The following is a 56,154-nucleotide window of genomic DNA, read 5'->3' on the forward strand; positions in this document are numbered from 1 at the left end:
CCGAGCTTTCGACGCATCTGCAGGGGCAACTGGTCGCGGTTCACCCTGCCTATGACGCGCTGTTCGACGGGTTCGCGCCGCCTGAACTGCGCGGTAAGCCGGCGGAGCGGCAGCGATGGGCGGTCGATCAGGTGACGCTCGCCGCACGGGCCAGCGCCAATCTGGGCCTATCCGCGCATGCGACCTTTTCGGGCGCGCTGGCCTGGCCCTATGTCTATCCCTGGCCCCAGCGCCCCGCCGGCCTGATCGAGGAGGCGTTCGCCGAACTCGCACGCCGCTGGACGCCGATCCTCGACGCGTTCGACGAGGCGGGCGTCGATTGCGCGTTCGAGGTCCATCCGGGCGAGGACGTGCATGACGGGGCGTCGTGGGAACGTTTCCTGGCGGCGGTCGACCATCATCCCCGGGCGCGCCTGCTGTTCGATCCGTCGCATTTCGTGCTGCAACAGCTCGATTATCTCGATTTCATCGACCGCTATCACGACCGGATATCGTGTTTCCACGTCAAGGACGCGGAGTTCAATCCGACCGGGCGGTCGGGCGTCTATGGCGGGTACGAGAATTGGGTCGACCGCGCCGGGCGGTTCCGATCGCTGGGCGACGGACAGGTCGACTTCTCGGGCGTCTTCAGCCGCATGGCGCAATATGGCTATGCCGGTTGGGCGGTGCTGGAATGGGAATGCGCGTTGAAGCGGGCCGAGGATGGCGCGCGGGAGAGCGCGCCCTTCATCCGCGACCATATCATCCGGCTGACCGAACGGCCGTTCGACGATTTCGCGGCGAGCGGCATCGATCGCGCATCGATCCGTTCTATCCTCGGCCTGTCGGGGGATGGCGCATGACGCGGCTGCGGCTGGGCATGGTCGGCGGTGGGGAGGGGGCCTTTATCGGCGCGGTCCACCGCATGGCCGCCGCGCTCGATGGCGACTGGCAACTGGTCGCGGGCGCGTTCAGCACCGATGCCGGGCGCAATGCGCGTACCGGGACGCAGATCAATCTGGACCCGCAACGCATCTATCCGTCGTTCGACGCGATGATCGCGGGGGAACGGGCATTGCCGGCGGGCGAGCGGATCGACGCGGTCGCGGTGGTCACGCCCAACCACCTCCACGCACCGATGGCGATCGCCGCGCTGGAGGCGGGGTTCGCGGTGCTGTGCGAAAAGCCGATGGCGATGAACGTCGCCGAAGCGGAGGCGATCGCCGCGGCGGTCGAAGCCAGCGGCAGCCAGTTCGCGCTTGCCTTCACCTATAGCGGCTATCCGCTGATCGAGGAGGCGCGGCTACGCGTCGCGCGCGGCGATTTCGGCGCGATCCGGCTGGTACAGGTCGAATATCTGCAAGGCTGGTTGAGCCTGCCGATCGATACCGACGGCAACCGGCAGGCGGCATGGCGCACCGATCCCGCGCGGGCGGGCATGGGCGGATGCCTAGGCGATATCGGCACCCATGCCTTCCAGCTTGCCGAGCATGTGTCGGGTCTGTCGGTGGAATTGGTATCGGCGGACATTGCGACGCATGTGCCCGGACGGCGGCTGGACGACGATGTCAGCGCGCTGCTGCGGTTCGCGGGCGGCGCGCGCGGCGTACTCAAAGCCAGCCAGGTCGCGGCGGGGGAGGAGAACGGACTGCGCCTGCGCATCCATGGCGAGCGGGGCGGGCTGGAATGGGCGCAGATGGAGCCGAACACGCTGACGCTGCGCTGGCTGGATCGGCCGGCCGAGGTGGTGCGGACCGGCGGCCCCGGCCTGCACGACGGGATCGCCGCGCTGACGCGGACCCCGGCGGGCCATCCCGAAGGCTATATCGAGGCGTTCGCGAACCTGTACCGCGCCTTTGCCGCGGCGATCCGGGGCGACGGCGATCGCCGCTTCCCCGGCGTGGTCGACGGGTTGCGGACGATGCGGTTCATCGAGGCGGTGATCGCCAACGCCCATGCCGACCGGAAATGGACACCGATCGATTCAGGAGAGACGGAATGAAGCTGCTGATGGTCATGGGCGTGGGCGTCGTCGCGGCGGGAGCATCGGTGATCGCCTCCGCGCCGACCACCGCCCAGGCGCCGGCGAACGCGCCGCCCGCCTTCGCCGCCTGTCGCGCGTGCCACACCGTCCAGAAGGGCGGGCGCAACGGCATCGGGCCGAATCTGTACGGCGTCGTCGGGCGCGACGCGGCGGCGGTACCCGGCTTTCAATATTCGGCGGCGATGAAGGCATCGAAGCTGCGCTGGACCGACAAGACGCTCGACGAATATCTCGCCGCGCCGTCGAAGAAGGTGCCCGGCACGCGGATGCCGATCGCCACGCCCGATCCGGCCCGGCGGGCCGCGATCATCGCCTATCTGCGTGCGGAAGGCGCAAAGTGACGGACGTGTCCCGTCGCACCCTGATCGCCGCGGGGGCCGCCGCATCGCTGCTGCCCGCCGGGATCGCCGCGCAGCGTCGCGGGAGTAACGCGGCGCGCTTCTCGCTGGGCTATGCCCCGCACGAGGGCAGCTTCGCCAGCCGGGGCGGGCGGGTCGAACAGATCGCCTATGCCGCCGATCAGGGCTTCACCGCGTGGGAGGATAACGAGGCCGCCACCCGCTCCGTCGCCGATCAGACCGCGATGGCGAAGGCGCTGGCGGATCGGGGCATGACGATGGGCGTGTTCGTCGCCAGCATGCCGCAATGGGCGAAATCGCGGCCGTTGCTCGGCGCCGGGGACGGGGCGGACCGCGAGGGCTTCCTTGCCGACATCCGCGCCTCGATCGATGTCGCCAAACGCCTGAACGCGACGCGGATGACCGTCGTCACCGGCTTCATGGATCCCAAGGTGCCCGTCGACATCCAGACTGCACGGGTGATCGACGTGATGCGCCGCGCCGGCGAGATCGTCGCGCCGCACGGCATCGCGATGGTGATGGAGCCGCTCAACACCCGGACCAACCATCCCGGCGTGTACATGCAGACGGTCGCGCAGGGCTATGCCGTCGCGCGCGGTGCCAACAGCCCGGCGGTGAAGGTGCTGGCCGATCTGTATCACGAGCAGATCCAGTCCGGTAACCTGATCCCGACGCTGGCGACCTGCTGGAACGAGATCGGCTATATCCAGTTCGGCGACAATCCCGGCCGCAAGGAGCCGACGACGGGCGAGATCAATTATCGCTCGATCGTCAGATGGCTGCGCGCGAAACGCTATGCCGGCGTGATCGGGATGGAGCATGGCAATTCGGTGCCGGGCCGGCCGGGTGAGGACCGCCTGATCGCCGCCTATCGCGAGATCGACGCGGCATGAGGGGGACAGCGATGACGATCCGCTCGCTGGCCGGTCTGGTGCTGGCGACGGCCGTGCCGGCCGTGCCGGCCGTGGCGCAGGAGAAGCCGGGTTTCCGGGATACGCCAATGCTGCCCGGCGGGCAGTGGCGCGTCCATGACGCCAATCGGCCCGCCCCGGTGGTGGTGGCCCCGGCGGCGGTGCCGGGCGGTGCGCCAGCCGACGCGGTGGTGCTGTTCGATGGCCGTTCGACCGACGCGTGGCGTGCGGACCGCACGATGTGGCCGGTCGAGAACGGCGCGCTGACCATCCCGTCGCGGGCAAGGAGCGGCGGGGAGAACAATCTCGTCTCGCGGCAGGATTTCGGCGACGTCCAGCTTCACCTCGAATTCCGGTCGCCCAGTCCGCCGACCAAGGCATCGCAGGATCGCGGCAACAGCGGCATCTGGTTCATGCAGCGTTACGAGGTGCAGATCCTCGACGGCTATCGCAATCCCACCTATGCCGACGGGACAATCGGTGCCGTCTATGGCTGGAAGCCGCCGCTGGTGAACGCCGCGCGGCGGCCGGGCGAATGGCAGACCTACGACATCGTGTTCGAACGGCCCCGCTTCGCGCCGGACGGCACGTTGCTGCGCCCCGCCTATGTCACCGCGATGCTGAACGGCGTGCTGGTGCAGAACCATCAGGCGATGCTGGGCACCACCATCTGGCGACAGGTCGCCGGCTACAAGGCGCATGGCGATGCCGCGCCGATCCAGTTGCAGGACCACGATTCCCCCGTCGCGTTCCGCAACATCTGGGTCCGGCCGCTGACCGCGGCGGCGATCGCGCAGGATCTGACGGAGAACGGCCGATGATCGATCGCAGAACCGCTCTCGCGGGGGTCGTCGCCATGTTCGGCACCACCCTGTTCGCCCCGATCGCCCGCGCGGCCGGGGTCGTGCAGGCCGCCGGGGTACCCGCCGCCATCCCGGCCATCAGCGAGGGTCCCCCCAGCATCGCCGTGTTCACGCCCGCGCAGCGTTCGCTGATGACCGCCCTCAGCGAACGCGTGTTACCGACCACCGATACGCCCGGCGCGATCGCGGCGGGGGTGCCGGCCTATATCGAGAAACTGCTCGCCGACTGGGCGATGCCGGCGGACCGGGTGCCGATCATCGCCGGACTGGACGCGATCGAGGCGCGCAGCCAGCGCGATCATCGCATCCCCGCCGCGCAGGCGACCGCCGTGCAGCAGGATGCGCTGCTGACGCTGGCGATGAACGGTCAGATCCCGTCCGGCGGCGACTTTTTCGAGGCGTTCCGACAGCTCGTCATCACCGGCTATTACACGTCGGAGATCGGCATGACGCAGGAGCGCGAATATCTGCCGGTGCCGGGCGAATATAACGGTGCCTTTCCCTATGCCCAGGTCAACAAGGTGTATTCCGCATGATCCTCAGCCGTAGAAACCTGCTCGTCGGCACCGGCGCGATCGCAGCGTCGACCCTCGCCCCGGCGGTATCCGCGGCGCAGCTGAAGGCGATCGGGCTGCAACTCTACACGGTGCGCGACCTGTTCGCGAAGGACCCGGCAGGTACGCTGGCGCAGATGGCGCGCATCGGTTACCGCGAGGTCGAGTTCGGTGGTGGCGGCTATGACACCATGGACCATGCCATGCTGCGTCGGACGATGGACCGCCTGGGGTTGACCGCGCCGTCCGTCCATATCGGCTATGACGCACTGCTCGGGCAGTTCGACCGGTCGGTGACGATGGCGAAGACGCTGGGCGCGGCCACGGTGGTGCTGCCGTACATGACCGACGAGCATCGCACCGAACAGGGCTGGGCGGCGGCGCTGCCGAACATCAACCGGTTCGCGGCCGACCTGAAAAAGGCCGAACTGGGTTTCGCATACCATAACCACGATTTCGAGTTCACGATCCGGCCCGGCGGGGTCAGCCTCTACGACCGGCTGTTGCGGGAAACCGACCCCGCACTGGTGAAGCTGGAGCTGGACCTGTACTGGGCGGCTCATGCCGGCCAGGATCTGCCGGGGCTGATCGGCCGGCTGTCGCCGCGCCTGTACGCCTATCACGTCAAGGACATGCGCGCGGATCGCAGCATGACCGCGGTGGGGCAGGGGACGATCGATTTCGGCGCGCTGTTCGCCCTGAGGGGCAGTGCGGGCGTCCGGCATTTCTATGTCGAGAACGATCAGGCGCCTGCGCCCTATCTGCCCGACGTCACGACCAGCTTCCGCACGCTTCGCGCCCTGCGCTTCTGACCGGCCACCGGAGAACAGATCATGGTTTCGACCAACAGGTTCGACGCGATCGTCATCGGATCGGGCGTCAGCGGCGGTTTCGCCGCGAAGGAACTCACGGAAAAGGGCCTGCGCGTCCTGATGCTCGATCGCGGCCGGATGGTCGAGCATGGTGAGGGCTATACCTATGACGGCAAGCCCGCTTACGAGATACCGGCCCGCAACATCATGCCCGCGCCGCTGACCGACAGCGACTATTTCATCGCGAAGCATGGCTATGTCGCGCCGAGCAACCGCGAATTCTACAACAACGACCGGCTGAATCCCTATGCCTATGACGAGGGGGAGAAGTTCTACTGGATCAGGCCGGGGGCGGTCGGCGGCAAGTCGATCATCTGGGGTCGCTGGTGCTTTCGCTGGAGCCCGGAGGATTTCGAGGCGAACAAGCGCGACGGCATCGATGGCGACTGGCCGATCCGCTATGACGACGTCGCGCCGTGGTACAGCTATGTCGAGAAATATATCGGCGTGTCCGGCTCGCGTGAGAACCTGCCCTATCTGCCCGACAGCGAGTTCCAGCCGCCGATCCCGATGAACGTCGCCGAGAAATGGCTGAAGCAGGGGCTGGAGACGAAATTTCCCGGCCGCAAGCTCATCAACACGCGGTTGTCGAACATGACGGAGGACAAGCCGGACCAGAACCGGACGAAGTGCCAGTTCCGCAACCAGTGCGGCAACGGCTGTTCGTTCGGCGCCTATTTCTCGACACAGGCGGTCACGTTGCCCGCCGCGCGCGCGACGGGGCGGCTGACGCTCCGATCCGATGCGGTCGTCACCAGCCTGGATTACGATGCGGCGCGCAAACGCGTCACCGGGGTCCGCTTCATCGATGCGAAGACGGGCCAGGCGGAAACGGTGCAGGCCGATCTGGTCTTCCTGTGCGCTTCCGCGATCGCGTCCACGCAGATTCTCCTCAACTCGCGCGCGCCGGGCAGCGATCGCAGCTATTTCGACGCGAGCGGGACGTTGGGTCGATACGTGATGGATCACATCTTTCGCGTCGGGATCGAGGGCGAGATTCCCGGTATGGACGAATTCATCGAATATGGCCGCCGTCCGGGCGGCGTCTACATCCCGCGTTTCCGCAACATCGGCGGCGACGAGGGCGTGGGGTTCAGGCGCGGCTATGGCTATCAGGGCAGCGCGCGGCGCGACGTGGCGGCGCCGGTCGGCTTCGGCGCATCGATGAAGCAGGGGTTGCGTCGCTACGGCCCGTGGCGGTTCAGCATGGGCGCGTTCGGCGAATGCCTGCCCTACGCCGACAACCGCGTATCGCTGCACCCTGGCAAGGTCGACCGGTTCGGCGTGCCGCTGGTCCGCTTCGACGTGCGCTTCCGTGACAACGAACTGCGGATGATGGCGGATGCCCGCATTCAGGGCGAGGCGATGCTGAAGGCCGCGGGACTGACCAACGTGACCAGCAGTGAGAAGGAACACGTTCCCGGCGACGCGATCCACGAAATGGGTGGCGCACGGATGGGGCGCGATCCGAACCGTTCCGTCCTCAACGAATGGAGCCAGGCCCATGCCGCCTCGAACCTCTACGTCACCGACGGTGCGCAGATGGCGTCGATTTCTTGCGTGAACCCGTCGCTGACGTTCATGGCATTGACCGCGCGGGCAGCGGATCATGCGGTTCGCACGTCGTTCAGGGGTGGGGGGCGGGCCTAGGGCATATCCTTGCCCGGGGCCATTGCCCCGACCCCACCGGTAATGCATTGTTGAGCGGACCCAGCCAGTTACGGAGACCGCATGTTGAAGCGCCTGATCCTGTCGAGCCTCCTGATCTCCGCCTCCGCGATCGCCGCACCGGGCCCGACGCCGACCTTCGACGTGAAACGTATTTCCCGTGATATCCAGATCCTGTCGAGCGACGCCTATGAGGGGCGCGGACCGGCGACGGCGGGAGAGGACAAGAGCATCGCGTATATCGCGGCACAGATGCAGGCCGCCGGCCTGAAACCGGCTGGCGACAAGGGCGGCTGGTATCAGGACGTCCCGCTGTTGAAGTCGGATATCGTGGGTACGCCCGCCCTGTCGCTGAGTGCTGATGGCCGTACGCAGGCGCTGACCCAGGGCAGCGAGATCGCCGTTCGTGCCGCGCTGACCGGGCAGCAGGCCGTCGCCATTGCGAACGCGCCGCTGGTCTTCGTCGGCTATGGCGTGCGCGCGCCCGAGCGGCAGTGGGACGATTTCAAGGGCGTCGATCTGCGCGGCAAGATCATGGTCGTGCTGGTCAACGATCCCGATTTCGAAGGGGGAGAGGGGCGGTTCGGCGGCAAGCTGATGACCTATTACGGCCGCTGGACCTACAAGTACGAGGAAGCGGCCCGTCAGGGGGCGGCCGGCATCCTGATCGTCCACGAGACGGCGCCGGCCTCCTATGGCTGGGCGACGGTCAAGAACTCCAACACCAACACGATGTTCGACATCGTCCGGACCGATCCCAAGGCGTCGCACACCCCGATGGAAGGCTGGATCCAGCGCGATCTGGCACAGCAGTTGTTCAAGGCGTCGGGGCTCGATTTCGAGGCGGCGAAGGCGGCGGCGCGGCGTGCGGATTTCCGGCCGATGCCGCTGAATTCGACGCTCGACGCGCGCTATCAGGTGCGGTCGGAGGTCATCACTTCGCACAATGTGGCGGGCGTCCTCCCCGGCGCCGGCCATCCGGCGGAAACGGTGATCTATTCCGCGCATTGGGATCATCTGGGCGTGGGCCAGCCCGATGCTACTGGCGACCGCATCTATAATGGCGCGCTCGACAACGCGTCGGGCGTCGCGGCGCTGCTGGAGCTGGGGCGTGCCTATGCGACCGGGCCGAAGCCGGATCGCTCGATCCTGTTCCTGGCGGTGACCGCGGAGGAGAAGGGGCTGCTGGGGTCGGAATATTACGCCGCCAATCCGCTCCGTCCGCTCGCCACCACGGCGGGGGTCATTAACATGGACGGCCCCTTCGCCGCCGCGCGCACCACCGATTTCAGCATCTCCGGCGCGGCGCGGCTCGACCTGCTGACCATGCTGACCGACGCCGCCAAGCTGCAGGGACGGCGGTTCACCCCCGATGCCCGGCCGGAGGCGGGCAGCTTCTACCGGTCCGACCATTTCCCCTTCGCCAAGCGCGGTGTGCCTGCCGTCTCCTACGATGCCGGACAGGATCTGGCCGTCGGCGGCACGGCGCGCGGCAAGGAACTGGCCGATGCCTATGTCCGCGACAAGTATCACCAGCCTGCCGATCAATATGATCCGAACTGGGATACCGGCAGCGTGCAGAGCGACATGTCGATCCTGTACGCGGTCGGCCGCCGACTGGCGGACCAGCCGCTGTGGCCCAACTGGTCGTCCGACAGCGAATTCCGCGCACTTCGCGATACCACCGCGTCACAGCGACCGGCGCGGTAGGCGGAGCGGGTAACCCCCCTCCGCCCGGTCCGCGATCAGCCGGTCAGGTGAGGGGGTCGTTCGCCACCGGCGGATCGAAGACGGGAGTGCCGTCGGCGCGGTAGACGATCCGCTGCACGCGGGTGTGGCGGTTGGGATCGAGCAATGGATCGCCCTTGATCGTCGCATAATCGCGCGCGTGGAAGACCAGCATGTCGCGACCGCGTTCGTCGACGGTGAAGCTGTTGTGGCCGGGGCCGTACACCTTGTGTGCGGCCGAGGTGGTCATCACCGGGGTCTGGCTCTTGGTCCAGACGGCCGGGTCCATGATGTTCGCGTCGTCGCGCGCGGTCAGCATCCCCATGCAATAGCGGGCATCGGTCGCGCTGGCCGAATAGGTCATGAACAGGCGTCCGTTGCGTGCCAGCACCGCCGGCGCCTCGTTCACCTTGTAGCCGCGGATTTCCCAGTCGAGCGTCGGCACCGACAGGCGGGCAGGCTTCGCCGCCAGCGTCAGCGGCGTGGCGAGCGGCGCGAGATAGAGGTTGGAGTTGGTTTCGATCCCCGGTTCGCGCTGCGCCCAGGCCAGATAGCGGGTGCCACGATGGACGAAGCTGGTGGAATCGAGGTTGAAGCTGTCCCACGGCGTTTCCAGCTGGCCGAGGACGCTCCATTCGCCCGTCATCGGATCGGCGCCGTCGCAGACCACGGCATAGGTGCGGATGCGGAACACGTCGGCGCCACCGCCGCTGGGGCCGGCGGCGAAGTACATGATCCAGCGGCCATCGATCAGGTGCAGCTCGGGCGCCCAGATATAGCCAGACATCGGTCCGCTCGCCTGATGCCGCCACAGCACGGCTTCCCTGGCGGTGGACAGTCCGGCGATGGTGCGCGACCGGCGCAGCACCAGCCGGTCATATTCCGGCACCGATCCGGTCAGATAATACCAGCCGTCCGTATGGCGGAACACCTGCGCATCGGCGCGCTGGCGGACCAGCGGGTTGACGATCGGCGCGGAGGGGACGGCCCGTGCCAGGGTCGGCGCGGCGGCGGTCAGCGTGGCGCCGGCCAGGAACAGGCGGCGGGACGGGTGGATCATCGGGGGGCTCCTGCGCGTCGGTCGGTCAATACCGGGAATGGGAAAGGGATGGTCATCGGGCGGTGGGCCAGCCGTCCGCGTCCCAGCGCAGCCGGACCAGCCGCAACGTCGGCGTGCCTTTGTTTTCGCGATCATAGGCGTGGTAGACGAGATAGTCGGCGCCGTCGGCATCGCGGAAATGGCCGGCATGGCCGGGGCCGCGGAAGCGCTCCTTTTCGGGCAGGTCGGCGCGCAGCAGCACGGTGCCGCCGCCCGCCATCATCGTGCTGCCGTCCCTGCCCAGATACGGGCCGGTGACCGCGCGGGACCGGCCGACCACGGTGTAATAGGTGCTGGCATTGCCCTTGCAGCAATAATCGTAGGACGCGATCAGCCAGTACCAGCCGCCATGATCGACGATGAAGGGCGCCTCCACCGGTGCCGGCGCGCCGGCCGGTGCCGGACGGCGGGCGATCGATACCGGGCGCGCGTCGGCGTTCAGCAGCTTGCCGGTGGCGGGATCGAGCGCGAACAGCTTCAATCCGCTCCAGAAACTGCCGAGCGCCAGCCAGTGCCGGCCGTCGCGATCGGCGATGAAGTTCGGATCGATCGCGTTATAGTCGTCGGACCGGTTCGACATGACCACCGGCCCCTCGTCACGCCAGCCGTAACCGGGTTTGGCGGGGTCGAGCGTCGGGCTGGTCAGCAACCCGATCGCGGAGCGGTTGGAGCCGAAGGTGGAGATCGAATAATAGAGGCGATAGCGGTCGCCGACACGGGAAATGTCGGGGGCCCAGGCATTGCCGGCGCCAGGGATGGCACGGGTCGCCCAGTCGGGCAGCGCGGCGAGCGGGGTCGGCGCCTTTTCCCAATGGACCAGATCGCGCGATACGCGGTGCGCGATGATCCGGTCGGCACCATCGCCCAGACCGGTGGAATAGACGTGATAGGTATCGCCTTCGCGGATGATGACCGGATCGTGGGTCGGCGCGATGTCGCCCGCCAACCGGTCGTTCAGCGTCGCAGCTACCTTCGCGGGCGCCTTGTCGGGGGGCGGCATCTGTGCGGATGCGGTGGTGGCCGCCAGTGCCGCGGCGAGCGCGATCGATCGCATGTCCGGCATCACCGGTACACCGCTGTACCGACTCGGGCCGTGCCGTCGGCATCCTGTATCCATACCGGTCGCGCAGCCATCATTCCTCCCCATATGCCGGCTGTGCCGATGCTTATTTGTCGGACATTAGGGGAGTCGGCACGGTCAGGCAATATCGAGAATTATCCACGCCTTGGTGATGGACCGGCAGGCAGACATCCGCTCACGACGACGATGGTCGATCGGGCGCGGAACGATGACGCGGCCCTCGCCGTATAGACCGCCTTATCACTCAGGTCGCAAAGGCTCGACAGGATGCCCATCAAGATGTTCGCTGCGTCGCTCGCGCTTGGCCTCGCTGTCGCTTCGGTTGCAACGCCCGCGACGGCGGCCGAGGTCTCCACCCACATCCTTGACCTGTCCCGTGGAACGGGACGCGGCGGTGTGCCGGTGACATTGGCCAGACAAGCCTCGGATGGCGGCTGGACGATCGTCGGTCGGGGCACCACCGACGCGGAGGGACGGGTGCGTCAGTTGGGCGAGCCAAGGGCAATCGGTGCAGGGATATACCGGCTGCAATTCGACATGACCGGACGATCGGATACCGCCGCCGCGCCGTTTTTCCCCGAGATCATCCTGACGTTCCGCGTCACCGATGCCGCCGCGCATTATCACGTACCCGTCGTGGTCAGTCCCTATGGCTATTCCACCTATCGCGGCAGTTGAACCCCGGCGCGTCCGGTCACGAGCGTTTCAGGGCGAGGGGCAGGCCGGCGACGATCAGGTCGACCGCCTGCGCACGGGCGGCAACCGACTGGTTGATCCGCCCCGCCACGTCGCGAAAGCGCCGGGCCAGCGCGTTGTCGGGGACGATGCCCCACCCGACCTCGTTCGTGACCAGCACGATCCTGCCTTGCGCCCCCGCCAGCGCGTCATCCAGCCGTGCGACATGCCGGTCGATGTCCTCGTCACCCAGGAGCAGGTTCGATGCCCACAGGGTCAGGCAATCGACCAGCAGCATCGCACCCGGCGCATCGCAGCCGGTGATCGCCGCGGCCAGATCGACCGGTGTCTCCACGGTGCGCCAGCGTTCGTCACGATCGGCGCGGTGGCGGGCGATCCGGTCGGTCATCTCCGCGTCGAACGCCTGTGCGGTGGCGATGAAGGTCAGCGGGCCGGATGCCCGTTCGGCCAGTCGTTGGGCATGACGGCTCTTGCCCGACCGCGCGCCGCCGATGACCAGCACGATCCGGCCCGGCGCCCGGCCCTGCCCATCGTCGTCGGTCGTCGGTTCCGTCATGTCGCACCCCCGGATCGCCGCTTGTACCACGCGGTCGCTTTGCGGATAGACGCCGCGATGCCGAAAGACCAACCAGCCGCCGGGCCGAACGGCACATTCACCTTTCACGGCGGCCGGCAGGATGCGGCGCGGCGCCGGTTCGCGGATGCGCCGCAGCCGTGGCTGGACCTGTCGACCGGGATCAATCCGATCGCCTGGCCGATCGGGCGGCTCGGTGCTCCCGACCATGGGCCGCTGCCGTTGCGCGAGGCGCTGGACGGACTGTGTCAGGCCGCCGCCCGCCATGTCGGTGCTGGCCGACAGGCGATCACGGCCTTGCCGGGCAGCGAGATCGGGTTGCGGCTGCTTCGCCATCTCGATCTGCCACGGCCCTGGCGGATCGTCGTGCCGACCTATCGCACGCATGCCGACGCGCTGCCGGAGGCCGAACCGATCGAGGTCGGGCGACTGGCGGCGGAGGCGGAACGCGGTGGCACCATCCTGCTTGCCAATCCCAATAATCCCGATGGCCGGGTGTTGCCCCCGGCGACGCTGGTCGGGATCGCCCATCGGCTGGCGGCGCGGGGCGGGATGCTGGTGATCGACGAGGCCTTTGCCGATGTCGCAACGGATATCGGCGTGTCACCGTTGCTGACGGCGGACGACCGGGTGATCGTGATGCGGTCGTTCGGCAAGTTCTTCGGGCTGGCAGGGGTGCGGCTGGGGTTCCTGTGCGGGGCTGCGGCACCGGTCGCGGCGATGGCGGCGATGCTGGGCGACTGGCCGGTATCGGCACAGGCGATCGCCTGCGGTACCGCCGCCTATGGCGACCCGGACTGGATCGACACCACCCGCCGGCGGCTGGCCGCCGATGCCGCCGCGGTCGATCGGTTGCTGCACGATGCCGGCCTGTCGGTATCAGGCGACTGTCCGCTGTTCCGGCTGGTGGAATGCGACGATGCCGCCGCGCTGTTCGAACGACTGGCGCGCGCGGGGATATTGAGCCGGCCGTTCGACGACCGGCCGGACTGGCTGCGGCTCGGCCTGCCAGGCGACGCGGCCGGGTTCGAGCGGCTGGCACGGACATTGCGCCATCGCTGATCCCGTCGCCCTCGTCGCGCTTGCGGTCGATGCGGCGGTCGGATGGCCGGACCGGCTCTATGCGCGGATCGGCCATCCGGTCGGCGGCTTCGCGCGGCTGATCGGGTGGTGCGAGGCGTGGGGGAACCGCCCGGCCTCGCGCTTCGCGACGCGGCGGATCATGGGGGTGGCGACGATTACGCTGGTCGTGGCGGCGGGCGCGGGGGGCGCGTGGGTGGCGGCGACGGCGGCGCGTGCCGCGCTCGGCCCGGTCGGATGGCTGGGGGTGGCGCTGCTCGCCTGGCCGGGGATCGCGCAACGCAGCCTCGACGACCATGTCCGCGCGGTCGCGGTCGCACTGGAACGCGGCGATCTGGCCGATGCGCGCACGGCGGTGGCGCGGATCGTCGGCCGCGATGTCGCGACGCTGGACGAAGCCGGGGTGGCGCGCGCCGCGATCGAAAGCCTGGCGGAGAGTTTCTGCGACGGCATCGCCGCGCCGACCTGCTGGCTGCTCGCCCTCGGGCTGCCGGGACTATGGGGGTACAAGGCGATCAATACCGCCGACAGCCTGATCGGGCACCGCGAGCCCCGGTGGCGCGCGTTCGGCTGGGCATCCGCCCGGCTCGACGACGGGGCGAACCTGATCCCGGCGCGGCTGGGCGGTGCCCTGATCTGCGTGGCGGGTGGTGGCGGCTGGCGGATCATGTGGCGCGATGCCCGCCGCCACGCATCCCCCAATGCCGGCTGGACCGAGGCGGCAATGGCGGGGGCGCTCGGTATCCGGCTGGCCGGGCCGGTCGCCTATGACGGGGTGATCGCGGACAAACCGTGGATCGGCGACGGTCGCATCGGGCTGACCGCGCGCGACGTGCGCCGGGCGCTGACCGTCTATCGCCGCGCCTGTGGGCTGTTGTGGATCGTGGCGGGAGTAGTCGCATGGGCGCGATAATGTTGCAGGGCACCGGGTCCGATGTCGGCAAGTCGGTGCTGGTCGCCGGACTGTGCCGGGCGCTGGCCAATCGCGGGCTGGTCGTCCGGCCGTTCAAGCCGCAGAACATGTCGAACAATGCCGCGGTGACAGCCGGGGGCGAGATCGGCCGGGCGCAGGCGACGCAGGCGTTGGCGGCGCGCGCGGAGGCGCATGTCGACATGAACCCCGTGCTGCTGAAGCCGCAGGGCGACCGCACCTCGCAACTGGTGGTGCTGGGGCAGGTGCGCGGCATCCTGCGCGCGGCCGACTGGCGCCACGGGCGTGAGGGTTTGATGCCGGAGGTGCTGGACAGCTATCGCCGACTGGCGGCGCAGGCCGATATCGTCGTGGTCGAGGGCGCGGGGTCGGCGGCGGAGGTGAACCTGCGCGGCGGCGACATCGCCAATATGGGCTTTGCTCGCGCGGCCGGGGTGCCGGTGGTGCTGGTCGGCGATATCGACCGGGGTGGGGTGATCGCGTCGCTGGTCGGCACCCACAGGGTGATCGATCCCGCCGATGCGGCGACGATCGCCGGTTTCCTCGTCAACAAGTTCCGCGGCGATCCTGCGCTGTTCGCGGAGGGGCTGGCCACCATCGCGGGGCATACCGGCTGGCACGGCTATGGGCTGGTGCCGTGGCTGACGGCGGCGGGACGGTTGCCCAGCGAGGACGGGGTCGTGCTGCAGAAAGCGGCGGCGCGGGGCACCGGGGGCAAGGCGATCGTCGCCTGTCCGGTCACGCCGCATATCGCCAATTTCGACGATCTGGAGCCGTGGCGGCTGGAACCGGCCGTCGAGCTGGTGATGGTGCCGCCGGGGCAAACTATCCCGGTCGAGGCGGATCTGATCGTGCTGCCCGGATCGAAGGCGACGATCGCCGACCTGCGCTTCGTTCGCGAACAGGGGTGGGACATCGACATCCTCGGCCATCGACGCCGTGGCCGGCCGGTCATGGGGTTATGCGGCGGTTATCAGATGCTGGGGCGGACGATCGCCGATCCGGCGGGGATCGAGGGGCCGGCGGAGACGGTGCCGGGCCTTTCGCTGCTGGACGTGTCGACAGTGCTGGACGGCGCCAAGACGCTGACCCGCGTCGCGGGGATCGCGCGGGGCGAACGCTTCACCGGCTACGAAATCCATCTGGGCCGGACGACCGGCGGCGATGCCGCACGCCCGGTCGCGACGTTCGACGACGGCCGGCACGACGGGGCGACGAGCGCGGACGGACTGGTCGCAGGCAGTTACGTCCATGGCCTGTTTGGCATGGCGGCGCAGCGCCGGGCATGGCTGACGGTGGCGGGGCAGGGGCCGGATCAGGCTGCCGATGTCGATGCCGCGCTGGATGCGATCGCGGCGGAACTGGAGGCACATGTCGATATCGACGGTCTGCTGGCGCTGTCAGAATCTGTTTGAAAACGCGCCGCAGCGCGTTTTGCGGTGCCGGCCCGCTCCCCCTCCCGGCCACCCACATCGTATCCTGAATGGGTGGCCGGGAGGGGGAGCGGGCTGGCACCGCCTTGAAACTCGCCCTCTCGCGAGTTTCCAAACAGGCACTCAGCGCGGGCCGAGCACCGCCAGCACGACTAGCAGCCCGATCTCGACCAGCTCGATCCCTGCGCCATGCGCGTCGCCGTTGATCCCGCCCAGCTTGCGCCGCAGCCACAGCGCATAGACGAGGATCAGGATCGGCGCGGCCAGCAGGACGGGAAACACCACCCCGCCGCCCGCGAGCAGCAGGCCCCAGCCGATCGGGTCGCGCCGCCGTACCGCGCGGGCAACCGTCGCGCCCAGCCCTTGCGTGACCGGCGGCAACCAGCGCGCCCAGCCGAGCGGCCCGATCCGTGCCGCTGCCGGGATCAACACGATCGCCCACCCGATCGGCCCGCAGGCGTGGAGCAGCACCAGCTTCGCCAGCAATTGCAGGCCCAGCGTCACCACCCCGAAGCTGCCGACATGCGGGTCGGCCATCACCGCCAGCAATCGGGTGCGATCGCCATGCGCCGCGCCCAGCCCGTCCGCCAGATCGGCGAGCCCGTCGAGATGCAGCGCGCCGGTCACGGCTACCCACATCGCCAACCCCGCCAGTGCGCTCGTCCATGGATCGATCAGCGCACCCGCCCATCCCGCCACCGCGACACACAGGCCGATGACCAGGCCGACCAGCGGATAGCAGCGGATCGCCGCCGCGAAGTCCGCCGTCGATGCCGTCACCGCGGGTACGGGCAGGCGGGTGAGGAACCCCAGCGCCAGCACGAACCGCCTCACGCCAGTCTCACGATCTGGGCGACGGGTGGCGTGTCCGGCCACAGCCGCAGCGTGACGATCCCGGCATAGGGCAGCGCGAACGCCCAGGTCTGCCGCGCATCGAAGCCGCACGATATCGCCAGCGCCGCCCGGATCGCGCCGGCATGGGTGACGACCAGCGTCCCGTCGACCAGCGCGGGGATCGCCGCACCGACGCGTTCGACCAGCGCCGACCAGCGTTCGCCGCCCGGCGGCGGCGCCATGTCGGGATCGGCCCAGAAACGGGCAAGCGCATCCGGGTCGAGGTCGCGGGAGTGTTGACCGTCCCAGTCGCCGAAATCCAGTTCCCGCCAGCGAGCGTCGCGTCTGACCATCAGTCCGTGCGGCCCGCCGATCGCATCGGCGCAGGCACGGGCACGGGCAAGGTCGGAGGCGACGATCGCCACGGGTGTCAGCGACGCGGCGGCGGCGACGCAGGCGGCGATCCCCGCCGGGGTCGTTGGCGGATCGCCATGGCCGATCATCCGGCCGGCGCCGTCGGGTTCGCCGTGGCGCATCAGATGGACGGTGCGCGGCGCGGTCACGCGCTCGCGACGCCCGCCTCGGCAAAGGTCGCCATGTCGTCATGCGCGGCCAGCGCGGCGCGGACCAGCATCGCCGCCACCGCTCCCCCGCTTGCCTCGCCCAGCCGCATGTCGAGCGATAGCAGCGGCACCAGCCCCAGTCGGGCCAGTAGCCGGACATGGCCCGGTTCGGCGGAGACGTGCCCGGCCAGGCAATGGTCGACGATGCCGGGCCGATGGGCGGCAAGCGGTGCGACCGCCGCGGTACCGATGAACCCGTCGAGCAACACGGGGACGCCGTGAAGGCGCGCCGCCACCACCGCCCCGGCGATCGCCGCGATCTCCCGCCCGCCCAGTCGGCGCAGCATCTCGAACGGATCGGTCGCCGCCGCGCGGTGGCGCAGCAGGGCGGCGTCCACCGCCGTGATCTTCGCAGCCAGCGCCTTGCCATCGACGCCCGTACCCGGCCCCACCCAGTCGCGCGCCGTACCGCCGAAACTGGCGGCGCACAGCGCGGCGGCAGCGGTCGAATTGGCGATCCCCATCTCTCCCGGCACCAGCAGGTCGAGATCGGGCGACACCGCCGCCGCGCCGGCGTTGATCGCGGCGAGGCAGTCGTCCACCCCCATCGCGGGCATGGTCGTGAAATCCGCGGTGGGCCGGTCGAGGTCCAGCGCCACCACGCCGAGCGCCAGCCCGGCGGCGGCGGCCAGCGCGTTGATGGCCGCACCGCCGGACCGGAAGTTGGCGACCATCTGTGCGGTCACCTCGGCGGGAAAGGCGCTCACCCCGCGCGCCGCGACGCCGTGATTGCCCGCGAAGACCACGACGCTGCCATGATCCAGCCGTGGCCGGGCGCGGCCTTGCCATCCCGCCATGAACAGCGCGATCTCCTCCAGTCGTCCCAGCGACCCGGGCGGCTTGGTCAGTTCGGCCTGACGCCGCGCGGCGGCGGCGCGGCTGTCGGCGTCCGGGGAACGCAGCGCCTCGATGGCCGCGACGAAGTCGGCTGGCGAGGTGAAGACGGTCATTCGACGACATACCCCTCGGGCGGGGTACGGGTGATGAAATGCCCCTTCACCCCCGCCGGCCATTGTTTGAACGGGACCTGCCCGGTGTCGCTGGCGGCGAAGTGTGCGGCATATTCGAGGATCGCGCGTGCCGCCTCTGCATCGGCGGCGAACCGGCCCATGACATAGCCGACCTTGCCGGGGCCGCGCAGATGGACGGTGCAGAACTCCGTGCAGGCGAACAGGCACGGCATCGCCTGCACCGCGACATCGGCAAAGGCCGGGTCATCTGCCCGCGCCGCGACGAGCGCATCGAACAGCAGCGCGCCACCACGGCGGCCGGCGGGATCGTCGCGTTCCTCCTTGCTGAACCGGCAGGTGTTGCACACCACCACGGCGGGTGCGTTGTCGACGGGGATCAGTTTCATCAGAACTCTATTCCGGCCTGCGCCTTGATCCCGCCGCGAAAGGGATGCTTCACCTGCGTCATCTCGGTCACCAGATCGGCGGCGTCGATCAGGGGTTGCGGGGCGTTGCGGCCGGTGACGACCACGTGCTTCATCGGCGCGCGGTCCATCACGGCCGCCACGACTTCCTCGACCGGCAGATAGCCATAGCGCAGCACGATGTTCAGCTCGTCCGCGATCACCATCGCGATCGCAGGGTCGGCGATCATCCGGCGCACCTCGTCCCACGCCGTCCGGGCGACCGCGATATCGCGGGCACGGTCCTGCGTGTCCCAGGTGAAGCCCTCGCCCATCGGGCAGAAGCTGACCAGGTCGGGAAAGGCGTCGAAGATCGCCCGTTCGCCCGTGGTCATCGCGCCCTTCACGAACTGGACGATACCGACCTTCATCCCGTGCCCCATCGCCCGCACGGCCATGCCGAACGCGGCGGTCGACTTGCCCTTGCCGGGGCCGGTATGGACGATCAGCAGCCCCTTCTCGCCGGTCTTGCCGGCCATCATGTCGCGCCGGGCAGCCTGGATGCGCTGCATCTTTTCGGCATGGCGTGCCTCGGCGGCGGGGTCGTCGGTCATGGTCGGTTCCATCCCACGACGCGGCTCGCGGCACGGCCGAACAGGTCGGCGGCCACCAGCCAGAACACCGCCTGCGTCGCGATCGCGGCAAGGCGGAACTGCCACAGCAACGTCGCCGGGAAATCGGCGGGCACCTCATCGATCGACGGCAGCAGCAACTGCCCGGCCGCGACGATCGCGACATAGGCGCCACCGGCGATCATCAGCCGGTCGGTCGCCGCGATCCGTGCGGCCATCGCCCGGTGGATACGACCGGCGGCCACGGCAGCGGCAATCGACAGCGCCAGCATCGCGAACCAGGCGCCGGTGCGCAGCCGGACGGTCTCGTGCAGCCCGACCGCGGGCGGCGTCGGCGGATATTTGATCGCCGGAACCAGCACGACGACCACGAAGGCAGCGATCGCCAGCGTCAGCGCCAGCGTGCGCGGGGCCGTCTGTCCGACGCGTCCGTACAGTCCGCCGAACACGATCGCGAACAGCCCGCCCAGCGCCGTGCCGTACAGCCCCATCGCGGTGAACAGTCCCCAGGTCTTCTGCACGGCGCGGCTGACCAGCTCAGGCTCGGCCACCATCCCGGCCATCGCATGGCGCGATTCCAGGGCGATGGCGGCATCGATCCGCGGTTCGGCGAACAGCAGGGCAAAGGTGGCGGCGGCGAACGCACCGGCCAGTCCAGCGAGCATCCCCCGCCAGAGCAACGTCTTCATCATGGAGATTCCCCGACGGGATCAGTGGCAGGGAAAGCCCAGCAGGTGGCGGCCGTCATGCACATATTCGTGCACATACTTGCCCTCGAACAGCGCGAAGGCGCCCTGTTCGGTGCTGACGAAGTATAGCAGGATCAGCGCGACCACGGCGGCGAAGACCGCCCATGGCATGATGTCCGCAATCGGGATCGGACGGGCGATGCCGCCGGTTTTGCCGTCGAGGGGTATGGAAAGGCCGGTCGTCACAGGCATGCTCCTGCCGGGAATACGCGCCCGGCGCGGGGGGTGGAGGTGCCGGGCGGGGTCTGGCTCTCGACAGGGACGAACCCGTCGATCACAGTGGCGCGACCGCGCCGGAATTTCACCGGCTTCCCGCCCGGCTCCGATATGCGCGACTGTGGCCGCTGCACCGGGGCGCGTCAATCGATCAGGAGCATTTTGCCGGTGCCGACCCATCTCGTCCTGCTGTGCGCCGGGGCCACGGCATCGTTCCGCGCCGCCCGGTTTCCCGATCCGGCCGAACCGCTCGACGAGGGCGGGCGTGCGGCGGTGCGGCGGTTCGTACCCGGTGGGCGGCGGTTCGACCGATGCCTGATCGCCCCCGGCATGGCGGCGCGCGACACCGCCGCGCTGTTATCGCTCGCGGGGGAAGATGAGCCGTTGCTGCGCGACATCGATGCCGGCGACTGGACCGGGGCGGGACTGGACGAGGTCGACGGCGCGGCGCTGGCCGCCTGGCTGGCGGCGCCCGAAACGGGTGCGCCAGGTGGGGAAAGCATGGCGGCGGTCGCCGGTCGGGTGGGGGCGTGTCTGGACGGGCTGGTGGCGGGCAGTGTGCTCGCCGTCACCCATGTTGCAGTGATCCGGGCGGCGATCGCGCACGCGCTGGGGATACCGGTCGCCGCCACGCTGGGCATCGACGTGACGCCGCTGATGCGGGTCACCCTGTCGCGACACCGGCGCTGGCGGTTGCAGGAACTGCGCCGGGCGTGACGATCGCTAGGCGGGCGATCGACGCAATAGATAGGTATCCATGATCCAGCCATGCGTCGCCCGCAGCGCGGCACGGCGGGCCCGCAGCGTCGGCCCGACCTCGCCCAGCGGCCCGGCCGCCAGCGCCTGTTGCGCCATGCCGAGATAGGCGCCCCACCAGATCGTGATCCCCACCGGGTCGATGGTCTCGAACGCGCAGCCGCCGTCGAGCATCACCGCGACCGTATCCACGCCCTCGGGCCACCCCCGTTCCCGCAGTCGCCGGCCGGTGGTGATCGTCACCGGCGCGCCGACGGTATTGAGCGGGATGGCGTGCGCGGCGGTCAGCGCCTGCAGGCTGGTGATGCCCGGCACCACGCTGACCCGCATCGCCATGCCGTCGTCGCCCAGCCGCTGCGCGATCCGCAGGCTGCTGTCGTACAGCGATGGATCGCCCCAGACGAGCAGCGCCAGCCGCCCGCCCTGCGGCAGATGGGTCGCGATGGCGTCGGCCCATGCCTTGGCGATGGCGTCGTGCCATGCCGCCACCGCCGCGCCATAGGGGGCGGCCTCGTCACGCTCGGGCAGGTCGAACAGCGCCACTCGCGTGTCGGGCATCGCCACCGCCGCGCACAATGTCTGGCGCAGGTCGAGCAGATCGGTGGTATCGGCGCGCTTGCGCGGCAGCAGGATCAGGTCGGCGGCCTGCATCGCCCGTTCGGCGGCCCGCGTCAGATGATCGGGATTGCCCGTGCCGATCCCGATCAGGTGCAGGTCGATCATGCCGCGTCCGGCAGCAGCGGGCCGTACACGACCAGCGCGGTCGCATCCGACATCCCGGCCGCCAGCGTGGCGGCGAGCGCGGCGATCGTCGTCCGGGTCAGCCGCTGATCGGGGTGACCGACCCGCTCGGCGAACAGCGCGGGCGTAACGCCCGGCAGGCCATGGGCGATCAGATCGGCGGCGAGCGCGGGAAAGGTCCGCTTGGGCATGAACACGATGGTCGCCGCGTCGGGGTCGGCCAGCGCCGCCATGTTGCGCTCGGCCGGCAGGGTGCCGGTCACGTCATGGCCGGTCACGAACTGCACCCGGCGTGCCGCCAGCCGACGGGTCAGCGGGATGCCCGCCGCCGCGACGGCGGCCTGGCCGGCGCTGATTCCCGGCACGATCTCGAACCCGATGCCGGCGGCACGCAGGGCGGCGATCTCCTCCTCCAGCCGGCCGAAGATGCCCGGGTCGCCCGCTTTCAGGCGCACCACCCGCGCGCCGGTTCGGGCATGGTCGACCAGCAGCGTCGATACCTCGCGCTGGCTGGGGGAGGGGCGCCCGGCCCGCTTGCCGACCGCGATCACCGCCGCCCCCGGACGGACATGGTCAAGGACCGGCCCCGCCGACAGGTCGTCGAACAGCACGACATCGGCGCGGCGCAGCCGGTCCACGGCCTTCAGCGTCAGCAACTCCGGATCGCCCGGCCCGGCCCCGACAAAGGCGACGAAGCCCGTCATGCGCCTGGCTCCGTACCGGCGGTGATGAGGTGGAAGAAGGTGCCCGTCACATGCCCCCGCACTGATCCCGTATCGGGCAGTTCGTCGCCATTGGCGTCGGTCACCCGCGCCAGCGGGGCATCCGGCTGTTCGACGATGGTAGAATAATGGAACTCGTGACCCGCCAGCACCGCACCGGCGGGCAGTGCCGCGATCGGCTGGTGCAGCACCGCACGGCGATAGCCCAGATGAAGGCGTCGTTTGGCATAGCTCGTCACCAGCCCGATCAGCCCCGCCATGCGGTGACTCACCCCGTCGCCGTCGATCAACGCCTCGCCCAGCGCCATGTACCCGCCGCATTCGCCATGCACCGGGCGGGTCGCGGCATGGGCGTGCAGCCCCGCGCGGAAGCGTTCGGCGGCGGCCAGTGGTCCGGCATGGAGTTCGGGATAGCCACCCGGCAGCCAGACGAGGTCGGCGGCGGGATCGGGCGCCTCGTCGGCCAGCGGCGAAAACGGCCGGATCTCGGCCCCGGCGGCGCGCCATCCCTCCAGCAGATGCGGATAGACGAACGAGAAGGCGGCATCCTGCGCCAGCGCGATCCGCTGTGCCGGGGGGAAGAGCGCCGCCGCCGACACGGGGCGGCGAGGCGCGGTGGCGGCGATGTCCTGCAATGCCGGCAGATCGACATGATCGGCGACGAAGGCGGCATAGGCGGCGATGCGGGCATCCAGATCGGCATGTTCCCCCGCCTGTACCAGCCCCAGATGCCGTTCGGGCAGTTGCAGGTCGCCGCGTCGCGGCAGACAACCCAGCACGCGGATGCCCATCGCCGCCATCCCGGCGCTTGCCAATGTTTCGTGGCGCACGCTGGCGACGCGGTTCAGGATCACGCCCGCGATCGGCACGCTCGGATCGAACCGGGTGAAGCCCAGCGCGGTCGCGGCGGCGGACTGCGCCTGGCCGGATATGTCGATCACCAGCACCACCGGCCAGCCCATTCGCCGGGCGATGTCGGCACTGGCGCCGTTGCCGGCCGCGCCCGGGCGGGCCACCCCGTCGAACAGCCCCATCGATCCTTCGGCGAGGATCAGATCGGCATCGTCCGCGCGCGATGCCAGCGTGTCTAGCTGCGCCCCCGCCATCGCCCAGCTGTCGAGGTTGAACGACGGCCGCCCGCTGGCGGCGCGGTGGAAGGCGGGGTCGATATAATCCGGTCCGCTCTTGAAGGGCTGGACCGTGACGCCCCGGTCGCGAAGCGCGCGCAGAAGCCCCAGCATCACCGTCGTCTTGCCCGTGCCCGACGACGGCGCGGCAATCATCAGGCCGCGCGTCATGCCTCTTCCCCGGCAAAGGGCGACGCCGCCGACTGCGGTCGGAAACGACGATCATACCCATCGGCGTACAGGCTACTCTCGTCGAAATCCTGCGCATCCAGCACCCTGCCGACCAGGATCAGCGCGGTCCGCTCCGGCCCGCCCGCCGCCGCGGCGGTGATGGTCGACAGCGTGCCGCGTGCGACCCGCTGGTCGGGCCAGCTGGCACGCCACACGATCGCGACCGGGCAGTCGCCGCTATAGAACGGGGTCAGCGTGTCCACGATCTCGGGCAGGCGATGGATCGACAGATGGATCGCCAGCGTCGCGCCGGTGGCGGCGAAGGCGGTCAGCGCTTCGCCATCGGGCATCGCGCTCGCCCGGCCGTTGGTGCGCGTCAGCACCACCGATTGCGCCAGGCCGGGCAGCGTCAGTTCCGCCTCCAGCGTCGCGGCGGCGGCGGTAAAGGCGGGGACGCCGGGCGTCACGTCGAACGGGATGCCCATCGCGCGCAGCCGGCGCAGTTGCTCGCCCATCGCCGACCAGATCGACAGGTCCCCCGAATGGAGCCGCGCGACATCGTGACCGGCGGCATGAGCGCGGGCGATCTCGTCGATGATCTCGTCGAGCGACAGTGGCGCGGTGTTCACGATCCGCGCACCCGGCGGGCAGTGATCGAGCAGCGCCACCGGCACCAGCGAGCCGGCATAGAGGCACACCGGCGCCGCGGCGATCAGGTCGCGCCCGCGCAGGGTGATGAGGTCGGCGGCACCGGGGCCGGCGCCGATGAAGTGAACGGTCATGCGGGGCTTTCGCAGGAGGATCGGGGGCAAGGGGATCGCGCGATCGCGCAGGTCGCGAGGCGGTGGGGATCGATACGGCGCGTCACGATCAGTCGCGCTTCCGGACCGGCGGCGACCAGCGCGCACGCCTCCGCCACGCTGCCGGTCCCGCGGGCGAGCAGACTGGCGGCCGACCGGGTCGGGGTGACGACCCCCCGCAAGGCATCGTCGTCGATCGGTATCAGGGGAACGCCCAGCCGCGCCGCCAGAGGCGCGAGCAGCCCGGCGCGATCGGCAGGACCCGCCACCGCGTCGGGGTGATCATGGCCTGTCGCCGTCAGGGCCGCCGCCAGCGCAACCGGCGTCGCCCCCGCCCGGCACCCGAAACCCGCGACGATCACAGTACCGCCCGCCACTGGACTACGGGATAGGCCGCCCGCCAGCCGCGCCGGGTGCCGAGCGGCTGCGCCTCGGCCAGTTCGATCCGCAACAGATCGCCGCCATGCGTGGCGTGCCACTGCGCCAGCAGCGTCTCCGATTCCAGCGTGACGGCATGGGCGACGATACGCGTGCCGGCGGGAAGCGTGGCGGACAGATGGTCGAGCAGCGCCGAAGAGAGGCCGCCGCCGACGAACACCGCGTTCGGAGCCGGGCCGTCGTGCGCGATTGCCGGTGCCTCGCCCTCCACGACCGTCAGCCGCTCCACCCCCAGCGCGGCGGCGTTGGCGCGGGCGCGGGCGGCACGAACGGGATCGCGTTCGAACGCGACCGCGCGGGTGGAGGGGTGGGCGAGCAGCCACTCGATCGCGATCGATCCCGATCCCGTACCGATGTCCCACAGGGTTTCGCCGTGACGGGGGGCCAGTGCCGACAGCGCCAGTGCGCGGACGGGGCGCTTGGTGATCTGCCCGTCATGGTCGAACCAGTCATTGGCGATCCCCTGCGCCAACGCCACGACCGCACCGGTCCCCGCGACCTCGACCGCCACCGCCACCGGATGCGCGATGTCGCCGAAGTCCAGCGTCGCGGCGCAGGCATGGCGGATGCGTTCGCGTGGTCCCCCGAGCGCCTCCAATACCGTAACCGCCGATTCCCCGAAGCCTTGCGCCGCGACATAGGCGGCCAAAGCTTGCGCCGCATCGCCATCGCGGACCAGAGCGACGAACCGGACGCCCGGTGCCAGATGCGGTCGTATCCGCGCGCACGGTGCGGCATGCAGACCCAGGCAGATCACATCCTCCAGCGGCCAGCCGCACCGCGCCGCCGCCAGCGCGAAGGTGGAGGGGGCAGGGTGGGCGGTCCATTCCTCCGGCGACAGGTGGCGCGCGATCACGCTGCCCGCGCCGAACCAGAACGGGTCGCCCGATGCCAGCATCACCACGCGCTGGCCCCGCCGGGCGAGCAGCGACGCGATCCCCGCTGTGAACGGCACCGGCCACGCCTCGACCGGGCAGGCGATGTCGGGCAGCAAGTCCAGATGGCGCGGTGCCCCGATCACGATCTCCGCCGCATCGATCGCGGCGCGGCTTGCCGCGGACAGGCCGGCGGGTCCATCCTCGCCGATCCCGACGATCGTCAGCCACGGACCCTCACCAGCCATGTCGCCTGTCCCTCCGCCGCATATCCTGATTCTGGGCGGCACGACCGAGGCGAGCGCGCTGGCCGCCGCCTGTGACGCGCGCGGCATATCGGCGATCTTGAGCTATGCCGGGCGGACCGCCGCGCCCGCGGCACAGCCGGTGCCGGTGCGGATCGGCGGGTTCGGCGGCATCGACGGTCTGGCGGAATATCTGGCGGCGGCCCGGATCACGCATCTGGTCGATGCGACGCATCCGTTCGCCGCGCGGATCAGCAGCAATGCGGTCGCGGCGGCCCGGATCGCCGGCGTGCCGTTGCTGGCGCTGACCCGGCCGGCATGGCGACAGGTCGTCGGCGACCGCTGGACCGGTGTCGCCGACATCGCCGCGGCGGTCGGCGCGCTGGACGGGCCGGGGCGGCGCGTCCTGCTTGCGCTGGGACGGATGCACGTCGCCGCCTTCGCGGAACGGCCGCAGCATCATTACCTGCTCCGCTTCGTCGATGCGCCCGCCGTGCCGCCGCCGTTGCCGCATCACACGCTGGTGGTGGATCGCGGACCGTTCACGCTGGCGGGGGACCGGGCGCTGATGACGGCGCATGGCATCGACCTGATCGTCGCCAAGAACGCCGGCGGCACCGGTGCCGCCGCCAAGCTCGCCGCCGCCCGTGCGCTGGGATTGCCGGTGCTGCTGATCGATCGCCCCGCCATGCCCGACCGGGCGGCGGTGGAGGACGTGTCGGCGGTGCTCGACTGGTTGCGTCATGATATCGATCGCGGCGTATAGAGCAGCGGCCCGGCGGCGCGGTCGATCAGTCGCGTCCGGCTCGATCCGATGATGACCATGGTGCGCATGTCCGCCATCTCGCCGCGTGCCTGTGGCAGAGGCACGATCCGCAGGCTCTGGTCGGGTGTCGTCACCGCGCGCGCGAACAGCACCGGCCGTTCGTCGTCGCACGTCTCGCGCAGCACCGCGAAGGCCCGGTCCAGCCCGTCGGGCCGGGCGCGCGAACGCGGGTTGTAGAAGGCGATGGCGAAATCCGCCGCCGCCGCCAGCGCGAGCCGCCGTTCGATCACGTCCCACGGCTTTAGATTGTCCGACAGGTTGATCGCGCAGAAATCATGACCCAGCGGCGCGCCCGCCGCCGCGCTCGCCGCCAGCATCGCGGTGATGCCCGGCAACACGCGGATATCCAGATCGCGCCAGTGATCGGGGCCCGCCTCCAGCGCCTCGAACACCGCCGCCGCCATCGCGAAGACGCCGGGATCGCCCGATGACACGACGACGACGCGCCCGCCCGCCGCCGCCAGCCGCAGCGCATGGTCCGCGCGGTCGATCTCCACCCGGTTGTCCGACGCATGCAGCGTCAGCCCCGCCCGTGGCGAGACCCGCGCGACATAGGGGATGTACCCGATCACGTCGCTGGCCTGCCCGATCGCCTCCGTCACCTCAGGCGTCAGCATCCGCGCCGCGCCCGGCCCCAACCCGACGATGGCGAGCCATCCTCCGCTCATGGTCGCCGCCCCTGGCCGTGGATCAGCAGGATCGAGAAATAGGGCGCCTCGTCCGCCGCCTCGGCCAGCGGGGTGACGCGCTGTTCGGGCATCGCGGCATATTCGACCAGCCATGCCGCCTGCGTCCGCCCCGACGCCGCGACCGCACGGCGCAGCTTGGGCAGGTGGCGGCCGATCTTCATCACCACCAGCGCGTCGGTATCGGCGATGCGGCGGGCCAGTTCCGCCTCGGGCAGGGTCGCGGTGGCGATCGTCAGCACGTCGTCGCCCCAGGTGATCGGCCTGTCGGTCGCGGTCCAGGCGCCCGACATGCCGGTGACGCCCGGCACCACCACCACCGGCACCCGGCCGGCCAGCCGGCTGTGGAGGTGCATGAACGATCCGTAGAAGAACGGATCGCCCTCGCACAGCACCACCACATCGGCACCACCCCCGGCCAGTCCGGCAAGATGCCGGGTGCAGTCGGCATAGAAGGCGGAAAGCCGTTCGTTATAGGCCGGATCGTCGACCGCGATCTCGGTCGTGACCGGATAGTCCATCGCGAACTCGATCACGTCGGGCCGCAGCATCCCGTCGACCAGCCGCCGCGCCCGACCGGTGCGCCCGGCCTTGCGGAAATAGGCCAGGTGGCGGGCGCCGCGCACCAGCCGGTCGGCACGCACGCTCATCAGGTCGGCGGCGCCGGGGCCCAGCCCGACGCCATGGACCGTGCCGGTGGCGACGACGGTCATTCCACGTCGCTCGCCAGCGCGTTGATCGCGGCGACGGTCACCGCGCTGCCGCCCGGTCGCCCCGCCACGATCGCGCACGGGACGGGGCACTCCGCCCATAACGCGTCCTTCGATTCCACCGCGCCGACGAAGCCGACCGGACAGCCGACGATCGCGGCGGGGCGGGGACAGGCGGGATCGGCCAGCATGTCGAGGAGGTGGAACAGGGCGGTCGGCGCATTGCCGATCGCTACCACCGCCCCGGCCAGATGCGGTCGCCACAATTCCAGCGCGGCGGCGGACCGCGTGGTGCCCATCGCGGCGGCGAGCGCCGGCACCTGGGGGTCGTGAAGCGGGCACAGCACGGCATTGCCGGCGGGCAGCCGGGCACGGGTGATCCCCTCGCTCACCATCCGCGCATCGCACAGGATCGGGGCGCCATCGCGCAACGCCGCGCGCGCCGTGGCGGCGAAACCGGCGGAGAAGCGGATCGAGCGGGCAAGATCGACCAGCCCGGCGGCGTGGATCATTCGAACCGCCACCGGTTCCTCGTCGGCGGTGAAGCCGGCCAGATCGGCCTCGGCCCGGATGATGGCGAAGGAGCGGCGATAGATGGCGGCGCCGTCGGTTTCATAGCTATGGGGCACAGGCGATACTTCCGAAAAGGGCGGATAACTGGTCGGGGGCAAGCCCGGTCATCACCGGCGGATCGCCGGCACGGGCGTGGCGGGCGAGGTCGAAACGGCCGTCGCGGCCGGTCAGCACGATATCGGCCGGCAGCGCCCGTGCGCAGCCCTTGGCGCAACCGGAGACGTGCAGCCGGTCGGTCACGAACGGCGCCAGCCGGATCGCCAGCGACCGTGTCGCGACGCTGGCCTGCGGGCAGGCGGGCGCACCGACACAGGCGTCGATCGCCAGCAGGCGGGGATCGGGGCGGGGCAGACCGGCGGTACCGGGCGCCACCCCTTCGAGGATCAGCCGCCGCCACGGCGTCAGCCGCACGCCGGTCAGCCCCGGCAACCCGGCCAGGGCCAGCGCCGCCGATGCGTCGATCCGCCCGAACGGCAGGCCGATCGCCGTGCCGAGTGGATGCGCCCCGATCGGCGGTGGCGCCGCGCGCGCGGCGGGGGCGAGTGTGCCGATCGCCCATCCGGGCAGCGGCGCGGCATGGCGCGCCATCCGCCCCGCCGCGATGCCGTCGCTGGCGACGAACCAGCGGGCCAAGGCGATCAGCGCGGTCGCTTCGGCACCCGGCGACACCGCCGCCCCGGTCGCCTGTCCATCCGCGCGGACCATCAATCCGCCATCGCGGCCACGCTCGATCCTGAAATCGGCGGGACTGTCGGCCAGTGTCAGCGCCGCACCGGCATCGATCGCGATCCCGACCTTGCCCGGCAGCGGCGGCAGGTCGTCCAGCCGGTCGTACAGCGCCGCAGCGATCCGGTGGGTGTCGTCGCCCGGCCGCCAGTCGGGGGCGAGCAGCACCGATCGGGCATCGCGCACCGGATCGGGATCGACCAGCCCGATCGCGATCAGCGCGCCACGCGCCGCATCGCAGGTGGCAGGGGCCAGCCCGCGCAATTGCAGGCCCGCCCGGCTGGTCAGGTCGATCGCGCCGTTGCCATGCTCCTGCGCCACCTCGCCCATCACCCGCCACTGCGCGATCGTCATCCGCCCGAACGGCGGCCTGACGCGCAGGAGCAGCCCGTCGCCCGCCGCCATCGGCGCCCAGGCGGTGGGGCACCATCCGCGCACGATCGTCATGCGATGTCCGCCAAGATCGAGTTGCGCCGCGTCGGCCACAGGCCCGACCGGTGCAGCGCCGCGAACCGCGCGCACAAGGCCGCCAGCGCCGCCGGATTGGCCGCCGCCATGAAGGCACGCACGTCGTCGCGGCCCAGCGTGGCATCGTGGTACAGGTCGATCAGTTCCGGCCCGACCACCCCCGCCAGATGCGCGAAGCTGCCGAGATGATCGAGCGTCGCCGCGATCTCCGCCGCGCCGCGATAGCCGTGGCGCATCATGCCGTCGATCCAGGCCGGCTGGGCGGCGCGGGCGCGCACCACCCGCGCCACTTCCTCGCGCAACGCCCTGGCGCGCGGACGGGCGGGATCGCGCGCATCGAGGTGATAGAGCGCGGCATTGCCCCCCGTCACGCCCTGCGCGGCGGCGAAGCCCGCCTCGTGCCCCGCATAATCGGCGGCAAGCAGCAGATCGGTTTCGGGCAGGTCCTGCATGTGGACGAAGGCGTCGGCGGCGGCGACCCGCGCGCGCAGCCCCGCCGCATCCGGTACGCCCTCCGCGTCGAAGGCATGGGACGATGCCGCCAGCCATGCCTCGCCCGCGTGCCGCCGCGCGTCATCGGTATAGGTGTCGCCCGCCTCCTCGATCCCCAGCCCGTAGCGGCCGGGGGCGGGGCCATAGACGCGGGGGGCCGGCGCATGGCCGACGAACGGGTTCCAGTCCGCCGGCTCGTCGCGCGTCGCCAGCGCCCGCACCGCCTGTCCGAACAGCGCGCACAGCGGCGCGAAGGTGTCGCGGAACAGCCCGGACACCCGCAGCGTCACATCGATGCGCGGCCGGTCGGTCATCGCCAGCGGCAGGATCTCGACCCCGGTCACCCGGCCCGATCCCATGTCCCATACCGGCGCGGCGCCCAGCAGGTGGAGCGCCATCGCGAAATCCTCGCCCGCGGTGCGCATCGTCGCCGATCCCCACAGGTCGACCACCAGCGTCCGCAGATAGTCACCGTGGTCCTGCAGATGCCGCCGCACCAGTTCGTCGGCCAGCCGCTGCCCCTGCATATGCGCCGCACGCGACGGGATGGCACGTGGGTCCAGCGTATAGAGATTGCGCCCGGTCGGCAGCACGTCGCCGCCGCCACCACTCCCACCACGGTACGGCGATCCGGCCGGCCCCGGCGCCACCCAACGCCCCGCCAGCGCCGCCTCCAGCCCCGCCCGCTCCGCCGCGCCGCAGGCACCGGTGCCGAACACATGCAGGCCGTCGCCGAAGCGGCTGTCCTTCACGTCGCACACGAACGCGTCGATCCGGGCGATCGCCTCCGTCGCGCTGCCGGCGTCGGCCAGCCCCAGTTCGGCGGACAGGCCGATCGCCTGTGCCTCGGCGGCGATATCGGCCTGCAACCGGTCGCGCCGGGCGGGGTCGAGCCCGTCGGCGGTCGAGAATTCGTCGAGCAGCAGTTCCAGCCGGCCCAGCCCCGCACCGCTGCCCGCCGTGACCAGCGGCGGCGGCAGGTGGCCGATCGTGACCGCGCCGATCCGTCGCTTCGCCTGCGCCGCCTCGCCCGGATCGTTGACGATGAAGGGATAGACGACCGGCAGGGGACCGGTCAGCGCCTCGGGCCAGCAGTCATCGGACAGTGCCACCGCCTTGCCCGGCAGCCATTCCAGCGTGCCGTGCGCGCCCATATGCACCAGCGCGTCGATCCGCCGCGCGCGCAGCCACAGATAGAAGGCGACATAGGCGTGGCGCGGCACCCGGCTCAGGTCGTGATAGTCGTCGCTCCGCGCCGCCGGCTGCCCTCGCTCGGGTTGCAGCGCGACCAGCGTGTCGCCGCGCATCGTCGCGGCGAAGGCGAACGTGCCGTCGCCGGCATCGGGATCGTCCTCCGCGTCACCCCATGCTTCGGCCAGTTGGTCCCGCAGAGCCACCGGCAACCGCGCGAGCGCCGCGCGATAGTCGTCCAGCGGCCAGTGCAACCGCTCGACGGCCAGCGCGGTGGCCAGCGGCGCGCCACCCGTCATCGCCTCCGCCGATGCCAGCGCGTCGAGCCCGACCGCATGGGCCATCTGATGATGCTTGCCCGGATAGGTCGACAGCACCAGGGCGACGCGCCGGTCGACGGGGGCGGTCCGTGCCAGCTTCACCCATGCCGCCACCCGGTCGACGATCGCTGCGACCCGCGCGGGATCGGCCCGGTGCGCGTGGCGCGCATAATGCAGCACCGGGTCGCGCAGCCGTTCCTGCTTGAAGCTGACGACGCCGGCGAACAGGCGTCCATCGATCTCGGGCAGCACGACGTGCATCGCCAGATCGGCGGGCGACAGGCCACGTGCGCTGATCGCCCAGTCCCGCGCGGTCGAGGTGGCGAGCGCCACCTGCAGCACCGGCACCCCGGCCGCGTCGAGCGGCGACGCGTCGCCGGCATCGCCCCGCCCGGAAAAGGCGGTGGCGTTGACGATCGCCGCAGGGGCCAGTGCCGTCACCCAGCGCGCCAGCCAGCCACGGGCCGCCGGCTCCTTCAGCGACGGCACGAACAGCGCGACCGGATCGAAGCCGCGCGCCGCCAGCGCCCGTTGCAACGCCGCGATCGGATCGAGATCGGCGGCGAGCAGATAGGATCGATAGAAGATCAGCAGGATACGTCCGGCGGATCCGGTTTCCGGCTGCATCATCGCGGCGGCAGGGCAGGTGACGCCCCCGTCGTTACTCCAGGCGCCGACGTTCGCCGGCGCGGCGGCCATGCGTACCGGTCCGCTGTAGAGCCCGGCCGCCGCCGCCAGTTCCGCCAGCGCCGCCTGTGCCGCCGCCGCGCCCCCCGCGTCGCACGTTGTCGCCAGCCGTTGCCGCGTCGCCGGCGCCACCGTCGATGCCGCCGCCAGCCGGTCGTCCTCGCGCCCGTCCGCGGCCAGCACCGCCAGCGCGATCCCGCGTGACCGGGCAAGCTGCTCCACCTGTTGCAATCCATAGGACCAGTAGGACCGCCCGCCGATCAGCCGGATCAGGATGGCCTTCGCCCCCGACAGGGTGGCATCGACATAGGTGTCGACCGACAGCGGATGGGTGAGGTCGGCCAGATTGGCGAGGCGCAGCGACGGCAGCGTCGCGCCGCCCGCTGCCGCCGCATGCCACCCCGCCGCGAAGGCGCCCAGATCGCTGTCGGAGAAGGAGAGGACGACGAGATCGGCGGGCGGCTGACCCAGATCGCGCGGGGTCGCCGTTTCCTCCAGCCCGTGGCTCTCCCGAAAGACGACGTGCATCGTGCCGCTCAGCCGTTCAGCACGGCCCCGATCGTGGCGGCATCGATCCGGTCATGCTCGGCGATCACGACCAGCGTGGTGCGTCGTGCCTCGTCCATTCGCCAAGGCCGGTCATACTGGATGCGGACCCGGGCGCCGACCGCCTGCACCAGCAGCCGCATCGGCTTGCCGCGCACGGCGGCATAGCCCTTCACCCGCAGGATATCGTGATCGCGCGCCAGCGTCTCGATCCGGGCGACCAGCGTCGCGGGATCGTCGATCTCGCCGGCCGCGTGGACCAGACTGTCGAAATCGTCATGCTCGTGATCGTCCTCGCCGTCGTGGTGCGAGGGGCGGGCGGCGATATCGTCCTCCGCCGCCGCGTTCAGGCCGAGGATCACGGCGGGGTCGATCACGCCGTCCACCAGTTCGACGACGGGAACCGGGCGCGGCGCCTCCGCCGCGATCGTGGCGCGGGCGGCGGCGACGCCCTCCGGCCCGGCCAGATCGGCCTTGGTCAGCAGGACGATATCGGCGCAGGCCAGCTGGTCCTCGAACACCTCGGACAGCGGGGTCTCGTGGTCGATGCCCGGATCGGCCGCCCGCTGCGCTGCCAGCGCGGCCAGATCGGGGGCGAAGCGCCCGGCGGCGACCGCCTCCGCATCGGCCAGCGCGATCACGCCGTCGACGGTGATGCGCGATCGGATCGCCGGCCAGTCGAACGCCTTCAGCAACGGCTTGGGAAGCGCCAGTCCGGATGTCTCGATCAGGATATGGTCGGGGCGCGGCGTCATCGCCAGCAGGTGTTCGACCGTGGGAATGAAGTCGTCCGCCACGGTGCAGCAGATGCAGCCATTGGCCAGCTCGACCACGTTTTCCGCCGGGCAATCGGGGATCGCGCAGCCCTTCAATATGTCGCCGTCGATGCCCAGCGTGCCGAATTCGTTGACGACCACCGCCAGCCGGCGGCCGGCGGCATGGCGGATCAGATGGCTGATGAGCGTCGTCTTCCCCGCGCCCAGGAATCCGGTGACGATGGTGACGGGAACCTTGGCGAGATTCGGGGCGAGATTCGAAACAGGACTCTGTACGGAATCGGACACGGTGTTTCCTTCGCGAGCGCAGGCGACGACGAGGCGGCGGGGCTGCACGAAGGCCGATGGGCGAACGACGGACGGATGGCTCGAAGGCCGCCCGCAGCGCGCATCGATGCGACCCCGGCCGCATGGATTCGTCGCTCAGACGGAACACCGTGCCCCGGCCATCCCCTGGACCCGAGCAAGAGCGACCGTTACGTCGGCAGGTTTCCTGGCTCGCGGGTCGTCGTTCCGGTCACGGCCTTCCCAGCCGGGCGAACCCGATGCCAGTGGCCGCCTGTCCGTCGCCGGTCAGGCATGTGTCCGTCACTCGCCGCTTACAGTTGCAGGGACAGCCGCGGATTCGAAGCGTCGCTTCTCACCGCATTCCCATTTACGCCCTTGTCGGGCACCGACGCGATCTGATGGTCCGGTGGAACCGGGCCGATGCAGCGCTTACCGGGTGGCAACCGTCTTGCCAATCGCGTAACGGCCGAATTTCAGACACTCCGGTGCCGGATCGTCGATGGCGACATCGTACCGGAACCGGCCTTTTTCAGGTTAATGACACACTTGCCGTTTCCAACGATGTGCCGCGGATGATGCAATATTATTTCAGGCTGATGGGTCCCGGACGTGAGCGGATTCCCGTCGAGGCCGAAGGACTGGACGACGCGCGCAATGCCGCGGTCCGCTATCTCGGTGAGTATCTGTCCAGTCATCCGGGCTTTGCCGACGAGGGGCATTGGCAACTCAATGTCGAGAACGACGTCGGGCAATCGCTGCTGCATGTCATCATCGCCACGGTGGTGCCGCGCGGTTCGGGAACGGCCGGCGCGACCGGGAGCTGACGCTCCCGGGCCCGGCCCGTGACCGGATTTCAATAGAAACGGATATCGTCCAGCGTGACGCCCAGCGTCGCGCCGGGCGGTCGCGTCGCGCCGATCTCCACCGTCACGATGTCGGTGCCGGTCCACGCGGCGCCCGGTTTGCCGCCGCGTGCCACCGGACTTAACGTGGCCAACGGCACCTCCACGGTCTTCCAGCCGGCCGTGCCGTCGATACTGGTCGACCAGCTCCCGGTCGGCCCGTTCAGGCGCAGCGTGTACCGGCCGGGACCCATGATATCGAACCGCACGCCGCTGTATCCGCGCACGTCGACCGGGGTCACCGATCCACGCGTCAGCGGGATCGCGACACCCGCATAGGCATCGTCCTTCATCGCCATCCGCGCGGACAGCAGCAGCGCGTGGCCGCCCTCCGCGCGGGGCACGATCTGGCTGATCTCCACCGTCCGGTCGATCCCGCCATCGCCCGTCTCCAGCCGCAGCGTATCCAGCGTGCTGCGCCCGTCCGCCCGCTCGAAATCGTCGAGCAGGGGGGCGACCTTCACCGGCGGCAGGAATGTCGCACGGTTGCCGGCGGGCAGGGGCGGCGCGCCCTTGCCGAAGACGAGGCGGCCGTCGATCACTACCTGCGACACCTTGTGGACGTCGGCGATATCATCCCATGGGCGGCCGTCGATCAGGATCAGGTCGGCGCGCTTGCCGGCCGCGATCGTGCCGCGATCGCCGTCCAGCGCCATGATCCGCGCACTGGTGGCGGTGCCGGCGACCAGCGCCTGCGCCGGGGTCAGCCCGGCCCGCACCAGCAGTTCCAGTTCGCGCAACGTCGAGATGCCGTGCGGCGTATCGGGCATCCCCGCGTCCGTCCCCAGCCCGATCGGCACCCCCGCGTCGAACATCGTCTTCACATTGGCCAGCGCATGGCCGAACTTGGCGATGCCCTGTCGATAGCGCGGGGTGTTGGTATCCGCGGGCTTGCCCGCCTTGTCGGGGTCATAGACCGCCAGCGTCGGGGCCATCGCCATCTTCGCGGTCACGACGGTGGCGAGCGTCGCGGGATCGATCGGCCGGTCCTGCAATCCGTGCGCCAAGGCGTCGATCCCGGCGCGTGCCGCGATGGCACCGCGATCGACCGTGACGGTATGGGTCAGCACCTTCAGCTTCGCGTCATGCGCGGCGGCGACCAGCGCCTTCAGCGTGCCCTCGTCCATGCTGGTGTTGTCGGGGGCCAGGCCATAGCGCCAGCCATCGGTGAACGCCTTGATCAGGTCCGGGCGGTACGGCTTCAGCCGCTCGATCGCGGCGCGTGCGGCCTGCGGCGTGTTGATCCAGATGGTGGTCGACTGGTCCGCCCAGTCCGCGCCGTGTCCGCCCGGCGTGCTGATCCGCGCGGCGAAATTGACGTGCGGCGCCACCAGCGACGCCAGCCACGCCCGGCGCGGCGCATAGCTTTCGGGCTGTTCGTGGAAATCGTTCACCGTCGTCACCCCGGCGGCGACATAGGCGGTGGCGATCTGCGGTGTCGTGTCCGGCTCGCCCGCCGGGGTCCAGTGGGTATGCAGGTCGAAGAAGCCGGGGAGCAGCGCCTTGCCCCGGCCGTCGATGATCCGCACGCCGGCCGGGGGCTTCAGCCCCGGTCCGACCCGGACGATGCGGCCGTCCTCCACCAGCACCGTCGCGATGCGGGGGGCCGCGCCGGTGGCATCGAACACCGTCGCGCCGACGATCGCCAGGCTGCCCTCCTTCGGGGCGGCGATCGAAGGGGTGGCGATGGCGGCGATCCCGCCCAGCAGCAGGGCGGCGGTGATGCGGATCATGACGGCTCCTTCGTCCATCAGAAACGATGGCGGATATTGGCGTACCAGTAACGGCGCGTCGGCGTGTAGAGCGTACCCAGATAGCCGTTCGAGGACAGCGACGGCTTCTCGTCGGTCAGGTTGCGTACGCCCAGCCGGATGCTGGTGCCGGCCAGCGTGCCGCCGGTGAAGCGGTATTCGCCGTACAGGTTGCCGGTGATCTGGTCGTCGACGATCCACGGATCGCCCGCGCTGTCGATCAGGCCGGTATCCTCGACGCTGCCGATATATTGCGTGAAGCCGCTCAGCGTGACGTTCTCGATCGACCAGGTCAGCACGCCCGACCATTTCCACGTCGGCCGCGAGTTCTGCCGCCGCAGGTCGCCGCCGCCGGTGATCGCGGTGCCGGCGTTGATCTGCCCCGCCTCCCGCGCCGCCAGCAGTGCGGCGATGCCGGGGGAGGGGTCCTGATAGAATTTCAGCAGATGCGCGATGTTCAACGAGGCGCTGAAATCTCCGACCCCGGTGTTGCGCACCTGATAGATCGCGTTGAAATCCAGCCCGCGCACCGTCTGCGGCAACAGGTTGGCATAGCGGTCGGTGACGTACAGCACCTGTCCGGCGGGCGTCAGGCGGGTGCCGGCGAACGCGGCGATATCGTCCGCCGTCGGCGCGGCGCGGACGACGTTGGGGTTGGTCTGCCCGCTCTGGCGCAACAGATAGTCCAGCGTCAGGGCGTTGCCCTCGCCGAAGATGCCGACCAGCCCGGTCTGGCGCACCTGCCAGTAATCGCCGGTCAGCGTCAGCGACCCCAGCCCGGCGGGCAGCGGCGGCTCCAGCACCGCGCCGAACGACAGGGTTTCGGCGCGTTCGGGATCGAGATCGGGATTGCCCGATCGCTGCGCCGTCGTCGTCTGTGCCCGCGCGCAACCGGCGAAACTGGTGATCCGCCCGGCACGCAGGTCCGCCTCGCAGAACGCATAGTCGGTGCGGGTATTGGTCCGCGTGACGAGCGCGGCGTTGACCTGTTCCAGATTGGGCGCGCGGAACGATTTCGCCCATGATCCGCGCAGGCGGATGCCGCGCACGATATCCCACGCGCCCGCCACCTTGGGCACCGCGATATCGCCGAAATCGCTATAGCGTTCGAACCGGCCCGCCACCTGCAGGCTGATCGACCGGATGAGGGGCACGTTCATTTCCGGCGACACCACCGGGATCGCCAGCTCTCCATAGGCCGCGAACACCTCGCGCTTGCCGCTGGTGTCGGGATTGACGCTGGAATTGGCGAAGTCGCCCACCGGGATCGCGGTCGCCGAATCGCGGAAGGTGATGGTGCCGTCGATCCGTGCGTCGCGATCGTCCAGTTGCGTCTCGCGTCGTGCCTCGATACCCGCCGCGAAGCCCACATCGCCGCCCGGCAGGGTCAGCAGATCCTGCTTCGACAGGCGGAAATCGAACGTCGCGAGCGTCGATTTGGTGAAGCGGGTCAGGGACTCGCGGATCGCGTCGATCGTCGACTGGCGGTTGGGGGTGGCATCGCCGATCGACGGTGTCGCCAGCGTGCCGCCGTTGAACACGTTATAGGCGTCGGGCGTCGACAGGCCGAGATAATAGGCCAGCTTGGTCCGCGAGATGTTGTCGCTCACGTCGCGCACCGTCGCCTCGGAATAGCTGCCGGCGGTTTCCCAGTTGAACCCGTTCGCCTCGCCCCGCAGCCCGAACAACCCGCGATACTGCTGGTTCTTGACCGATACGTTGATGTTGCCGAGGTCGGAGAAGGAATAGTTGCGGATCGTGACCGGCAGGCCGGCGGCGGGGACGTTGGTGCCGGCGATCCGATTGGGGTTGGCGGTGCCGTCGGCAAAGGTCGCCGCGCCGAACGGATTCCAGTAGTTGCTCGCCGCCACCGTGATCGGGATCGAGGTCAGCGTCTGGATCGGGCTCTGCTGCGCGTGGGTCTTGCCGCGATAATAGCCGCCCTCCCAGAATGCCGTGACGCTGTCGTCCAGATCGTAATGCCCGGTCAGGAACAGGTTGATGCGGTTGAGCGAGGGGATGACGCTGGTATTCTGCGCCTGCGTATCCTGCCGCAGGTCGCGGTCGACCCCGGCGGTCGCCAGCGCGCCGTCGTCGATGCACAGCCCGTTGCCCGTCGCGAGCTGGCACCCGGTCGAGGTCGTCGGCTGGATATGGAACAGCCCCGATGCGCTGGTCAGCGCGGTCGTCGTGCCGGACGCGGTGCGGCGTATCGTACCGAAGGCGGCCGGCGTCTGCGCGGACAGCCACGGCGTCGTCACGCTGCGCCCGTCGAGCGAGGTCGCCGCTTCGAACCGGGTGCCCGCGAACAGTGCGCGCTTGTCGGACGAGGCGGTGAAATCCTGCTCGGTCGTGTCCAGCCCGGTGCCGCGATCATAATTGGCGAACAGCGTGATGTTGCCGCGGCCGCCCGCGAAATTGCTGCCGAACACGCCATTGGCGTTGAATTCGCGGAACCGCGTGCCCTCCGCCCCGCCATACTGGATCGACAGGTCGCCACCGTTGAAGTCGGACTTCAGCACGGTGTTCACCACGCCCGCCACCGCATCTGCGCCATAGATCGCGGCGGCGCCGTCGCGCAGCACCTCCAGCCGCTCCAGCCCGTTCACGGGGATCGCATTGGTGTTGTAGGTCAGCACCGGCACCAGCTGGTCGTTCGCCTGGCTGGTCGGATGCGCGACGACGCGCCGGCCGTTCAGCAGCACCAGCGTATTGCCGATCCCCAGATTGCGCAGATTGACCGATCCGATGTCGCCGCGCGCCGAATTGCTGCTGCCCGGCAGATAGGCGCTGTTGAACGTCACGTCGCCGAATTGCGGGATCGACCGGAACAGCTCGTCCCCCGATACCGCACCCGATGCCGCGATCTCGCGCTGGCCGATCACCGTCACCGGCAGCGCATCGTTGACCTTCGCACCCCTGATCTGCGAGCCGACCACGACGATGTCGTCCGCCGCCGTCTGATCGCCGTCCTGTGTCTCCTCGACTGCCGCCGATGCCTGGGCCGGAACGCCCTGCGCCGCGACCGGCGGGGCGATCGCTGCGATCGTCGCCGCGATCGTGCTGGTCCGCAGCGCAAGCGCCGTCCGTTGCCAACTCCGTGTCATTCCATGGTCCCCCGATCATGATGGCGCCGATCGTCGTGCGATCGCCGTCCCTCACCCTGTCAGACGCCACAAATGCCAATGTCCGGACCTTTGACAGAAAATTTTTGTTTAGGGCGGTGCCGCCCGGGCGGCGAACCGGTGGCGTCCGCGGGCTTTCCCGTCGCAAGCGCCGCCGCCCGGCTTTTTATGGGGTGCGTTCCGTAACCGCCTCCCGCATGGAGAAGCGATGCTCGTCATTCTGGTCCTGTCACTCGTGGGAAGCTGTCTGTTGCCTTTCGTCGCCCGGATCATGGGGCGCGGCGCGGGGCTGGTCGTGGCGATCCTGCCGCTGGGGCTGCTGGCCGCGTTCGTGCGGATGGCGCCGGTGGTGGAACGCGGCTGGGTGCAGACCGAAACGCATCGATGGGCACCGGCGGTCGGGCTGGACCTGACGCTGCGGCTGGATGGTTTCTCGTTTCTGTTCTGCCTGCTCATCACCGGCATCGGTGCGCTGGTGGTGGTATATGCCGGGGGATATCTGACGCTGAAGTCGCGGGCGCAGCGCGCGCGCTTCTTCACGCTGATCCTGTTGTTCATGACCGCGATGCTCGGCACCGTATTGGCCGACAACCTGCTGCTGCTGGCGATCTTCTGGGAGGCGACGAGCATCCTGTCGTTCCTGCTGATCGGGTTCGACGGCCGCTCCGCCCGCGCCCGCCGCGCCGCGGTGATGGCGTTGCAGGTGACGGCGGGCGGCGGCCTCGCGCTGCTGGCGGCGGTGGTGATGATCGGCCATGTGCTGGGCAGCTATTCGTTCAGCGGGGCGATCGATCGCGGGGCGGAACTGGTCGTCAGCCCGTGGGGGGCGCCGATCGTCGTCGCGGTGATGATCGCGGGCTTCACCAAATCGGCGCAGTTCCCGTTCCATTTCTGGCTGCCCAACGCGATGCAGGCGCCGACCCCCGCCTCCGCCTTCCTCCATTCGGCGACGATGGTGAAGCTGGGCATCTATCTGCTCGCCCGGTTCGAACCGACGATCGCCGCCACCGGCTGGGGCCGCACGGTGATGATCGTCGTCGCGTGCATCACGATGCTGGTCGCGGCGGTGCAGGCGCTGCGCGCGGAAAGCTTCAAGGCGGCGCTCGCCTTCTCCACCATGGCCTCGCTCGGCATCCTCGTGCTGCTGGTCGGGCTGGACGGGCCGACCGCGACGGTGGCGATGATCGGCTTCCTGCTGGCCCATGCGCTGTACAAGGCCGCGCTGTTCTTCTGCGCCGGCTCGGTCCTCCATGCCACTGGCGTCGGCTCGTTGCGCGCGCTGGGGGGACTGGCCCGGCGGATGCCGATGACGGCGATCGCCTGCGCCGGCGCCAGCCTGTCGATGGCGGGCATCCCGCCCTTCTTCGGCTTCATCACCAAGGAATTCCTGTTCCAGGCGCAGATCGAGAGCAGCTGGGAAAGCGTGCCGATCGCGATCGCGGTGCTGGTCAATGCGGTCATGGTCGGCGTCGCGGCGGTGGTCACGCTGAAGCCGTTCTTCCTGCGCCCGGCCGAACCGGTGAAGCTGGAGCATCGCGAAAGCTTCTCGCTGGGGATGCCGCCCTTGCTGCTGGCGCTGGCGGGGCTGACGATCAGCCTCGATCCCGACTGGATCACCCGCGTCGCGGTCGGCCCCGCGGTCGCCGCTGTCTATCGCCGGCCGATCGAGGTGGATGTCGCGGTGTGGCACGGCGTCACGCCGATGCTGATGCTCAGCGGCCTCGTCGTGCTGGTGGGCGTGGCGATCGCGGTGTTCTGGCGGCGCATCCACCTGTACCTGCGCAGTCACGACCAGTTCGAGCGTTTCGGGATCGAGCGGATGTGGGAACGCTCGTTGCGCCTGCTGCTGCGCACCAGCGCCGGGCTGGTGCGCTGGACCGAACATGGCGACCTGCGCATGGTGCTGGGCACCGCCATCGCCGCGATGATCGCGATCGCCGCGTGGTCGGTGGCGTCCGTGGGGGCGCCGTTGCATCTGCCCTCGGGCGATGCGCCGGTGCGGGTGGCGGACACGCTGGTCGCGCTGGCGGGCGTGGCGGGGGCGGTGGTGGCGGCACGGGCGCGCAACCTGCTGGTCGCGATGCTGGCGGTGGGGCTGACCGGGTTCGCGGTGGCGATCACCTTCATGACGGGCGGTGCGCCCGATCTGGCGATCACCCAGTTCACCGTAGAGGCGCTGATCGTCGTGCTGCTGACCGCGCTGCTCGTCGTCCTGCCGCTGGATGCGCCGCGAACGCGCAGCGGGCGGCAGCGGCTGGTCGACTGGGGGCTGGCGGGATCGCTCGCGCTGCTGTTGCTGGTCGCACTGGTCGATGTCGCCGCGATCAATCATGGCGCCGTCCCGTCCGATTTCTTCGCACGGATGAGCTATGTCGCCGGCAAGGGGCATAACGTCGTCAACGTTATCCTCGTCGATTTCCGTGGCTTCGACACGTTGGGCGAGACCACGGTGATCGCCGCCGCCGCACTGCTCGCCATCTCGCTCTTGGCGCGGCGGACCGCGACGCCGCATGCCGAGAAACCGGTGCGTGCGGTGCATTTCAGCTTCGCCGTCGCTGCCGCGCCCCTGTTCTGGCTGCTGCTCGTCGGCTCGGTCGTCATCCTCTGGCGCGGGCACGACCAGCCGGGCGGCGGCTTCGTTGGCGGGCTGGTCGCGGCGCTGGCCTTTGCCGTGCTGTCGCTGGCACGTGGCCCCGCCGCCGCCGGGCATAGCCTGCGCATGTCGCCGCGCACGCTGGTCGGCGTCGGACTGGCCACCGCGCTGGTCAGCGGCCTGCCGGGGATGATCGGCGGTCGCCCCTATCTGACGCATCTGTGGTGGGAGCCGGCCGGTTTCCTCAAACTGAGTACGACGATGACGTTCGATTTCGGTGTCTATCTGGTCGTGCTGGGGGCGGTGCTGGCCTTCCTGTTCGGATTGCAGCGGGAGGCGACACGATGACCCTCATTCAGGCGATCGCCGCCGCCATGATCGTCGCCTGTGCGCTGCACATGGTGTTGTCGCGCAACCTGATCCGCATCCTGCTGGGGCTGGCGTTGCTGTCCACCGGCGTGAACCTGATGCTGTTCGTCGCGGGCGGCATCGCCAGCCGCCAGCCGCCGCTGATCCGCGAGGGGGCGAAGGTGCTGGAGGAATCCGCCGATCCGCTGGTCCAGGCGCTGATCCTGACCGCGATCGTCATCGGCTTCGCGCTGACCGTCATCCTCGCCGCGATCGTGCTCCGCGGCTGGCGGGCGACGCGCTCGCTCGATGCGCGCGCGCTCGGCGCGGTCGATCAACCGGCCGATCCCGACCCGGTGGAGCCGGCATGACCCCCTATCTGGCGGAGCCAGCATGACCCCCTATCTGGCGGAGCCAGCATGACCCCCTATCTGGCGGAGCCAGCATGACCGACGCGCTGTTGCTGATCGCCCCGGTCGGGTTGCCGCTGCTCGGGGCCGCCGTCGCGGTGCTCCTCCCCCATCGCCCGCGTGCCAGCGAGGGGTGGACCGGCCTCGTGGTCGCGCTCACCGCGCTGGCGTCGATCGCGCTGTTCGTGCGGTCGATCGACGGCAGCGGCCCGGCGATCGCCGTGTTCGGAGACTGGCCGAGGGGGATCGGGGTCGGTTTCGCCGCGCGCCTGCCGGGGACGCTGCTGATCCTCGTCGTGGCACTCGTGGCCGCGGCGGCGGCGATCTATGCCCGCGCCGATATCGGTGATCGCCGACGGCGGGCGGGGCATGATGCGCTGATGCTGGCGCTGGTCGGCGCGGTGAACGGCGCGCTGCTGACCACCGATCTGTTCAACCTGTATGTCTGGTTCGAACTGGCGCTGGTCGCCGCGCTCGGCCTCGTCACGATCGATCGCCGGCGCGAGCAGATCGGCGGCGCGATGCGCTATGCCGCGTTCGGGATGATCGCGGCGACCGCGATCCTCGCCGGCATCGGCCTCGTCTATGGCGCGACGGGCACGCTCGACATGGCGACGCTGGCGGCGATCCTGCCTGCCCGGCCGCCCTCGGTCGCGCTCGCCGTTGCCGGCGCGCTGATCCTGGGCGGCTTCGCGTTGAAATCGGGGCTGGCGCCGCTCCATGTCTGGCTGCCCGCCTCCTATGCCGCCGCGCCGCTGACGGTCGCTGCCGTCTTCGCCGCGCTGATGACCAAGATGGGCTTCTATGCGCTGATGCTGGTGATTGCGGGCGTGTTCGGCACGGCCGCGGCGCAGTTGCTGCCGGTGCTCGCCCTGCTGGCGGCGGCGACGATGCTGCTGTGCGCTCTCGCCGCGCTGGCGCAGACCGACATGCGGCGCCTGATCGGCTATCACGTCGTCGCGCAGGTCGGCTACATGGCGGCCGGCGTATCGCTGGGGACGGCGGAGGGGCTGGCGGCGGCGACCTTCTACATGATGCATTCGATGATCGTGCAGGCCAACCTGTTCCTCGGCATCGGCGCGATCCGGCGGGCCAGCGGCAGCTGGGACCTGAAGCGGGCCGGCGGCATGATCCGGTCCAACCGGCTGTTCGTCGCGCTGTTCGCAGTGCCGATGTTGTCGCTGGCCGGCATCCCGCCGCTATCGGGCTTCTGGGCGAAGCTGTTCGTGCTGCGCGCCGGGATCGGGGCGGGCATGGGCTGGCTGTCGCTGGTGGCATTGGTCGCGGCGCTCCTCACGATCATCTCGGTCGCCAGCCTGTGGGTGGAGACGTGCTGGAAATCGCGCCCCGCCGATCGTCCCGCCCGGACCGTGCCGACGGCGATGCTGGCTGGTATGGCGGTGCTGTCGGCGGCGACGCTGGCGATCGGCCTGTATCCCGAACCATGGTGGCGGGTCGCCGAAATCGCCGCCGCCACGTTGAAGGGGATGGGGGCATGACGGTGCTGCGCAAGGCCGAGGCCGTGCTGGCGCTGGTCGCGGCGTTCCTGTGGGACCTGATCGTCTCGTCGTTGCGCGTCGCCGCCGTGGTGCTGCGACCGGGGATCGCGACCCGGCCCGCGATCCTGGTGATGGAGACGGACCTGCGCCGGCCATGGGCGGTCGCGCTGCTCGCCTATCTCACCTCGCTGACGCCAGGATCGACCTGCCTGCACGTATCCGGCGACCGGCATCGGTTGTACCTGCACCTGCTCGACACGCCCGATCATGCGGCGACGATCGCGCGGTTCCGTCGCCTCTACGAACGCTGGGTCGCGGAGCTGGAGGCATGAGCGGTATCGATCTTCACGCCGTCGCCGCGGTGCTGGCGATGGTGCTGTGCGTGGCGCTGGCACTGGCCGGCTGGCGGATGCTGCGCGGGCCGACGATCGCGGACCGGTTCGTCGCGTTCGACATGCTGACCGCGGTCGCGGTCGCCTTCTCCGCGCTGACTGCGGTGGCGACGGGGCGCAGCGCTTTCCTCGACGTGGCGCTGGTGCTGGCGCTGGTCAACTTCGTCGCCACCGCCGCCTTCGCGATCTTCCTCGAACGAAAGGGCAGGGGATGACCACACTCGCCGGGATCGTGCTGATGACGCTGGGGGTCGGCTTCCTGCTGGTCGCCGCGATCGGCCTCGTCCGCCTGCCCGATGCGCTGCAACGGATGCACAGCGCCACCAAGGCCGGTACGCTGGGCACCGCGCTCGTCATCCTGGGGGCGATGCTGCTGGGGGAGGTCGCCCGGCCGTCGACCGGGCTGCTGACCATCCTGTTCCTGCTCGTCACGCTGCCGTTCGGCGCGCAGTTGCTGGGCCGGGCCGCCTATCTGTCGGGCACGCCGCTGACGGGGATCGGGGACGATCCGCTCGGTCCGGATATGGACATGGAGGCGGATCGTCCCGAAGACGTCGTTACCAGTTCACCCCCAGCCGGGCGTACAGATACCGGCCGTTGAACCCGAACGGCGAGTAATAGGGGAAGCCGAGCGTACCGGTGCTGTTGTTCGCCGGGATCGTGCGGTCGGGATACACGTCGAACACGTTGCTGACGCCGATGCCGATATTGGCCCCCTTCGTGGCGGCATAGCGGAGTTCCAGATCGGTGATCGCGTGCTTGCCGGTATGCACGTCTGCCGCCGGGGTGGTGCCTGGCTGGTTCACGTCGCCATAATAGGTCACCCGCGCCAGCGCCCCCAGCCGGTCGAGCGACCAGTCGATCGTCCCCGTCACCTTCTGCTGCGGCGTGCCGTCTTCCAGCGACAGGATGCGGCTGCGCGCGAACAGCGTCGGCGCGGGGTTCAGCGTCGCGGTGGAGGTCGGCACCCGCGTCACCTTCACGTCGTTGACGTTGCCCGCCACGGTGAAGTCGAACGCGCCCGCCGCCTCGGTCCGCAGGCGGTAGTGCGCCACCACGTCGATGCCCTTGGTCGTACTCGCCAGCCCGTTGATGAAGAAGCGCGCGGCCGTCACGCCGGACGGCGCGAGCAAGGCCGCGACCTGCGGGCTGAAGCTGGCGTTCAGGTTTTCCGACAGGCCGATCTGGTTGCGGATGCGGATGCGATAGGCATCGACCGTCAGGTCGAACCCGCCCGCGCGCACCACTGCGCCAGCCGAGAAGTTGGTCGACTTCTCCGCCTCCAGCTGCAACCCGCCAAGCCCGGTGCCGAGCGATGAGGTCGACGGCGTCGTGATGGTCAGCACCGGCACGCCGTTCTGCACCACCGACGCGGTCGAGGTGAAGAACTGCTGCTGGAGCGATGGCGCGCGGAAGCCGGTGGAGGCGGTGCCGCGCAGCGCCAGCCACGGTGCGATATCATAGCGCAGCGAGGCCTTGCCCGTCGCGGTCGAACCGAAATCGGAATAATCCTCGACGCGTCCGGCCAAGCCGACGAGCAGCTTGTCGGTCACCTGCGCTTCCAGATCGACATAGGCGCTGGCGTTGCGGCGCGACCGCTCCAGCTCGTTGTCGGCGCTGAAACCGGGGAAGCCCTGCGCCCCCGCCGACACCCGGCTGACCGGGCGGGAGTTGGGCTCGCCCGCCTCGATCTTGTAGCCCTCGCGCCGTCCCTCGACGCCGAACGCGACGTTGAGCGACTGGAAGACGTCGAACTTCCGCGTCACGTCCAGCCCCGCGATCCACTGGTCATAGATCAGCCGTCCGGCGTAGAAATCCCGCTGCGATGCGTTGCCCGCCGCGAAATTCGCCGAATTCAGGGTACGGAAGGAAATCAGGTTTCGGCCGTAACTCACGCTAAGATCGGCATTCCATCCGCCAAAATCGCCCCGTAGGCCGGTCGCGGCGTTCATATCCTTTGACTTGGTGTTGATGATCGGCAGGAAGCCGTTGGGATATAACGTATTAACGTTGTATCCGTTGGTTACGCCGGGCAGGCGGGGAAAAGCGGCGCTCCTGGTGTCGCGGTCCTGATAGCCACCGAACGCATAGAGGCTGACCGTGTCGGTCAGCGAGGTGCCGGCATTTACATAACCGGTATATTGGGTGACGGCGGGGTCGCCATAGCGGCCGGTGATGCGCCGGGGACTGACCCGCGTGTCGATATCGGCCCGGTTGGTCGGCTGACGCTTCATATATTCGCCCGACACGGTGAGGAAGCCGTCGCTGCCGAAGCCGATGCCCTGCCATGCGGAGGCGGTAACGGCATGTTCGCCCGTCACGTGCCGGCGGTTGTTCGCGGTGTCGACCTGCGTGTCGTAGAAGCCGTAATTCACCTGGGCGCCGCCGCCCGACCGTGCCTCGCGCAGGCGCAGGTTGACGACGCCGGCGATCGCATCCGATCCGTATTGCGCCGACGCGCCGTCGCGCAACACCTCGATCCGGTCGAGCGCCACGGTCGGGATGGTGTTCAGGTCGACCGCTGCCGATCCGCGCCCGACGGTACCGTTGGTGTTGAGCAGGGCCGAGGTATGGCCGCGGATGCCGTTGATCAGCACCAGCGTCTGGTCCGGCGACAGGCCGCGCAGCGTCGCGGGGCGGATCGCGTCGGTGCCGTCATTGGCGGCGGGGCGCGGGAAATCGATCGATGGGGCGACAGCGGCCAAAGCGGTCGCCAGTTCGGTCGTGCCCTGGCGTTGCAGGCTCGCACCGCTCAACACGTCGACCGGCGAGGCGCTGTCCAGCCGGCTGCGACCGGCGACGCGGGTGCCGGTGACGACGATATCGTCGCCCTCGTCCGCCGTCGTTGCCGCATCGGCCACCGGCGCCGCCTGTGCCGCCTCCGCGGGCGCGCCATCCTGCGTGGCGGGTGTTGGGGGCAGGGGCGCCTGCGCCGCGAGTGCCGCCGCCGTGGCTGCCGTCAGCAGCAGTTCACCGATCATCATGGCCAAACCCTTTATCGTCCTGCCGTATCTCGGCGTCGGGGCGGCGCTGTAGGACAGCACCAAGCCCGTTTCGTGGTAGAAATACTTGCGCGGACCGACAGGGCGGTTTGCGGACCCATGGTTGCCACGCCCGCGTTATTCTTCCCTAATTCGTCAGATCGGGGACCATCCGCATGACCAGATACGCTATCGCCGCCGTCCTGCTGCTCGCCGCCTGCGGATCGTCCGAAGACGGGGCGGGCAACGGTGCCGAAGAGGAAACCACCGTCGCTCCCATCGAAAAGACCCCGGCCAATCTCTATGCGGACCCCGGCAACATGGTCGTGCCGCTCGATCCGCCCGGCAAGGGCACTGCCCCCGCCGCCCTGCCGACCCCCGCGCCCTCGCCGGTCGTGGCGATCCCCATGGCTTTCCGTGGCCGCTGGGGAATCGGGCTGGCGGACTGCGACGCCGCGCGCGACGATGCCAAGGGGCTGATGACCGTCAGTGCCGACACGCTGCGCTTCTGGGAATCCCGCGCGAAGCTGGCGGCGGCGCGGACCGAGGGAGCGACGACGCTGGTCGCTACCCTGTCGTTCAGCGGCGAAGGCCAGACATGGCGCGAACCGACCCGGATGGTGCTGCAGGATAACGGCCGTTCGCTCGTGCGCGACAGCGCCGGGGACGGGCAGGGCGGGGGGCAAGGTGGCACGACGCGTTATATGCGCTGTCCGGCCTGAACGGGTTCTCGAAACCGGGCCTATAATAGCCATATCGGCATCCTCGATCTGATCCACCAAGGGGTTTCCAGCGTGTGCCATTCATTGACACACAAGGTGATTTTTGCCATGCTGTCATGATGGTCATTCAACGTCTGTCGCGTAATATCTCGCTCACGCCGGAGCTGGGTGCGTTCATCGACGAGCAGCTTGGCGCCGGCGAATATGGCAATGCCAGCGAGGTGGTTCGCACTGCGTTGAAATTGCTGCGGGATCAGGGCGGGCAGGCTGGGCCGGCCGTTGCGGTGGCGGCATCCTCCGAGGAATGGCCGGTCGGCGGCGGCGAATGTGGCGGACTGATTCGCGCCTATGACTGGGGCGCCACCTCGCTGGGGCCGAAGGATCATTGGCCGGCCGAGCTGCGCAGCACCGTCGCCAACATCGTCAACTCCCCGGTCGCCAAGGTGCTGATGTGGGGGCCGGATCATCTGCTGCTCTACAATGATGCCTATCGCGCGATCGCGGGCGACCGGCATCCCGTCGCACTGGGCAAGCCGGTGGCGACGATGTTTCCGGAGGTGTGGGAATGGAACCGCACCGTGCTGGCGGCCGCTGAACGGGGCGAAGCCGTCTCGCATCACGACCAGCCGATCACCTTTCATCGCGCCACCGGTCGCGAAACGCTGGACCTCGATCTGTTCTATACGCCCGTCTACGCCGCCAGCGGGCAGGTGGGCGGCGTGATGTGCACTGTCGTCGACAATAGCGGGCGGTTGCGGGCGGAGCGTCGCGTCGCGGCGAGCGAGGCGCAGTTGCGCGCCGTCACCGATGCGGTGCCGATGCTGGTCGCCTATGTCGATCGCGATCACGTCTATCGCTTCGCCAACGGGGCCTATCGCGACCTGTTGGGCATCGATCCGGCGACGATGATCGGCCGCTCGGTTCGCGATGCGGTGGGCGAGGATTTCTACGCCGATCGCCGGCCCTCGATTGATCGCGCGCTGGCGGGCGAAACCCTGGACAGCGAAGCGATCATCCCGCGCCTCGACGGCAGCGCGCGGCGCTTCGAGTTGCGCTACATTCCCGATATCGCGGCCGGTGGCGCGATCTCTGGTTGCTATATCCTGGGCATCGACATCGAGGAGCGCGCCGCGCGCGAGGCGGCGTTGACGGTCAGCAATGCCCGTTTCCGTACCGCGATGGATGCCGTCCACGGCGTGCTGTGGACCAACAGCCCCGATGGCCGGATGCTGGGCGAACAGCCGGGCTGGGCGCAACTGACCGGGCAGTCGGCCGACGAATATCAGGGTTTCGGCTGGGCCGATGCCGTCCATCCCGATGATGGTGCCGCCACCCTTGCGGCGTGGAACGCAGCGGTCGCCAGCCGGTCGATGTTCGTCCACGAACACCGCGTCCGCCGTCATTGCGGAACGTGGCGGACCTTCGCCATCCGGGGGCTGCCGATCATCGGCGACGATGGCGAGATCATGGAATGGGTCGGCGTCCATACCGACATCACCCATCGCCGCGCCGCGGAGGCGGCGTTGCGCGAACAGGCCGAACACCTGTCCCGGCAGGTCCGTCACCGCGAACGCGCCGAGCAGCAGTTGCGTCACCTGAACGACAATCTGGAAGCGCGCGTGATCGCCGAGATCGAAAGCCGCCGCCAGACCGAGGTGAAGCTGGCGCAGGCGCAGAAGATGGAAACGGTCGGCAAGCTGACCGGCGGCGTCGCGCATGATTTCAACAATCTGTTGCAGGTCGTGTCGGGCAATCTGCAATTGCTCGCGCGTGACGTCGCCGGCAACGACCGGGCGGAACGGCGCGTCGCCAATGCGATGGCCGGCGTCTCGCGCGGGTCGAAGCTGGCGTCGCAATTGCTCGCCTTCGGCCGGCGGCAGGCGCTGGAACCGAAGGTCGTCAACGTCACCCGCTTCGTCAACGGCATGGACGACATGCTCCGCCGCGCGATCGGCGAGGGGGTGGAGGTCGAGACGATCGTCGGTGGCGGCCTGTGGAACACCTTCATCGATCCGGCGCAGATCGAGAACGCGCTGCTCAACCTCGCGATCAACGCGCGCGACGCGATGGAGGGGCAGGGCAGGTTGACGATCGAGCTGGGCAACGCCCATCTCGACGATGCCTATGCCCGCACCCATGACGAGGTGATGCCCGGCCAGTATGTGATGCTCGCCGTATCCGACACCGGCAGCGGCATGGCGCCGGAGATCATCGACAAGGTGTTCGAACCCTTCTTCTCGACCAAGGGCGAGGGCAAGGGATCGGGGCTCGGCCTGTCGATGGTCTATGGCTTCGTCAAGCAGTCGGGCGGCCATGTTAAGATCTATTCCGAGGTCGGGCACGGCACCACCATCCGCCTCTATCTGCCGCGCGCGATGCAGAGCGAGGATGTCGAGGTGCAGGTCGATCACGGCCCGATCACCGGCGGCAGCGAAACCGTGCTGGTGGTGGAGGACGACGCGGAGGTACGCGCCATCGTCGTCGAGATGCTGACCGATCTCGGCTACCGTGTGCTGAAGGCGGTGGACGCGACGAGCGCGCTCAGCGTGGTCGAAAGCGGCATTCCGATCGATATGCTGTTCACCGACGTCGTGATGCCCGGCACGCTGAAAAGCCCCGAACTGGCGCGCAAGGCTCGTGAGCGGCTGCCCGATATCGCGGTGCTGTTCACCTCCGGCTACACCGAGAATTCGATCGTCCATGGCGGCCGGCTCGATGCCGGGGTCGAACTCCTGTCCAAGCCCTATACGCGCGAGGCGCTGGCACGGAAGTTCCGCCACGTCCTCGGCAACCGGGGCCAGCGCCAGCTTGCCGCCCTGTCCCAAGCCAGCCTGTCCCGCACCGCGGTTCCCGTCGCGTCCGAACCCGTGGCAAAGTCGCGCGGGATCAGCGTGCTCTTGGTCGAGGATGACGAGATGATCCGCGCCAGCACCGCCGAAATCCTGATCGAACAGGGCTTCACGGTGATCGACGCCGCCAGCGCGGAGGCGGCAATGACGATGCTGCGTGCGAACGCGATCGACGTGCTGGTCACCGATGTGAACCTGCCCGGCCTCTCCGGCCCGGAATTCGCGGACCGCGCCCGCACGCTGCGCCCCGACCTGGGAATCGTGTTCGCCACGGGCGATACCGCGGCGGTGCTGGCGGAGGCGGAGGCGGTGATGCTGGCCAAGCCTTACGGTGCCGATGTCCTGATCCGGGCGGTCGATTCGGCGATGGCGCGTCGCCCGCGATCGCCGGCCGCATCGCTGGTGATCCCTGCCTGACCCGAAACGTGATGGATTTGTCATGATCCGGTCACCCCGCGGACGGCCGGCCGCCGGTAGAGGAGGGCCACCAGATCGCGAGATCGGCGCTTTAACTCCCGGAAGCGTCGTAGGGGCCGGCGGAAGGCACGACCTTCCGCCGGCTTTCCCTTTCTGGGTTGGCGGGATAGGACGGTGCCGGTGAGCGTGATGCGATGAGCCGCAAGATCCTGATCGTCGAGGACGATGCCTCCACCGCTGCCTATCTGGCCAAGGGACTGGCCGAAAACGGCTATGCGGTCGAAATCGCGGGCGATGGCCGTGACGGCCTGTTCCTGGCCAGCGAGGGGGTGTTCGATCTGATCGTCGCCGATCGCATGTTGCCGGGGCTCGACGGCCTGTCGATGGTCGGGGCGCTGCGGGCGGCGAAGGTGGCGACGCCGGTGCTGGTCCTGTCGGCGCTCGCCTCGGTCGACGATCGCGTCGACGGGCTTCGCGCCGGCGCCGACGATTATCTGTGCAAGCCCTTTTCCTTTGCCGAGTTGTCCGCCCGGATCGAGGCACTGGTCCGTCGCGCCGACCGTGCCGCTACCGAACCCCAGAAGACCCGGCTGTCGGTCGGCGATCTGGAGATCGATCTGCTCGCCCGCCACGTCACCCGGGCCGGTCGTCCGATCGCGCTGGGCGGCCGCGAGTTCAACCTGCTCGAATTTCTCGCCCGTCATGCCGGACAGGTCGTCACCCGCACGATGATGCTGGAAAAGATCTGGAACTATCATTTCGATCCCGGCTCCAACGTCGTCGACGTGCATATCGGCCGCCTGCGCCGCAAGCTGGAGGACGGGTTCGGCTCGCCGATCCTCCACACCGTACGCGGTGCCGGCTATCGCCTCGCCGCCGACGGCTAGGGGCGCTCGCTGCGCATGAGGCTGTCGGTCACCGCGCGCATCGCGCTGCTGGCGATCGCGCTGGCGCTGGTGTCGAACCTCGTCCTTGTCGGGTTCGTCTGGAAATGGACGCATGACGATGCGATCGCCGCCACCCGGCGCGAGATGACCGAACAGTCGGACGCGCTGCTGGCGATCTGGCGGCGCGAGGGGTTGCGCCCCCTTGCCGCCGCGGTGCGCGACGCACGGCCGCCGGGCGATGTATCGCTGGTCGTCGCCATTCTCGATGCGCGCGGCCGTCGGCTGGCCGGCTATGCGCCGCCACGGGTCACGGTGCCGCTGCACGCCACCGCCTTCCACGTCGCGCACCTCGCCGACACGGGGTCGTGGGGACAGCATGATACCGGCTACATCCTGCGGTCGATCGGCCGGAACTGGCTGCTGACCGGACGCACGCTCGACGTGATCGAGGCGGAACAGCGCGCGATCGAAGGCGCGCTGGCGCTGGCGGTCACGCTGTCGCTGGCGCTTGGTATCGGCGCCGGCCTCGTCCTTGCCCGCTATGTCGGCGCGCGGCTCAACCGGATCGCCGGCGTGATCGAGGCGGCGGGGGAGGGTGACCTGTCGCGCCGGGTCGAGATGGTGGCGGGCGGCGCCGATTCATTCGACCGGCTGGCGGCGCGGCTGAACGCCATGCTGGGCAAGGTGGAACGGCTGATGGCCGAGCTCCGCGTCGTCACCGACAGTCTGGCGCATGATCTGCGCTCCCCCCTCGCGCGGCTGCGCACCAAGGCCGAACAGGCGGTGGTGGCCGGCGATCCCGCCACGCGCGATGCGATGCTCGGCGGGCTGCTCGCGGAGACCGATCTGGTGATGCGGATGCTGACGATGGTGATCGAGATCAGCCGGTCGGAATCGGTGTCGCGCGACCGGTTCACGCTGGTCGATCCCGCCGCGCTGGTCGAGGAGATCGCCGACCTCTACGGTCCCGTCGCCGAGGAGGCGGGCCTCAGTTTCACGGTCAGGCTCGATCCCGGCCTGCGACCGGTACGGCTGCACCGCGAACTCGTCAGCCAGGCGATCACCAACCTGATCGACAACGCGCTGAAGCACGGCGCCGGCGGCGGGGCGGTGATGCTGCGGGCGGGGGGCGTGCCGGGCGCGATCACCATCCAGGTCGAGGATCGCGGGCCCGGTATCGCCGCTGCCGACCGGGCGCATGCACTGCGCCGGTTCGGTCGCCTGGATACCGCCCGCACCACGCCCGGCGCCGGTCTGGGCATGACCCTGATCGAGGCGGTGGCACGCCTGCACGACGGACGGCTGGAACTGGATGACAATGCGCCCGGCCTGATCGCCCGTTTGGTGCTACCAGGCTGAAACGGTGTTTTAATCGGTGTGGTCCAGGGTGGCCGGCGATCGGGGAGTCGTCATGGTTGCACCTAGTTTTTCTATCGAGTGCGATCCTGCGGGACCGTTCCTCCACCTTTCGCTCGTCGGTGACTGGAACCGGGTGATCGCGGACCGGTTCGCGACGGAGGTCGCCGGTGGCATCCGTGGCATGATCGCCGCCGGGGCCTTGCCCGGTACGTTCCTGACGCTGATCGACATGAGCCGGAAGAACATCCTGCCTCAGGACATCGCCACCGACATGGCCCGGATGCTGCGGCCCGACTCGCCCTCGCGCCGGATCGCCTTCGTGGTGTCCGGGTCGCTTCACCTCCTGCAGGCGCGACGACTGTGCGAGTCGGAGGGGCGTCGCTGTTTTCCGACGGAGGAGGCGGCCAGACAGTGGCTGTTCGCCGATTGACGGTGGCGACTCCGCCACCATCCCTGCCACGACCGGCGGCTCATGGGTAAGCGGCGCGGGATGGCCGGCATGCAACTCCGGGCTGCCTCCATTCATTGTTGCCGGTCATGGATGCCCTGACCGCCTTCGGCCTGTTCGCCGTCACCTTCATGCTGATCTGCTATGTGCTGGAGGATCGTGCGCCGTTCTGGACGTTGCTGTTCGCCATCGGCTGTCTGATGGGATCGGCTTATGGCTTCCTGCAGGGGGCATGGCCGTTCGGGGCGGTGGAGCTCATCTGGTTCGTGGTGGCGCTGCGCCGCTGGACCGTGCTTCGCCGCGCGGCCCGTGCCGGGCTGGCCCATCCGCTGGCCGTCGCCGGATCGGAACCTGCTGCTTGACTTGATGTTTCACGCCCCCTAACGACGTTCTACCCCGAGCCACCGGCTGCCGGCGTCGCATTTTTGCGCACGTCGCATTTGTGCGTTTCGCATCGGTGGGGCGGATCAACGCGTCGAGATAGCGATCGTGCGGCCATGCCGATCGCTGTGGAGCTAGGAGAAACATTCCATGGCACGTATTGCGGGTGTCAACATCCCGACCAACAAGCGCGTGGTGATCGCGCTGACCTATATTCACGGTATCGGCCCGGCCAACGCCAAGAAGATCACCGAGAAGCTGGCGATCGCGCCGGAACGTCGCGTACAGGACCTGACCGATCAGGAGGTTCTCCAGATCCGCGAAGCGATCGACGCCGACTACAGCGTCGAGGGCGATCTGCGCCGCACGACCGCGATGAACATCAAGCGTCTGATGGACCTCGCCTGCTATCGTGGCCTGCGCCACCGTCGTGGCCTGCCGGTCCGCGGTCAGCGCACGCACACCAACGCGCGCACCCGCAAGGGCAAGGCGAAGCCGATCGCGGGTAAGAAGAAGTAAAAATAGTCCGGGGGACTGTTTTTACTTCTTCTCCGCCGGAGGGCAGGTCAGAGGCTGACCGCCTTCCGGCTTCCGTATCAGAGATACAGGTCAGGAATTTCCAACAATGGCACGTGAACCGCAGCGC

The 56,154-nt window shown here is 69.5% G+C and carries 54 protein-coding genes, 1 pseudogene and 1 riboswitch (2 of these 56 cut by a window edge); of the genes and pseudogenes, 30 read left to right on the top strand and 25 right to left on the bottom strand.

Annotated elements, in window-relative coordinates:
* The 9 genes from ABD719_RS10545 to ABD719_RS10585 form a co-directional block, all read left to right on the top strand.
* Positions 1-842: the 3' portion of a sugar phosphate isomerase/epimerase family protein gene (locus ABD719_RS10545; RefSeq protein WP_344693330.1), read on the top strand. Its footprint begins 226 nt before the window's first position; 842 of the gene's 1,068 nt are visible here — the last part of the coding sequence; its start codon lies beyond the left edge, outside the window; it ends in the stop codon at positions 840-842.
* Positions 839-1,981: a Gfo/Idh/MocA family protein gene (locus tag ABD719_RS10550; protein ID WP_344693331.1), complete on the top strand. Its 1,143-nt coding sequence runs from the start codon at positions 839-841 to the stop codon at positions 1,979-1,981. Before ABD719_RS10545 ends, ABD719_RS10550 begins: the two co-directional genes overlap by 4 nt.
* Positions 1,978-2,364 (top strand): c-type cytochrome, encoded by a 387-nt coding sequence (locus ABD719_RS10555; RefSeq protein ID WP_344693332.1) that lies wholly within the window; start codon positions 1,978-1,980, stop codon positions 2,362-2,364. The genes ABD719_RS10550 and ABD719_RS10555 overlap by 4 nt, the downstream gene beginning before the upstream one ends.
* Before the next feature lie 5 nt (positions 2,365-2,369).
* Complete coding sequence (locus tag ABD719_RS10560) at positions 2,370-3,275, top strand: hydroxypyruvate isomerase family protein (protein ID WP_344693333.1); 906 nt, start codon at positions 2,370-2,372, stop codon at positions 3,273-3,275.
* 11 nt (positions 3,276-3,286) lie between these two features.
* Positions 3,287-4,114 carry a 3-keto-disaccharide hydrolase gene (locus tag ABD719_RS10565; protein WP_344693334.1) on the top strand — a complete coding sequence of 276 codons (828 nt, stop codon included), beginning with the start codon at positions 3,287-3,289 and terminating at the stop codon, positions 4,112-4,114.
* A complete protein-coding gene (locus ABD719_RS10570; RefSeq protein ID WP_344693335.1) occupies positions 4,111-4,692 on the top strand; it encodes a gluconate 2-dehydrogenase subunit 3 family protein in 582 nt (193 codons plus the stop codon). The genes ABD719_RS10565 and ABD719_RS10570 overlap by 4 nt, the downstream gene beginning before the upstream one ends.
* The gene (locus ABD719_RS10575) at positions 4,689-5,522 is read left to right on the top strand and encodes a sugar phosphate isomerase/epimerase family protein (protein ID WP_344693336.1); all 834 of its coding nucleotides are present in this window, start codon (positions 4,689-4,691) and stop codon (positions 5,520-5,522) included. Before ABD719_RS10570 ends, ABD719_RS10575 begins: the two co-directional genes overlap by 4 nt.
* A 21-nt stretch (positions 5,523-5,543) precedes the next feature.
* Positions 5,544-7,232 carry a GMC family oxidoreductase gene (locus ABD719_RS10580; RefSeq protein WP_344693337.1) on the top strand — a complete coding sequence of 563 codons (1,689 nt, stop codon included), beginning with the start codon at positions 5,544-5,546 and terminating at the stop codon, positions 7,230-7,232.
* 81 nt (positions 7,233-7,313) lie between these two features.
* On the top strand, positions 7,314-8,960 hold the full coding sequence (locus ABD719_RS10585) for a M28 family metallopeptidase (protein ID WP_344693338.1): 1,647 nt from the start codon (positions 7,314-7,316) through the stop codon (positions 8,958-8,960).
* 49 nt (positions 8,961-9,009) lie between these two features.
* Here ABD719_RS10585 and ABD719_RS10590 read toward each other — a convergent pair.
* A pseudogene (locus tag ABD719_RS10590) lies at positions 9,010-10,038 on the bottom strand (glycoside hydrolase family 43 protein); the annotation flags it as partial.
* Between the two features lie 52 nt (positions 10,039-10,090).
* A complete protein-coding gene (locus tag ABD719_RS10595; protein WP_344693339.1) occupies positions 10,091-11,131 on the bottom strand; it encodes an arabinan endo-1,5-alpha-L-arabinosidase in 1,041 nt (346 codons plus the stop codon).
* A gap of 294 nt (positions 11,132-11,425) precedes the next feature.
* Between ABD719_RS10595 and uraH the strand changes: the two genes are divergently transcribed.
* The gene (gene uraH / locus ABD719_RS10600; protein WP_344693340.1) at positions 11,426-11,836 is read left to right on the top strand and encodes a hydroxyisourate hydrolase; all 411 of its coding nucleotides are present in this window, start codon (positions 11,426-11,428) and stop codon (positions 11,834-11,836) included.
* A 16-nt stretch (positions 11,837-11,852) separates the two neighbouring features.
* Here the strand turns inward: uraH and cobU are convergent, their stop codons facing one another.
* Positions 11,853-12,410 carry a bifunctional adenosylcobinamide kinase/adenosylcobinamide-phosphate guanylyltransferase gene (gene cobU, locus ABD719_RS10605; protein ID WP_344693341.1) on the bottom strand — a complete coding sequence of 186 codons (558 nt, stop codon included), beginning with the start codon at positions 12,408-12,410 and terminating at the stop codon, positions 11,853-11,855.
* 57 nt (positions 12,411-12,467) lie between these two features.
* Here cobU and ABD719_RS10610 point away from each other — a divergent pair, with 57 nt between their 5' ends.
* From ABD719_RS10610 to ABD719_RS10620, 3 genes are read left to right on the top strand one after another with little or no spacing between them, the layout of a single operon-like run.
* Positions 12,468-13,490, top strand: a complete 1,023-nt coding sequence (locus ABD719_RS10610) for an aminotransferase class I/II-fold pyridoxal phosphate-dependent enzyme (protein ID WP_344693342.1) — start codon at positions 12,468-12,470, stop codon at positions 13,488-13,490.
* Complete coding sequence (gene cbiB, locus ABD719_RS10615; RefSeq protein ID WP_344693458.1) at positions 13,483-14,421, top strand: adenosylcobinamide-phosphate synthase CbiB; 939 nt, start codon at positions 13,483-13,485, stop codon at positions 14,419-14,421. Before ABD719_RS10610 ends, cbiB begins: the two co-directional genes overlap by 8 nt.
* Positions 14,409-15,854 (top strand): cobyric acid synthase, encoded by a 1,446-nt coding sequence (locus ABD719_RS10620; protein WP_344693343.1) that lies wholly within the window; start codon positions 14,409-14,411, stop codon positions 15,852-15,854. The genes cbiB and ABD719_RS10620 overlap by 13 nt, the downstream gene beginning before the upstream one ends.
* A gap of 141 nt (positions 15,855-15,995) precedes the next feature.
* Here ABD719_RS10620 and cobS read toward each other — a convergent pair whose 3' ends face one another.
* From cobS to ABD719_RS10655, 7 genes are read right to left on the bottom strand one after another with little or no spacing between them, the layout of a single operon-like run.
* A complete protein-coding gene (gene cobS / locus ABD719_RS10625; protein ID WP_344693344.1) occupies positions 15,996-16,706 on the bottom strand; it encodes an adenosylcobinamide-GDP ribazoletransferase in 711 nt (236 codons plus the stop codon).
* The gene (locus ABD719_RS10630) at positions 16,703-17,269 is read right to left on the bottom strand and encodes a histidine phosphatase family protein (protein ID WP_344693345.1); all 567 of its coding nucleotides are present in this window, start codon (positions 17,267-17,269) and stop codon (positions 16,703-16,705) included. The genes cobS and ABD719_RS10630 overlap by 4 nt, the downstream gene beginning before the upstream one ends.
* Positions 17,266-18,279, bottom strand: coding sequence for a nicotinate-nucleotide--dimethylbenzimidazole phosphoribosyltransferase (gene cobT, locus ABD719_RS10635; RefSeq protein WP_344693346.1), 1,014 nt, complete (start codon positions 18,277-18,279; stop codon positions 17,266-17,268). The genes ABD719_RS10630 and cobT overlap by 4 nt, the downstream gene beginning before the upstream one ends.
* Complete coding sequence (locus tag ABD719_RS10640; RefSeq protein ID WP_344693347.1) at positions 18,276-18,686, bottom strand: DUF1636 domain-containing protein; 411 nt, start codon at positions 18,684-18,686, stop codon at positions 18,276-18,278. The genes cobT and ABD719_RS10640 overlap by 4 nt, the downstream gene beginning before the upstream one ends.
* A complete protein-coding gene (gene cobO, locus ABD719_RS10645) occupies positions 18,686-19,297 on the bottom strand; it encodes a cob(I)yrinic acid a,c-diamide adenosyltransferase (RefSeq protein ID WP_344693348.1) in 612 nt (203 codons plus the stop codon). Before cobO ends, ABD719_RS10640 begins: the two co-directional genes overlap by 1 nt.
* Positions 19,294-20,007, bottom strand: a complete 714-nt coding sequence (locus ABD719_RS10650) for a CbtA family protein (protein ID WP_344693349.1) — start codon at positions 20,005-20,007, stop codon at positions 19,294-19,296. Before ABD719_RS10650 ends, cobO begins: the two co-directional genes overlap by 4 nt.
* Before the next feature lie 18 nt (positions 20,008-20,025).
* A complete protein-coding gene (locus ABD719_RS10655) occupies positions 20,026-20,250 on the bottom strand; it encodes a CbtB domain-containing protein (RefSeq protein ID WP_344693350.1) in 225 nt (74 codons plus the stop codon).
* A 198-nt stretch (positions 20,251-20,448) separates the two neighbouring features.
* Between ABD719_RS10655 and ABD719_RS10660 the strand changes: the two genes are divergently transcribed.
* Positions 20,449-20,997: a histidine phosphatase family protein gene (locus ABD719_RS10660; RefSeq protein WP_344693351.1), complete on the top strand. Its 549-nt coding sequence runs from the start codon at positions 20,449-20,451 to the stop codon at positions 20,995-20,997.
* Between the two features lie 6 nt (positions 20,998-21,003).
* Here the strand turns inward: ABD719_RS10660 and cobF are convergent, their stop codons facing one another.
* The 6 genes from cobF to cbiE are packed head-to-tail and all read right to left on the bottom strand — an operon-like array spanning position 21,004 to position 26,158.
* Entirely contained in the window at positions 21,004-21,759 is a 756-nt protein-coding gene (gene cobF / locus ABD719_RS10665; RefSeq protein ID WP_344693352.1) for a precorrin-6A synthase (deacetylating), read from the bottom strand.
* Positions 21,756-22,481, bottom strand: a complete 726-nt coding sequence (gene cobA, locus ABD719_RS10670) for a uroporphyrinogen-III C-methyltransferase (RefSeq protein ID WP_344693353.1) — start codon at positions 22,479-22,481, stop codon at positions 21,756-21,758. Before cobA ends, cobF begins: the two co-directional genes overlap by 4 nt.
* Complete coding sequence (locus ABD719_RS10675) at positions 22,478-23,797, bottom strand: cobyrinic acid a,c-diamide synthase CobB (protein ID WP_344693354.1); 1,320 nt, start codon at positions 23,795-23,797, stop codon at positions 22,478-22,480. The genes cobA and ABD719_RS10675 overlap by 4 nt, the downstream gene beginning before the upstream one ends.
* Entirely contained in the window at positions 23,794-24,579 is a 786-nt protein-coding gene (gene cobM, locus ABD719_RS10680; RefSeq protein WP_344693355.1) for a precorrin-4 C(11)-methyltransferase, read from the bottom strand. The genes ABD719_RS10675 and cobM overlap by 4 nt, the downstream gene beginning before the upstream one ends.
* Positions 24,576-24,959 (bottom strand): cobalamin biosynthesis protein, encoded by a 384-nt coding sequence (locus ABD719_RS10685; RefSeq protein WP_344693356.1) that lies wholly within the window; start codon positions 24,957-24,959, stop codon positions 24,576-24,578. The genes cobM and ABD719_RS10685 overlap by 4 nt, the downstream gene beginning before the upstream one ends.
* Positions 24,956-26,158, bottom strand: coding sequence for a precorrin-6y C5,15-methyltransferase (decarboxylating) subunit CbiE (gene cbiE, locus ABD719_RS10690; protein ID WP_344693357.1), 1,203 nt, complete (start codon positions 26,156-26,158; stop codon positions 24,956-24,958). The genes ABD719_RS10685 and cbiE overlap by 4 nt, the downstream gene beginning before the upstream one ends.
* Here cbiE and ABD719_RS10695 point away from each other — a divergent pair.
* Positions 26,157-26,921 carry a cobalt-precorrin-6A reductase gene (locus tag ABD719_RS10695; RefSeq protein WP_344693358.1) on the top strand — a complete coding sequence of 255 codons (765 nt, stop codon included), beginning with the start codon at positions 26,157-26,159 and terminating at the stop codon, positions 26,919-26,921. The two genes, cbiE and ABD719_RS10695, sit on opposite strands and share 2 nt — an antisense overlap.
* Here the strand turns inward: ABD719_RS10695 and cobJ are convergent.
* The 6 genes from cobJ to cobW are packed head-to-tail and all read right to left on the bottom strand — an operon-like array spanning position 26,897 to position 34,444.
* Complete coding sequence (gene cobJ, locus ABD719_RS10700; RefSeq protein ID WP_344693359.1) at positions 26,897-27,649, bottom strand: precorrin-3B C(17)-methyltransferase; 753 nt, start codon at positions 27,647-27,649, stop codon at positions 26,897-26,899. The genes ABD719_RS10695 and cobJ overlap by 25 nt on opposite strands.
* On the bottom strand, positions 27,646-28,380 hold the full coding sequence (gene cobI, locus ABD719_RS10705) for a precorrin-2 C(20)-methyltransferase (RefSeq protein WP_344693360.1): 735 nt from the start codon (positions 28,378-28,380) through the stop codon (positions 27,646-27,648). Before cobI ends, cobJ begins: the two co-directional genes overlap by 4 nt.
* Positions 28,377-29,006 carry a precorrin-8X methylmutase gene (locus tag ABD719_RS10710; RefSeq protein ID WP_344693361.1) on the bottom strand — a complete coding sequence of 210 codons (630 nt, stop codon included), beginning with the start codon at positions 29,004-29,006 and terminating at the stop codon, positions 28,377-28,379. The genes cobI and ABD719_RS10710 overlap by 4 nt, the downstream gene beginning before the upstream one ends.
* Positions 28,996-30,123, bottom strand: coding sequence for a cobalamin biosynthesis protein CobG (locus ABD719_RS10715; protein ID WP_344693362.1), 1,128 nt, complete (start codon positions 30,121-30,123; stop codon positions 28,996-28,998). The genes ABD719_RS10710 and ABD719_RS10715 overlap by 11 nt, the downstream gene beginning before the upstream one ends.
* The gene (cobN, locus tag ABD719_RS10720; protein WP_344693363.1) at positions 30,120-33,362 is read right to left on the bottom strand and encodes a cobaltochelatase subunit CobN; all 3,243 of its coding nucleotides are present in this window, start codon (positions 33,360-33,362) and stop codon (positions 30,120-30,122) included. Before cobN ends, ABD719_RS10715 begins: the two co-directional genes overlap by 4 nt.
* A gap of 8 nt (positions 33,363-33,370) precedes the next feature.
* Positions 33,371-34,444, bottom strand: a complete 1,074-nt coding sequence (gene cobW, locus ABD719_RS10725) for a cobalamin biosynthesis protein CobW (RefSeq protein WP_344693364.1) — start codon at positions 34,442-34,444, stop codon at positions 33,371-33,373.
* A 178-nt stretch (positions 34,445-34,622) separates the two neighbouring features.
* Positions 34,623-34,849: riboswitch (cobalamin riboswitch) on the bottom strand.
* Between the two features lie 167 nt (positions 34,850-35,016).
* Between cobW and ABD719_RS10730 the strand changes: the two genes are divergently transcribed.
* A complete protein-coding gene (locus ABD719_RS10730) occupies positions 35,017-35,268 on the top strand; it encodes a DUF6894 family protein (protein ID WP_344693365.1) in 252 nt (83 codons plus the stop codon).
* Between the two features lie 29 nt (positions 35,269-35,297).
* Here ABD719_RS10730 and ABD719_RS10735 read toward each other — a convergent pair whose 3' ends face one another.
* The gene (locus ABD719_RS10735; RefSeq protein WP_344693366.1) at positions 35,298-37,079 is read right to left on the bottom strand and encodes an amidohydrolase family protein; all 1,782 of its coding nucleotides are present in this window, start codon (positions 37,077-37,079) and stop codon (positions 35,298-35,300) included.
* A 17-nt stretch (positions 37,080-37,096) separates the two neighbouring features.
* Positions 37,097-40,204 (bottom strand): TonB-dependent receptor plug domain-containing protein, encoded by a 3,108-nt coding sequence (locus ABD719_RS10740; RefSeq protein WP_344693367.1) that lies wholly within the window; start codon positions 40,202-40,204, stop codon positions 37,097-37,099.
* 226 nt (positions 40,205-40,430) lie between these two features.
* Between ABD719_RS10740 and mbhE the strand changes: the two genes are divergently transcribed.
* The 6 genes from mbhE to mnhG all read left to right on the top strand — a co-directional run bounded on the left by mbhE (position 40,431) and on the right by mnhG (position 46,065).
* Positions 40,431-43,163, top strand: a complete 2,733-nt coding sequence (gene mbhE, locus ABD719_RS10745) for a hydrogen gas-evolving membrane-bound hydrogenase subunit E (protein ID WP_344693368.1) — start codon at positions 40,431-40,433, stop codon at positions 43,161-43,163.
* The gene (locus ABD719_RS10750; RefSeq protein ID WP_344693369.1) at positions 43,160-43,534 is read left to right on the top strand and encodes a sodium:proton antiporter; all 375 of its coding nucleotides are present in this window, start codon (positions 43,160-43,162) and stop codon (positions 43,532-43,534) included. The genes mbhE and ABD719_RS10750 overlap by 4 nt, the downstream gene beginning before the upstream one ends.
* Positions 43,535-43,608: 74 nt before the next feature.
* Entirely contained in the window at positions 43,609-45,072 is a 1,464-nt protein-coding gene (locus ABD719_RS10755; RefSeq protein ID WP_344693370.1) for a proton-conducting transporter transmembrane domain-containing protein, read from the top strand.
* The gene (locus tag ABD719_RS10760; protein WP_344693371.1) at positions 45,069-45,404 is read left to right on the top strand and encodes a Na+/H+ antiporter subunit E; all 336 of its coding nucleotides are present in this window, start codon (positions 45,069-45,071) and stop codon (positions 45,402-45,404) included. The genes ABD719_RS10755 and ABD719_RS10760 overlap by 4 nt, the downstream gene beginning before the upstream one ends.
* Positions 45,401-45,679, top strand: coding sequence for a monovalent cation/H+ antiporter complex subunit F (locus ABD719_RS10765; RefSeq protein ID WP_344693372.1), 279 nt, complete (start codon positions 45,401-45,403; stop codon positions 45,677-45,679). The genes ABD719_RS10760 and ABD719_RS10765 overlap by 4 nt, the downstream gene beginning before the upstream one ends.
* Positions 45,676-46,065, top strand: coding sequence for a monovalent cation/H(+) antiporter subunit G (gene mnhG / locus ABD719_RS10770; RefSeq protein WP_344693373.1), 390 nt, complete (start codon positions 45,676-45,678; stop codon positions 46,063-46,065). Before ABD719_RS10765 ends, mnhG begins: the two co-directional genes overlap by 4 nt.
* On the opposite strand, the gene ABD719_RS10775 is transcribed toward mnhG, so the two are convergent.
* On the bottom strand, positions 46,022-48,448 hold the full coding sequence (locus ABD719_RS10775; protein WP_344693374.1) for a TonB-dependent receptor plug domain-containing protein: 2,427 nt from the start codon (positions 48,446-48,448) through the stop codon (positions 46,022-46,024). The two genes, mnhG and ABD719_RS10775, sit on opposite strands and share 44 nt — an antisense overlap.
* A gap of 173 nt (positions 48,449-48,621) precedes the next feature.
* Between ABD719_RS10775 and ABD719_RS10780 the strand changes: the two genes are divergently transcribed.
* The 8 genes from ABD719_RS10780 to rpsK form a co-directional block, all read left to right on the top strand.
* Positions 48,622-49,167: a hypothetical protein gene (locus tag ABD719_RS10780; protein ID WP_344693375.1), complete on the top strand. Its 546-nt coding sequence runs from the start codon at positions 48,622-48,624 to the stop codon at positions 49,165-49,167.
* 119 nt (positions 49,168-49,286) lie between these two features.
* A complete protein-coding gene (locus ABD719_RS10785) occupies positions 49,287-52,433 on the top strand; it encodes a PAS domain-containing protein (RefSeq protein WP_344693376.1) in 3,147 nt (1,048 codons plus the stop codon).
* Positions 52,434-52,627: 194 nt separating this feature from the next.
* Complete coding sequence (locus ABD719_RS10790) at positions 52,628-53,320, top strand: winged helix-turn-helix domain-containing protein (RefSeq protein ID WP_192124514.1); 693 nt, start codon at positions 52,628-52,630, stop codon at positions 53,318-53,320.
* A gap of 15 nt (positions 53,321-53,335) precedes the next feature.
* Positions 53,336-54,679, top strand: a complete 1,344-nt coding sequence (locus ABD719_RS10795) for a sensor histidine kinase (protein ID WP_344693377.1) — start codon at positions 53,336-53,338, stop codon at positions 54,677-54,679.
* Positions 54,680-54,731: 52 nt separating this feature from the next.
* Positions 54,732-55,109, top strand: a complete 378-nt coding sequence (locus tag ABD719_RS10800) for a hypothetical protein (RefSeq protein WP_344693378.1) — start codon at positions 54,732-54,734, stop codon at positions 55,107-55,109.
* 107 nt (positions 55,110-55,216) lie between these two features.
* The gene (locus ABD719_RS10805) at positions 55,217-55,489 is read left to right on the top strand and encodes a hypothetical protein (RefSeq protein ID WP_344693379.1); all 273 of its coding nucleotides are present in this window, start codon (positions 55,217-55,219) and stop codon (positions 55,487-55,489) included.
* A 169-nt stretch (positions 55,490-55,658) separates the two neighbouring features.
* The gene (gene rpsM / locus ABD719_RS10810; RefSeq protein WP_192124506.1) at positions 55,659-56,027 is read left to right on the top strand and encodes a 30S ribosomal protein S13; all 369 of its coding nucleotides are present in this window, start codon (positions 55,659-55,661) and stop codon (positions 56,025-56,027) included.
* Between the two features lie 106 nt (positions 56,028-56,133).
* A protein-coding gene (rpsK, locus tag ABD719_RS10815; protein ID WP_192124504.1) for a 30S ribosomal protein S11 crosses the window boundary here: on the top strand, positions 56,134-56,154 show its 5' portion. Its footprint extends 369 nt past the window's final position; only the first 21 of its 390 coding nucleotides appear in the window; its start codon is at positions 56,134-56,136; its stop codon lies beyond the right edge, outside the window.

It is taken from the genome of Sphingomonas cynarae, assembly GCF_039537815.1.
Classification (GTDB): Bacteria; Pseudomonadota; Alphaproteobacteria; order Sphingomonadales; family Sphingomonadaceae; genus Sphingomonas; species Sphingomonas cynarae.

Coding starts and splice junctions, on each gene's coding strand:
- ABD719_RS10765 (WP_344693372.1), top strand. CDS start 45,401: ATGAGCGGTATCGATCTTCACGCCGTCGCCGCGGTGCTGGCGATGGTG.
- ABD719_RS10610 (WP_344693342.1), top strand. CDS start 12,468: ATGCCGAAAGACCAACCAGCCGCCGGGCCGAACGGCACATTCACCTTT.
- ABD719_RS10730 (WP_344693365.1), top strand. CDS start 35,017: ATGATGCAATATTATTTCAGGCTGATGGGTCCCGGACGTGAGCGGATT.
- cobU (WP_344693341.1), bottom strand. CDS start 12,410: ATGACGGAACCGACGACCGACGACGATGGGCAGGGCCGGGCGCCGGGC.
- ABD719_RS10790 (WP_192124514.1), top strand. CDS start 52,628: ATGAGCCGCAAGATCCTGATCGTCGAGGACGATGCCTCCACCGCTGCC.
- ABD719_RS10595 (WP_344693339.1), bottom strand. CDS start 11,131: ATGCGATCGATCGCGCTCGCCGCGGCACTGGCGGCCACCACCGCATCC.
- ABD719_RS10775 (WP_344693374.1), bottom strand. CDS start 48,448: ATGATGATCGGTGAACTGCTGCTGACGGCAGCCACGGCGGCGGCACTC.
- ABD719_RS10800 (WP_344693378.1), top strand. CDS start 54,732: ATGGTTGCACCTAGTTTTTCTATCGAGTGCGATCCTGCGGGACCGTTC.
- cobI (WP_344693360.1), bottom strand. CDS start 28,380: ATGACCGTCGTCGCCACCGGCACGGTCCATGGCGTCGGGCTGGGCCCC.
- ABD719_RS10735 (WP_344693366.1), bottom strand. CDS start 37,079: ATGATCCGCATCACCGCCGCCCTGCTGCTGGGCGGGATCGCCGCCATC.
- ABD719_RS10565 (WP_344693334.1), top strand. CDS start 3,287: ATGACGATCCGCTCGCTGGCCGGTCTGGTGCTGGCGACGGCCGTGCCG.
- ABD719_RS10715 (WP_344693362.1), bottom strand. CDS start 30,123: ATGACGATCGTGCGCGGATGGTGCCCCACCGCCTGGGCGCCGATGGCG.
- mnhG (WP_344693373.1), top strand. CDS start 45,676: ATGACCACACTCGCCGGGATCGTGCTGATGACGCTGGGGGTCGGCTTC.
- mbhE (WP_344693368.1), top strand. CDS start 40,431: ATGCTCGTCATTCTGGTCCTGTCACTCGTGGGAAGCTGTCTGTTGCCT.
- cobT (WP_344693346.1), bottom strand. CDS start 18,279: ATGACCGTCTTCACCTCGCCAGCCGACTTCGTCGCGGCCATCGAGGCG.
- rpsM (WP_192124506.1), top strand. CDS start 55,659: ATGGCACGTATTGCGGGTGTCAACATCCCGACCAACAAGCGCGTGGTG.
- ABD719_RS10580 (WP_344693337.1), top strand. CDS start 5,544: ATGGTTTCGACCAACAGGTTCGACGCGATCGTCATCGGATCGGGCGTC.
- ABD719_RS10785 (WP_344693376.1), top strand. CDS start 49,287: ATGGTCATTCAACGTCTGTCGCGTAATATCTCGCTCACGCCGGAGCTG.
- ABD719_RS10620 (WP_344693343.1), top strand. CDS start 14,409: ATGGGCGCGATAATGTTGCAGGGCACCGGGTCCGATGTCGGCAAGTCG.
- ABD719_RS10750 (WP_344693369.1), top strand. CDS start 43,160: ATGACCCTCATTCAGGCGATCGCCGCCGCCATGATCGTCGCCTGTGCG.
- uraH (WP_344693340.1), top strand. CDS start 11,426: ATGCCCATCAAGATGTTCGCTGCGTCGCTCGCGCTTGGCCTCGCTGTC.
- ABD719_RS10760 (WP_344693371.1), top strand. CDS start 45,069: ATGACGGTGCTGCGCAAGGCCGAGGCCGTGCTGGCGCTGGTCGCGGCG.
- ABD719_RS10755 (WP_344693370.1), top strand. CDS start 43,609: ATGACCGACGCGCTGTTGCTGATCGCCCCGGTCGGGTTGCCGCTGCTC.
- ABD719_RS10555 (WP_344693332.1), top strand. CDS start 1,978: ATGAAGCTGCTGATGGTCATGGGCGTGGGCGTCGTCGCGGCGGGAGCA.
- cbiE (WP_344693357.1), bottom strand. CDS start 26,158: ATGGCTGGTGAGGGTCCGTGGCTGACGATCGTCGGGATCGGCGAGGAT.
- ABD719_RS10805 (WP_344693379.1), top strand. CDS start 55,217: ATGGATGCCCTGACCGCCTTCGGCCTGTTCGCCGTCACCTTCATGCTG.
- cobN (WP_344693363.1), bottom strand. CDS start 33,362: ATGCACGTCGTCTTTCGGGAGAGCCACGGGCTGGAGGAAACGGCGACC.
- cobF (WP_344693352.1), bottom strand. CDS start 21,759: ATGATCGACCTGCACCTGATCGGGATCGGCACGGGCAATCCCGATCAT.
- ABD719_RS10640 (WP_344693347.1), bottom strand. CDS start 18,686: ATGAAACTGATCCCCGTCGACAACGCACCCGCCGTGGTGGTGTGCAAC.
- ABD719_RS10780 (WP_344693375.1), top strand. CDS start 48,622: ATGACCAGATACGCTATCGCCGCCGTCCTGCTGCTCGCCGCCTGCGGA.
- cobO (WP_344693348.1), bottom strand. CDS start 19,297: ATGACCGACGACCCCGCCGCCGAGGCACGCCATGCCGAAAAGATGCAG.
- ABD719_RS10550 (WP_344693331.1), top strand. CDS start 839: ATGACGCGGCTGCGGCTGGGCATGGTCGGCGGTGGGGAGGGGGCCTTT.
- cobJ (WP_344693359.1), bottom strand. CDS start 27,649: ATGAGCGGAGGATGGCTCGCCATCGTCGGGTTGGGGCCGGGCGCGGCG.
- cobM (WP_344693355.1), bottom strand. CDS start 24,579: ATGACCGTTCACTTCATCGGCGCCGGCCCCGGTGCCGCCGACCTCATC.
- cobA (WP_344693353.1), bottom strand. CDS start 22,481: ATGACGGGCTTCGTCGCCTTTGTCGGGGCCGGGCCGGGCGATCCGGAG.
- ABD719_RS10570 (WP_344693335.1), top strand. CDS start 4,111: ATGATCGATCGCAGAACCGCTCTCGCGGGGGTCGTCGCCATGTTCGGC.
- ABD719_RS10795 (WP_344693377.1), top strand. CDS start 53,336: ATGAGGCTGTCGGTCACCGCGCGCATCGCGCTGCTGGCGATCGCGCTG.
- ABD719_RS10585 (WP_344693338.1), top strand. CDS start 7,314: ATGTTGAAGCGCCTGATCCTGTCGAGCCTCCTGATCTCCGCCTCCGCG.
- ABD719_RS10675 (WP_344693354.1), bottom strand. CDS start 23,797: ATGACGCGCGGCCTGATGATTGCCGCGCCGTCGTCGGGCACGGGCAAG.
- ABD719_RS10695 (WP_344693358.1), top strand. CDS start 26,157: ATGTCGCCTGTCCCTCCGCCGCATATCCTGATTCTGGGCGGCACGACC.
- ABD719_RS10740 (WP_344693367.1), bottom strand. CDS start 40,204: ATGACACGGAGTTGGCAACGGACGGCGCTTGCGCTGCGGACCAGCACG.
- ABD719_RS10575 (WP_344693336.1), top strand. CDS start 4,689: ATGATCCTCAGCCGTAGAAACCTGCTCGTCGGCACCGGCGCGATCGCA.
- ABD719_RS10650 (WP_344693349.1), bottom strand. CDS start 20,007: ATGATGAAGACGTTGCTCTGGCGGGGGATGCTCGCTGGACTGGCCGGT.